Here is a 55,255-nt window from a genome sequence, read left to right on the forward strand (position 1 = left end):
GAATATCCACGAGCGGCATGAAGTCCTGCTCGTTCAGGACCTTGTTCACGGCAAAGAGGTCAGCCTCGGTATGGCCAGGCCAGTCGAATTCGCGCGCAGCCCAGTGTACAAAGTTGCGCTTGAAGGCGTTCGACGGGGTAAGGCCGATAGAACCGTTTTCATCGACGTAGGTGAAGGTTTTCAAAATCCCGCGCAAGAGCGGCGAATAGCTGAGGGAGGGCTCGTCGTCAGCAAGGGACCGGAACTCGATCACTTCAAATCTCCCGCGCGAACCAGCGAATACGGCCGATGATGACGATTTCATCCGCCGTGCGCTCATACTCCGGATAATGCTTGTTGTCCGAGATCACGCGGACTGCCGGCGGATCGCTATTCGGAACATGCTGTAAGCGCTTCGCGACCAAGCCCATGCCATCATCCAGAACGAAGATGCCTGGCGGGTTTGGGGCCTTGCGGTCCATGTCAACGAGCACGGTATCGCCGTCAAAAAGCGTCGGTTCCATGCTGTCGCCTTCCACCTTCATGATGCGCAGTTGGGAGGGCGAGGCTCTCAGGCTTTGTTTGATCCAGGATTTCCGGAAGTGGTAGGCGCGACCCGGCGTCTCGTGGTCCTCAAGGACGACAGCCCCACCGCCCATGGCAGGGCGCACACCGGCATGGGTGATCGAGACGAAGGTCTCATCGGGGTTCTCCATGAACGGGGAGGTGCCTTCGACATCGCCGATCCCATGGATCAGCCAGTCAAGTTCGACCTTCAGGACACGGGCCACTTCGGCCAGGCGATCCAGGCCCGGGCGTGTCGAGCGGCCGCGCAGGATGTCATAGACAAAGGACCGGTTCACGCCGGCCATCTCGGCGACATGGGCCGGGTTCAGCCCGAGCTGGCTGGTGCGGGCCTGCAGGCGGTCTGCGAGCGTGTGATGTCCGGTCATCTTATCCCCAAGGGTCTGTGGATTAGTTTGGATAAGATAGGATTGCGCCGAATCCGTCAAGAGGTTAGAACAAATCATAAACAAATGGGTGGGAGTCCGGAGGGCAGATGGACATCGAAAAGGCATATTTTTCCGTGGAAGAAATCCTGAAGCGGTGGTCCATTCCGGAGGAGGATCTTGTCTATCTGGCAGAGAATGACGAACTGCGTCTGTCGATCCGGGTCTATGGTCTGCCGCTGGAATTCGGGGAATTTGCGGAAGACGGCAGCGGGCGGGTGCACCGGATACCGACGGAGCGGTATTGCTACAGCGGACTTCTTGATCTTCATGCCAGTGATGTGTTCCGGATTTATCGCGCCGGGGAGGCATATCTGAGCGAGTTCCGGGAGGGGCAGTCGGACTATGTGACCCTTTGGGGGGCAGTGGATGCGCATTACGCGGTGATCGGGGATCTTGTACTGCGGCGGGATGAGCGGGATCGCTTTGAGTTGAAGGCGGGCTTCAGTTCTGGCGGTCAGCCTGAGGATCGGGCGTTCATCGCCTCACATGACTATTCCGAGGTGCGCTGCAACGGGTGCAGGTTCCAGTTCGGGCCGATTCAGGCTGCTGTGGTGCGGGTGTTGCACGACAGAGCCCTGGCGGGGCAGCCCTGGCAGAATGGCAAGCTGATCCTGTCGGAAGCCGGCTCGAAGAGTCTTCGGATGGCCGATGTGTTCAAATCCAAGAGCAACTGGCGGGCGCTGATTCAGTCGGACCGGCGCGGCAATTACAGGCTTGGCATCGACTGATGCTCTGATGTCGTCCCCTGGCAAGGGGATGAAACTGCAGACGGGCGGGGGACAGAGGGGGATGAGCATCCCCCTCTTTGCGTTTTGGCCTTTGGCGGCGGGCACGGGGACATCCCCCTCTGCATCCCCCGACGGTCCTGACGACATCCCACAGCGGAGTTTTGCACTCTGTCTCCAACACCGATCTGGAGACGACGATGCAAGAGAAGATCTGCTTCACCCAAAAAGAGCTCGCACGGCGCTGGACGATATCCCACCGGACGCTGGAGCGCTGGCGCTGGACCGGCGAGGGTCCCGCCTTCATGAAAATAGGTGGCCGGATCATCTACCGGCTGGAGGATGTGCTGGCCCATGAACAGGCGCAGCTGCGCCAGCCGGCAGGATGCCTGCGCGCGAGGCTGTCATGACCGGGCGGGGCGAAGGGCAGGGGGCGCTGTCGGATATCACGCTGCTGGCCTGGGCCGAGGCGGCCGGGCCCGGTGCGCGGCTGGCCTATCACACCGGCTTTCTTGTGGTCGATGTCGCGGAGGCCCTGTCGCGATTGCGCGGGGAGGAGCTGAACCGCCTGCGGGCGGTTGCGGCGGCGGCCTGCCGGTTGTCGGACGCAGGCCGGGTGCATCTCGTGCAGCAGCGTCTCGGACCGGACCGCTTTTCCTATCTCGCCATTGCCCGCCCCCGCAGGGGTGCCGCGGCTGTGCGTGTTGCCGACCTCGTGACGGCCGGCTGATCCATTCAAGTACAGGAGACCTCAATGACCTATCCCCACAATATTCCGGGTGTGAACGAGATGCTCAGTTTGCCCGCGGGCGAGCTGGCGCAGGTGCCGGTGGAACTGCTGGCTGCGCTGCAGGCGGAGCTGGAGCATGCCGGCAAACAGCTGAAGGCGGCCACGGCGCGGTTCGGCACGGCGCTCGAGGTGCGCTATGCCACCCGTGCGGCCGAGGCGCGGCGCGCCTGTGGCAAAGACACCGGCACGGTCCGGCTTGTGGATGGCGATTATGCCGTGGTGGCCGATCTGTCCAAACGGGTGGACTGGGACCAGGACAAGCTTGCCGGGATCGCTGCCAGCATCGCTGCGGCCGGGGATGATCCGGCCGAGTTCATCGACACGAAGCTGACCGTTGCGGAGCGCAAATACAGCGCTCTGCCCGAAGCCTGGCGCAAGGGGTTCGAGCCTGCGCGCAGGGTCGGATCCGGCAAGGCGAGCTTCCGGCTCGAGCCGGTGAAGACCCCCTGAATGCGGCGGCGGGGACGCCCGGACCGCGAGGCTGGGCAGGCTCCCCTTCGGCGCCCGGTCACCCCCCGCCGCTGCAGATCTTTCTGTCATCTCAAGGAGAGCGCCATGGCATTGCGCATCATCACCGCCGACGAACGATTGTCGGCATCTGAAAACAAGACATCGCTGGCGGTGTTCGGTCCGCCGGGTGTGGGCAAGACCACGCTGATCCGGACGCTGCCCGCGGACAAGGCTGTCTGTCTTGATCTCGAAGCGGGTATGAAATCCGTGCAGGACTGGCGGGGGCCGAGCATCCCGATCCGCAGCTTCAGCGACTTCCGCGATCTTGTGGTCCTGATCGGAGGCGCCGATCCGTCTCAGCCGGCGGATGGCTTTTACAGCGCCGGGCACTTTGCCCATGTGCAGAAGGCATTTGCCGAAAGCGGGATTGAGGAGTTCCTGAAGAAACGGACGATCATCTTCGTCGACAGCATCACCGATCTGACGCGCCAGGCGATGGCCTGGGCGAAACAGCAGCCGGAGGCGTTCTCGGACCGGACCGGCAAACCGGATATCCGCGGGGCCTACGGGCTTCTGGGCCGCGAGGTGATCCAGGCGCTCAAGCATCTGCAGCACGCCCGCGGCAAGACCGTGATCTTCGTGGGGGTGCTGGAGAAGGTGACCGACGAGTTCGGCGCCTCCGCCTGGGTGCCGCAGATGGAAGGATCCAAGGCGGGGCGTGAGTTGCCGGGGATCGTCGATCAGGTCATCTCGATGCAGCTTTTTGGCCGGGATGCCGAGGGCGGCTGGGTGCTCGACGAACAATCTGCCGAACGCCGTCTGGTCTGCACCTCCGGTAATCCCTGGGGGCTGCCCGCGAAGGACCGCTCGGGACGGCTCGATATGACCGAGCCGCCAGACCTCTCTGCGCTGCTGGCCAGGATTGACGGGCGGGGCGCGCCGGCCGCAGCCCTCACCACTCACAGCACTTCTGTCTGAACCGGAAAGGATACCTCCGATGAGTTACGATCTGAATGATGCCGCGCCGCAAATGGCGCCGATGGGGGAGCTGATCCCCGATGGCACCTTTGCAAAAGTGATGATGAAACTGCGCCCCGGCGGGGCCAATGGCGCGAGCGCACTGGATGCGGGTCTTCTGAAAGCCTCGCCGCACAGCGATGCGAAGATGCTCGATTGCGAATTCACCGTGACCGAGGGGCCCTGGGCGCGGCGCAAGTTCTGGCAGAACTACACGGTTGCCGGGGGCAAGCTCGATGAAAAAGGCCAGTCGAAAGGCTGGAACATCTCGAAAAGCGCCTTCCGGGCGATGGTCGACAGCGCGCTTGGGCTCAGCCCTGACGATATGAGCGAAGGGGCGCGGGCAAAGCGCGTGATCGGCGGGCTGAAGCAGCTTGACGGGATCATCTTTGCCGCGCGCCTCATGGTGGAGGCCTCGGACAATCCGAACTACCGCGACAGCAACAAGATCGCCAATATCGTGCTGCCCAATGAGCCCGCTTATGGGGCGATCATGCGCGGGGAAACGGTGGCGCCCGAGCCGGTCAATGCACCGCCGCGCAAAGCCGCGGCTCAGGTGCCGCCGGCCTGGGGTGCATCGTCCCCGGCACAGGGCGGATGGTCCGGGGCGCCGCAGAGCCCTGCAGCTGGGTCACAGCCGGAAAGTGCCGCGCCGGCCGCACCCCCGGGCGGAGCCCCGGCCTGGCTGAACAGCTGAGCCTATGAGCCCGGATGAGTGGCAGGCGCATGTGACGCGCGAAGCGGCAAAGGAGATCGGCACATGGCTCGAGGCCCGCGGGCGGCTGGACCGGCCCATCGCAAGCCTGCGGCTGGGGGATCTCGACGCCATGGCGTCGGTGGCCATCAGCCGCTTCATCGTCCTGGCTTCGCGCCGGATCCGGGACGACCCGGGCCGGCATCCCGATCTGGAAAACCTGCTGATGGGGTGAGCCCCGGCGTCTGCGCGATTTGCGGCCGGGAGGCCCGGGGCTTCGGGTTCTGCCTGCGCCTTGAGCGGTCTCGCCACCCTTTCCATCGTTTCTGTTCGCGCCGGTGTCAGTCCATTGGCGCGGACCTTGCCCGGAGGAGCTTTGGCATGATTGATAAAACCGCCCGCGAGGCACAGGCCATTCGCGATGCCCGCAAGGATTTTGCCGAAGCGCTGACGGCGCTCGGCCTGATGGCGCCGTTCTTTGACCGCACGGCTGCCGAGATCGATCAGCTGATCGAGGCGGCGGTCACCGGCTACATCGCGAGTATGCAGGCGCAGGGCGCGCGATCTGAGCGCGATGGCCGCGTGCCTGACGACCCTATCCCCTTTTGAGGTGCACCATGATTGACCTGAACCACGGCTCAGGCGCGCAGTATGGGCCGCCCGCACCCCTTCCCGACATCACCACATCCCTGGGGGCTGTCATCGACACCGCACTGCGGTCGCGCAATGGTGCTGAGCGACCCCGGACCTATGTCAGCTCCTCGGGGTTGGGACGCGCCTGCCTGCGTCAGATCCAGTATGACTTCCTGGCGGTGCCGAAAGACGAGGGGCAGGAGTTCGCCCCGAAGACGCTGAGGATATTCGAAGCGGGCCATCGCGGCGAGGATATGGTGGCGGGCTGGCTGCGGCTGGCCGGGTTTGATCTGCGCACCGAACGCGCTGATGGGCGCCAGTTCGGGTTCTCCGCTCTGGGAGGGCGGTTCAAAGGGCATATCGACGGCTGTCTGGTCAGCGGTCCGGTTGCCATGGACTATCCGGCGCTCTGGGAGACCAAGGCGCTTGGAGCGTCGAGCTGGAAGGATACGGTCAAACGGGGTGTTGCGGTGTCAAAGCCGGTCTATGCGGCGCAGATCGCGCTTTATCAGGCCTATCTCGATCTGCCCCATCCGGCGCTCTTTACCGCGCTCAACCGCGACACGATGGAACTCTATGCCGAGCTGGTGCCATTCGATGCCGCTCTTGCGCAGCAGATGAGTGATCGGGCGGTCACGGTCGTCCGGGCGTCGCAGACGCAGGACTTGCTGCCGCGTGAAGCGGCCGCGCCCACATCGGTTGTCTGCAAAGGTGGAATGGCGGCGGGGCACTGGCACCCGCCCTGTGCCTGGGCAAAGCGATGCTGGAGGGACGCATGACCAGCTTTACCCCATCGGCGCAACAGGCGGCGGCTATGCGGGCGATCAGAACCTGGTTCGAAACCCGCACGCACGACCAGCAGGTGTTCCGGTTGTTTGGCTATGCCGGCAGCGGCAAATCCACGGTTCTCAGGTTCGCCCTCGGGGAGCTGGGCCTTTCGCCTCACCGCAGCGCACGGGACGGGATCTGTGTGCCCGGTGTTGTCACGGCGACCTTTACCGGCAAGGCGGCGCTGGTTCTGAGCCGCAAGGGAACGCCCGCGCGCACGATCCACAGCCTGATCTATTCCGTGGCGGAGGCGACGGAAGAGGAGATTGAGGCCGCGGCGCAGAAGCTGCGCGAGGCCGAAGTGAGCATCCGGACCCTGAGCGGGTTTGACCGTACCGCTGCCGAGGCCGGGATCGAGGCAATGCGTCAGGCGCTTTCGGCGATGAAGAAACCGCGCTTTGCGCTGAACCCGCAGAGCGATGCGGCGGATGCGCGGCTGATCGTGCTCGATGAGGTATCGATGGTGGGGGAAGACATGGCGCGTGATCTGATGAGCTTCCGCAAACCCATTCTGGTGCTGGGGGATCCGGGGCAATTGCCGCCGATCAAAGGCGAGGGCGCCTTCACCAATGTGGAGCCCGACATCATGCTGACGGAGATCCACCGTCAGGCAGCCGGGAGCGCGATCATTCGCCTGGCCACCATGGCGCGCGAAGGCCGGCCGATCGGCTTTGGCCGCTATGACGCCCATGTCGCCCGGATGCGCAAGGGCGACATCACGCCGGATCAGGCCCTGCGGGGTGGGCAGCTCATCTGCGGGATGAACGCAACGCGTCTGCAGCTGAACAATGCGATGCGTGCGGCGGCAGGGCTGGCAGGGGGCATGCTGCCCTCGGGGCCTGCGGAAAAGATCATCTGCCTGAAGAACCAGAATGATCTCGGGCTCATCAACGGCATGTTCATCTCGCTTGAGGACATAGTCGACGAGGGCAGCCAGTACTTCTCTGCGATCGTCCGTGATGAGGACGGCCGCCATGTCGGGGCCCCGGACGCCAGGGGCGGGCCGGGCCGTCTGCGCCTCTACAAGGGGCATTTTGAGGACCATCTGTCCTTCGACCGGAATCGCCATGACCGGGACTGGAAGGAGAAGAAGCACCTGACCGAGGCGACATTCGGCTGGGCAATCACGGCGCACAAGGCTCAGGGGTCGCAATGGGAGAATGTGATTGTCTGGGATGATGGGTTGGGGCGCAGCGAGACCGACCGCCGCCGCTGGCTTTACACAGCCATCACCCGGGCCGAGCGTGGCCTGGTACTCCTCGCCTGAGGTGCGTCCCGGTGATTGATCTCAACGATGTCTACGTGCCCTCAGCCCGCCCTGATCTGGGTGTCGTCCGGGACAGGCTGGCGGCGACAGCCCGTGACTGGCTGCCGGGGCTGTTTCCCGAGGCACGGCTGACCCATGACCGGCGCGCCCTGCGCTGCGCGGATCTGTCGGGGCGCCGTGCCCGCGCCGAGGGCTCCTGTCTCATCCATCTCGACGGGCCTTATGCGGGCTGGGGATTTGATTTTGCCACGGGCGAGCGCGCGGGGCCGATCGACCTCATTTATCATGCCACGGGCCTGTGTGACGGGCGGCTCTATGAGGAAGCGGCCCGGCTGGCGCAGATGGCGCGCGACGTGCCGGGGAGGCCGGATGCACCGCGACGCCCTGACCACAGCCTGGAAATCCGCCGGATCCTCGATGGCTGTGCCCCATTGGCAGGCAGTGTGGCGCAGGCCTACCTGCAGTCGCGGGGGCTGGCCGCCCCCCGGTCACCGGACCTGCTCTTCCATCCCGATCTGACAGATTATGACAGCCGACGTGGCTGGCCGGGCATGGTGGCGATCCCGCGTCTGGCCAATGGCGAAGCTGCCGGTGGCCTGCACCGTACCTTCCTGCTCGATGACGGCAGCGGTAAGGCGCCGGCTGGCAAGAAGATGCTGGGATCTGTTGGCGGAGCAGCCGTGCGGCTCCTTCCGATGGCGGAGGACGGGCATCTTGGCGTTGCCGAGGGGATCGAGACGGCGCTCGCAGCCCGGGCGATATTCGGCATTCCGGTCTGGGCGGCACTTTCCGCCGATGGCGTGGCGCGGTTCCAATGGCCCGAAGGCACGCGGCGCGTCACGATCTTTGCCGATGCGGGCGCCGCCGGGCGTCAGGCTGCGGCCGGTTTGTCGGACCGCCTGAACAGGGCGGATATCCCGAACGGGATTGTTGCTCCGCTGCATGGCGATGACTTCAACGACGATCTGCTCAAAGGGGCCCTGAAACCCGATTACGATATTGGGGCGTTTGTGCCGGATGTTCAGCCTGCGGTCACTGCTGCGGCGCCCGACCCGGAACACCCGGCCGGGGCGCTGGCCGCTGCGACAGAGGCGCTGACGAACCCGCCCGATCTGACGGATCTCGGAAGCCTCATGGGGCGCGTTGTCATGGCGCGGCTCGAGCCGATGGAAGAGCGCCATGTGCTGTCGCTGATCAAGGCCCGCACGGGCATCGCCATGTCGATCCTCGATAAGCAACTCGGTGTGCTGCGGCGCCGGCTCAACAGCTCCGGCGATCTTTTGAAACCGGTGGCGCGCCCCGCCTGGGCCAGCCGGTTGCGGCTGGACCTTTCCGGCACGCCCGAACGCAATGAGGCCAATGTCATCATCGCGCTCGGTTCCGACCCGGCCTTCGCTGGTGCAATCGCCTTTGACGAGTTCCGCCAGGAGGTGGTGGTGCTGCGTCCCATGCCCTGGGAGGAGGCAGAAACCGATTGCCCGCGGCCCTGGGAGGACAGCGACGACATCCGGCTGGCAGAATGGCTGCAGCATCGGGAGGTCAATGTTGCACCGCTGGTCGTGGGGCGCTCGGTGGGTGCCGTCGCACGCGAACATCGCATTCATCCGGTGCGCGCCTATCTCGATCTGCTGCAATGGGATGGCGTGCCCCGTATCGAGACCTGGACCAGCCGCTATCTCGGGGCAGAGCCCACCGATCTGAGCCACGCGATGGGCAGCCTCTGGCTGATCTCGGCGGTCGCGCGCATTTGTCGTCCCGGTGTGAAAGCCGACCACATGCTGATCCTTGAAGGTCAACAGGGCGCGCGTAAATCCACAGCGCTGAAGATCCTTGCCGGGGAGGACTGGTTTACCGACGAGCTGCCCGATCTGGGCTCCAAGGATGCGGCCATTCACATGCAGGGGGTCTGGATCGTGGAGATTGCCGAGCTCGATGCCATCGGCCGGGCCGAGGTCTCGCGGATCAAGGCCTTCCTCACGCGCACCACTGACCGGTTCCGCCCCCCTTATGGTCGCCACACCGTCGAGATCAGGCGCCAGTGCGTCTTTGCCGGCACCGTAAATCCTGACACCTACCTGCGCGATGAAACCGGCAACCGCCGCTTCTGGCCGATCCGCTGCGGCGAGATCGACATCGAGGCGCTCCGCCGGGATCGCGATCAGCTCTGGGCCGAGGCTGTGGCCCGCTTCAGGGCCGGGGCCATCTGGTGGCTGGAAGACCGGGATCTGCTCAAAGCTGCGCGCGACGAGCAGGACAAGCGATACCAGTCCGATGCCTGGGATGGGCTGATCGATCGCTGGCTCACCCATGAAATCCGGGTCGTCGGCGACAGCTTCTCCTCCTTTGATCCGCCCCGGCGGGAAAGCGTGCTGCGTCGCGAGCCGCTGGGGGATGTCTCTGTCGGGGAAATCCTTGAAGAAGCCATCGGGATTGAGCCAGCGCGCTGGAACCGTGTCGATCAGATGCGCGTGTCCGGGTACCTGAAGAAAAACGGATGGGAACGGTACCGGACGTATGACGTCGTTGATGGCAAAACGGCGCGGGAGTGGCGGTATCGGAGGTGACAAGCCGATGGCTGAATATCTTTCAGTAGCTATTCTCCGTGTGAGTAGACGGCTCAATCTTTTCAGTTTGTTTCGCCGCAGAGATATCGCGAAATAAAAATTTTGTCATTTTCTTATTCCAAGAGCTGCAAAAAGCATTGGGTGAACGCTAAACTTGGTAGAGGCTTCAATCTGGTGTGGTGAAACTGGGCGAGCGGAATCATAGATCCAATCCCAAGGGCGATCCTCTCTCAATTTTAATCCAATTGCTCCAATCAAATGAAGTCGATAAAGAGCCTCTTGCGCCAGCTCGGCAGCCTCAAGGTTTATATTGCCGTTGACATAATCGACCAATTTCTTCCATAGGTCGTCGTTATGGCAATCGGATTTTTTACCAAGCGCATCGTATAGTTCTTCCAGAAGCTTGCTGTGCATCAATTCTGAAGCACTACGATAAGCTGGTTTTCCTCTTAGAATTTCAATTACTTCACTAATTGCCGGGAAGGTTCCTGACCATTCGTGGATTAATGTTTCGTGTCGAAGGTTGGAGTAGTTAGATTCTCCTCGCAAGAATGCATTTTTACTTACCGCTGATTTTCCCTCTGCAGCTTGTAAGGCCAAGTTGATAAAGTTTATTACATCTCGCGGCCGGTTCAGTGTGCGCGCGACGAGATACTCCCAAGGTGCAGTGCGTGTGTCGGGGTATTGTTTGAAGACATCGTCAAATGAAACATTTTCGGAAGAGTATTTCCACCTAAATAGTTCTCTAATTCGTTTTTCAGCCAAAGTTCGAAGTTGCGACTTCGACCACCTTAACCGTATGATCAGGTCTTCATATTTTTCAATCTGACGTTGGGATGACGGTGTTTCCTGTACCATGCGAATGTACAGATCATTTCGCAAAGCAACGGCGACTTGAAAATTTCTCAGTTTTTTTAAGCTTTTTAGGCACTCAAACAGCGATTGAAGCAGTTGAAATTTTATATCGTCATCAACCCAGTGCTCGTCCAGCCCATCGACTGTAATATAGAATTTATCTTGCCGGTCGCGCGTATAATCTGAGAGTGCAGAGATTACAGTGGGTAATTCAGATATGGTTATGTCGTTCAAAAACTTTTTAGCTCTCTGTTGTAGTTGGACTTTCTGCTGACTTCCGAGGCTGTGAAGATAGCCAGCTTTCCCGACAAATTTCTTCATTTCGCCGCCAAAGTTGGTGCTAAATTCACGTTCAAGTGAATCGGAAAGTTCAATCACGTTCTCGTCAACAGTATTCCAAAACTGGTCCTCATGATCGTTAACAAACTTTTCGAGTTTCTCTCGCTGTTTGCTGCGTGTTATCGCATCAAAGATTTTCGATATCTTAAATCTAAACTGGTCTTTACTAGGCGCCTCTAATGCGATGCGTATGTATTCGATACAAAAAACATGCTTCCACAGAGCTTGAAAAAATAGAGTCAGATCAACATCTAGTCCTTGGAGAAATGCAATTGTATCGCTGTTTGCAATATGGTTCATAGCCATATCGTGGACGATCAATTCAGAGCAATTCTCCAAATTCCGCCCCATCATTCTTAGGATGGCAGTTTTTCCAGCCCCAGTGCTTCCCAGCAAAAATGTGCTTGGGCTGTTTGTGTCGATTAGATCGCTGTATGATGGATGGTCTACGAAACATTTAAAAAGAAATTCATCATCGTGCTCGGCGCCATTTTGTCCGATATTGACACCCTCTTTTAGAACTATTTTGTTTGCGTTCATCTAAGTCTCTTTGATTGTAGCGTTTTATTTTTCTGGATGTGCGTTTTGCTTGATATGCGGACACTCGCCGCCGGATCGGTAGAATGCCGCCTCTTTCTTATCCAGAACTGGGAAGATCGACCAAGGGATCGATGAGACCATAGAGGCCCCGTGAATCTCGGGGTGCCTGAATGGTCGGCAGAGGTGTTGCTTCGAGAAGATGAGCAAGCAGATCTTCAGCAAAGAAGTGCATTGAAAGGCTCCGGATCAAATTGCCAGCGGCGGATGGCGCTGAGCGCACAGAATGACGTTGCCCCCGAACCTTAATCCGGGGGCTGCGTGGTATTACTTGCGTCTCTCCAGGGCCTGTCGCTGCCTGATCTGATCGTCTACAGCGATCACGGTGGCCAGTCGTTTTTCATCCGGCGGATGGGTGCCCCAGAAGCTGAGTTTGCCAGCCTCCGTCCGGGCTTTTTCGGGCCGGGCGAAGAATTTGGCACCCTTGACCGGGTCGTATCCGGCCGCCGCAGCGATGCGCGTCCCAAGGGTATCGCTTTCCAGCTCATAGGACTGCGAGTAAGCCATGCTGCCCGCGGCCGCGCCGATCTGCATGTTCCGGTCAATCGCATTCGGATCGTAATACTGACCCGCTGCCGCCGATTGCGAATTCGCATATGCGGTAATCGCACCAAGAATGATCGCCCCCACCAGGGCTTGCTGCTTCTGCTTCTCGATGTGGCGGCCAATCAGATGCCCATATTCATGGCTCATAATGAAGGCGACTTCGTGATCGCTTTCGGCATCCTGCAGGATGGGCATGGACAACCGGATGACAGGTTTTTCCTTCACATAGGTGAAATATGCGTTGCGCTCTTTCATCTCGCGATCGATCTGGATCGAAACCTTGCAGTCGAAACCCTGTCGTTCCGCAGTTTCCTGAGCGCAGAGTTTTTCCGCCACGGGGGCAACCCGTGCGGCGACACGCCTGAAGCGCCCCTCGGCAACGTTTTTGGAAGCCTGCGACCTGTTGGTGTCGTTCTTCGCCTGCTGGAACATTGTCTGGGCGCGGGACGCAGAGCTTTCGTCCAGGTCAGGCAAAACATAGGTCGTGCCACATCCGGAAAGTGCAGCGGTAATTCCAAGTACTATCAGACCTTTGCGCACACGATTCTCTCCTCCGATCTGGTTTTATGACTACTTTTGATAAGTGCGAAAATATCTCTTCGCAACCATGGGAATGCATTTCGCAGGACGCGGAGGAGGTTCGGAGAGCCGCCGTTGGCAGTCTGGCAAGAGGTGTCAGGGTAGTATGATTGGCTGTTTTTTCAGTGGATGCTGGCATGGCGGCCATGAAAAACACCATGCAAGGTGTTCGGGCTTGATTGAGAATAAACTTTTCTGAACCGCTTTCGTTTTTTCCGCCAAACCTGGGTTCCGTTCCGTTTGTCCCAACCCTCATGTTTGTCCCAACCTCGTCCTAACCTCAGCAAGGGGTTGGGACGAGAATTTCCCGTTTGATTTCAACGTCGTCCCAACCTCCCCCCTTTTGTCCCAACCTTTTTGCTTACTTTGTATGTGGAGTATGGAACCACCGGGAAAACCTACACGCTATATGAAAAAGGTAGGGGAGGGGTTGGGACGAGGACAGGTTGGGACAATATTGCTTATGCTGTTGATAATAATTAACTAAATTCCGTCCCGACCTCTGCTCGAGGTTGGGACGAGACGAGGAGGTTGGGACAAAACTGAACGGTCCGAAAGTGTATCACTTGCCCTGCGGTTTTCCTTGTCTGTCACTCTGCGGCAGGTTAATTTGCCCTTGACCAAAGCCGAAGGCCCACTCGAACTCGTGAGCCTTCACCATGAACACACAAGAAGAGATCCCGACCAACGCACTGCCGCAAACCGCTGGCAGTGTCCGCACCATCCTTGCCCTCGATCTGGGCACCGCAACCGGCTGGGCGATCCGCGGCTATGACGGGCTGATCACCAGCGGCACTGTCAGCTTCAGGCCCGGTCGCTACGATGGCGGTGGCATGCGCTACCTGCGCTTCACCAACTGGCTGACCGAGCTTGACCGGCTGTCCGGGCCGGTAGAAGCGATTTACTTTGAAGAGGTGCGCCGCCACGCAGGGACCGATGCAAGCCACGTCTATGGTGGTCTGATGGCCACGCTGACGGCCTGGGCTGAACTACGGGGCATCCCGTATCAGGGTGTGCCGGTGGGCACCATCAAACTCCATGCCACTGGCAAGGGGAATGCCTCCAAACAGGCGATGATCGACGCGGCACGCGCCCGTGGTTTCCACCCAGCTGACGACAATGAAGCGGATGCCATTGCCATCCTGCTCTGGGCGCTGGAAAGCAAGGGAGGGCTGGGCTGATGGGCATGCGGTTCACGCCCAGAGGCTACGGCGGTCATCGCCGCAGCCCCGACGAGGTCAAGCGCGATGGCTGGCAGGAACAGGGCGTTCTGGCGGTCAGCATCGATGATCACCGGCTGAGCTGGCCGGAACGGGAACTGGTCCGTCAGCTCGGAGAAAAGCTCTATGGCCGGCGGGACGGGGAGGTGAGCGATGACTGACTGGACCCGTGCCCGTGTGGCCGATCGGCTGGATCTGGCTGCAGAAGTGATGCGTGCTCTGCCGCCGGTTCGCCCGCAGGGCTATATCAGCACCTGGCCGGCTTATCTCCACAGCTTCGCCGATCAGGTGGGGCAGGAGGCAAAACTCAAGCGCCCGCTGCCATCACCGCGCATGATCACCGAGGCCGACGAGGCGATGCTCTGGCTGCGCTGGGTGGACAAGGACATTGGTCAGATCCTCTGGGCACGCGCGAACCGCAAGCCTTGGAAGGGGATCTGCTGGGAGCAGGGGATCAGCCGGGCCACCGCCAACCGGCGGCACGAATATGGTCTGGCTGTGATCGTCTGGCGGCTCAATGGCATGGTGCCACCGAAGAAGCGGTCGATGGAATACGTGATTGAACGGACTCGGTAAGTTTTAACAGGGACGATCCGTTATTCAGGCTTTTCCCTCTATTCTTTAGTAAGAGGGTGGGCCAATTATAGGTTGCCGCGAAGACGTGCGGGCAGAACCAGAGGCTGGATCAGTTCGTTGAAACAAGCGCTGGCGGTGAGCGCGTCCGGACCTTTGTGCTGGCCTCGTTGCCGCCTGTCCCACCTCTGGAGCTGACGCAACTCATGGCGGTCGATGGAATATGTGATCGAGCGGACAGCCTGATGGTGGCGCCGTACCGGAATGGCGCGGCACCTCGACCTTGACCTTTTCAGGCATGGACGTATATACCATTGTATGCTCATAGGGGGTAATCATGTTCGAAACCCGAATTCGCAAAGTCGGCAATTCTGCCGTGGTCACGCTGTCTGCTGAAATGCTTGCCGCTTTGGATGCGCGGGAAGGTGACACCGTTTATCTGGTGCGCGGAGATGATGGCAGTCTGAAAATCACGCCGCAGAACCCTGAGCTGGCCGCGGCCCTGGCGGCTGCCCAGATCGTAATGGATGAAAACCGCGATATGCTTCAGGCTCTGGCGTGAGCAATCTGATCTGGGTGCCGCTGCAGGCGGTCGTGATCATTCATGATCGCCAGATCGCACGGCATGGCGGCGCGGCCGGACTTCGGGATATCGGGTTGCTGGAGGGCGCTCTCGAGCGGCCGCGCAACAAGGCTGCCTATGGCAAGCCCGGTCTGGAGGAGGTGGCTGCCGCCTATGCCTTCGGTATTGCAAAGGCGCATGCGTTCGTTGATGGCAACAAGCGCACGGCTTTCGTCACGTCGGCCACGTTCCTGCGGCTGAATGGCTTCGGCTTGCGGCCTGATCCGCTCGATGGTGTCAGGGCAATGGAAGATCTGGCGTCCAGCCTTCTCTCAGAGGACGAGTTCGGTGCCTGGCTCGGAAAGCTCATGGTTCCGATTGCACCGTGACCTGTCCGTCGTCCTGTCAACCCTGTTCGCTCCTGCGAGACAGTTTCCGGTGAGACACTGCAAGCTGTGACAGATGCCCGGCGAGAGGCTATAGAAACGATAAGATGGTTGTCGTGTGGCCGGGTGAGACCGGCTGGTCTGAACAGGTTTCCGGGGGTACAGATGGGTATCGGTTGGCGGAACAAACTCTCTCCGGTCGATTTTGCGAGACACGCAAGCTGTTGATAATTAACGGGTCCTTCCCGGCGACCAACGTATTCGGGGGGGCGCAGCGCGGCGCTTTCCCAGTCACACCCTAAAAAATACCCGTTTCGTTTCGCTTTGAGCGCTGACATAACAAAACAAGGGCCTGAGGGCTCTTCAAACACCCTCTGAACCGAAACGAGGGGGGCGACCCCATTTCGGTTTGGCAGCCAAAGCCGTTTCGCTTTCGCGGAGCTTCGGTTCGCTTCGGGACAAAGATCAGGACATCACCATGGACGTCGTCGACCTGCCGCTTGAGCAGATCATTCCCTATGCGCGCAACCCGCGCCACAACGAAAAGGCGGTTGCCACGGTGGCGGCGTCGATTGCGGAGTTCGGCTGGCGCCAGCCCATCGTGGTGGATGAAGCGATGGTGGTGCTGGCCGGGCATACCCGGCTGCTGGCAGCGCGGCAGCTCGGGCTGACTACGGTGCCGGTGCATCTGGCGAAGGGGTTGAGCGAAGCGCAGGCCCGGGCGTTCCGGATCATGGACAACCGCTCAGGTGAGAATGCCGAATGGGACAAGGATCTGCTCGGGCTTGAGCTTGGGGATCTGCTGGAGGCCGAGTTCGATCTCGGGCTGACGGGCTTCAGCGATGACGAGCTGAACGCCCTGATGCGCGGCCTTGACGAGGATGCCGGTGCGCAGGAGGGGGAAGATGACATTCCCGACGCGCCTGAGGATCCGGTCAGCCGGCCGGGAGATCTGTGGGTCATGGGCCCGCACCGTTTGCTCTGCGGCGACAGCACCGTGGTCACGGATGTGGAGAGGGTGCTTGGGACAGTAAAACCGCTGTTGATGTGCACAGATCCACCCTATGGAGTTGAATACGACCCGAGCTGGCGCAACCAGTCTGGGGCTGCCAGGACCAAACGCACCGGTAAGGTGCTGAATGACGACCGGGCCGACTGGCGCGAGGCTTGGGCGCTGTTTCCCGGGGATGTCGCTTATGTCTGGCACGGCGCGCTGCACGCAGCGACGGTGGCCGAAAGCCTCGAAGCCTGCGGCTTTACTATCCGGTCCCAGATCATCTGGGCCAAGGAGCGGCTGGTTCTGAGCCGGGGGGATTATCACTGGCAGCATGAACCGGCCTGGTATGCTGTCAAAAAGACCGGCAAGGGTCATTGGGCGGGGGATCGCAAGCAGACGACGCTGTGGCAGATCCCGAACAAGGACCAGGACGCAAAGACGGTGCATGGCACCCAAAAGCCGGTCGAATGTATGCGCCGTCCGATCCTGAATAATTCGAGCCCGGGTCAGGCGATTTATGAGCCCTTCATGGGATCGGGGACGACGCTGATTGCTGCCGAGACCACGGGCCGCGTCTGCCTTGGTATCGAGCTGAACCCAGCCTATGTCGATGTGGCTGTCGAGCGCTGGCAGAAATTCACCGGGAAGCAGGCCTTTCTTGATGGAGGCGAGCAATCCTTCGGTGACCTGAAAGCTGAGCGCGAGGCGGCATGAAGCAGTCCCGTCTCATGTCTCTGGTCGAGGCCGTCGCCAACGTGATCGTGGGCTATGGAGTTGCGGTTATCGCGCAAATCCTGATCTTCCCGATCTTCGGGCTTCACACGACGCTGGCGCAAAACCTGAAGATGGGCGCGTTGTTCACCGTGGTGTCGACAGTGCGTTCGTTCGCCCTGCGGCAGGTGTTCGAGGCGATCCGGATGGGCACAGAAGGATAGACAGCCCGGGTGGATTTCTTGCGATGTACTTGCTCGAATGACGCGACTCCAATTATTAACATGCCAACATCTGGACGGTTGATAGGAGCGCTAGTGTTCAACGAATACCCTGAAACTTTAGAAGGTTTGGAGCAGGCTAAAGAGCATCTTGAACGCCTCGAAGAGCGAGACGGTTTGGATACCTCGGGCAATCCTGAAAAGTATCACACACGCATTAATGGGGCTCGCATGGAAGTCAGGCGAGTTACTGAAAGCCTGAAGGCGCAGGGTCTCATACCTTACTCGGATCAGGAACTACTGAACAGAAAGCTGGATATGGCGTTTCCGAAGGCGCGTTCGAAGGACATCGTCGATTTCGATGGAGCCCAGTACCAAAAGCGGTTCAGTCCTGCGACGAAAAGCCGATCTGGGAAAACTGTCACATCTTGGAACCAATGGTGGCAGAGGCTCCCGGACGAAAAATAAGGCGTCATTACCAGAATTCGGCAAGGACGCGTTCGCCGATGAGAGTGAACGCGTTCTCGAACTGACGACTTTTGTCAGGCAGCCGGAAGCCGGTAAACCCGTCCCCGATCCTCGACCTTCTCCGAGGTCACCTCGAGTCCGAGCCTCTTCTTCAGCGCGCCTGCTATCGCGCCGCGCACGGTTTGCGGTGTCCATTGCAGGGCGGCGCTGAGCTCTTCTATGGTTGCGCCATCCTTCGCGCGCAGCATGGTGATCAGAGTCGCCTGCTTGGTGCCCTCGCGCGGCGTTTGAGTCTTGGGCGTGGCGTCGGTTTTGGCTTCGGTTGGTGCCGAAGCGTCGATTTTCGGTTCGGGTTTGGTTCGTCTGGTCATGGGGTCGGCTTCCTTGCGTTCAGACAGAAACGGCGCGATGTCGAGGATTGGCCCGGGATCAGTCTCTGCCAGTTCGCAGGCCATGGCCAGCGAAGGGCAGATGCGCGGATCGCCCGAGCGGGTGAGCCCATGGACATGGAATTCCCAAACCGGTCCGTGGCCGTAATCCTCCCGAACCGCCCATATCTGGGTCCGGGATCCGTTGGCATCGTGGACAAGATACATGCGTGTCGCTTCCGTCATGGGACACGCAGGATGCGCGCCCTTCTACGGGGCCAGGCCCGCCAGTCAGGCGGGCAGGTCGCGATGCGGGATGACATCAACTGGCGTGTTCGCCCTCGCCAAAGGCGCTGTCGGTGATCTGGCGCAGAAGGCCGGCGTAGTGGTCGAGCACGCCAACCGTCGCCCAGCCCACCTCGTCGGGGTGGCAGTTAAAATGTTCGTCGCTGAGTGCCTGAAGGCGCGCAAGCATCGCGTCGATCCCGGCTTTCTTTGCAATGAAGGCCGCCTGTGCGGCTTCCTTGTTCTTACGCGCCTTCTCAGTGCGGAGTTCGTGGCGGGGCGTGGTGATCGGGTTCAGATGGTTCGTCATCATCGTGCCTCTTCAGTTCTTCTTTTCAATCATCGCGAGGATCGCGCAGGCCATGCCGCCCAGAAACTCGCCGCGCCGGAAGACGATCTCGTCGATCTCGGTCGTGCTGATGATGGCGGGGTCGACCTGAAGGTCGGCAGCCATGTGCGGCAGCAGGCGGGCGGCTTCTAGGTTGTAGCGTTCGGCGATGGTCATGGCGGGCTCCGTTGGGTGCAGCGTTTTCTTCGGATCAGCTTCGCTCTCCGGGGGCTGCACATCCAGTATAATAGCAGCAATAACATGGCTTTAATCGGAGCATTCGTATCATCTCATGTCATCAGCGAGCCAGCCCATCGGGGTGATTGCAAAGCTCCTGGATCTCTCGGAGCGGCGGGTGCAGCAGCTGAGCCGGGAAGGCGTGATCCCGAAAGCCACACGCGGTCAGTATGACCTGATTGGGTCTGTGCGTGGCTATGTGCGCTATCTGCGGGAGCAGGCGGTCCGGGCTCAGGCCGGGGCCCCGGACTATGCGGTTGAGCGGGCCCGGCTGATCAGGGCGCGCGCGGATCTGTCAGAAATGGAAGCGGAGGCCAGACGGGGCGCGCTGATTGCGGCGGACGATATCGAAGCGGCCTGGATCGCGGTGCTGGCGCAGTTGCGTACGCGGCTTCTGGCGCTGCCGGACCGGCTGGCACCGGTTGTGCATGCGCAGGAGAGCCCGGCTGGGGTGCGCGAGGTGATCCGGGAGGCGATCCGCGAGGCGCTGGAAGAAATGGCGGAAGCGGATGTGCGCGTCGAAGAGGAAAGCGACGGTATCGGTCCTGATCCTGAAGGGTGGGACGGTGCTCTGTCAGACGGTGCGGCGCGCCCTGGCGGTGCTGACGCCGCCGCCGGACCTGACAATCAGTGACTGGGCGGATGCCAACCGGCGGCTGAGTTCGGAGGCGAGCGCCGAGCCGGGGCGGTGGCGCACGAGCCGCGCCGAATACCAGCGCGGGATCATGGAGGCGGTCTCGGATGCCTCCACCGAAACCGTTGTGATCATGTCCAGTTCACAGGTGGGCAAGACGGAAGTGGTCAATAACTGCGTCGGTTACCACATCGATCAGGACCCGGCGCCGATCATGGTGGTGATGCCCACAGAGCGGGATGCGGAAACCTGGTCGAAGGACCGCTTCTCGCCGATGGCGCGGGACACGCCCTGCCTGCGCGACAAGATCGCCAACCCGAAGTCGCGGGATGGCAACAACAAGATCCTGCACAAGCGCTTCCCGGGCGGTCATCTGACCATTGTCGGGGCGAACGCGCCCTCAGGGCTGGCGAGCCGTCCGATCCGGCTCCTCTTGTGCGATGAGGTGGACCGCTATCCGTTCAGCGCAGGCGCTGAAGGCGACCCGGTGAACCTCGCAAAAAAGCGGACCGTGACATTCTGGAACCGCAAGATTGTGCTCGTGTCCACGCCGACGAACAAGGGGGCGAGCCGGATTGAGGCGGCATTCGAGGAAAGTGACCAGCGCCGGTTTTGGGTGCCATGCCCCGCGTGTGGTCACGAACAAATCCTGACCTGGGGACAGGTCAAATGGGACAAGGACGAGAACGGCGGCCATCGCCCGGAAACTGCGCGGTATCACTGCGCAGAGTGTGATGCGGCGTGGAAGGACGAAGCCCGCTGGGCAGCGATCTCCAAGGGCCGCTGGATCGCGGCGGCACCATTCAATGGGACCGCGGGGTTCCATCTGAACGAAATCTATTCGCCCTGGGTGCGGCTGGAGGCGATGGCGAAGGCCTTTCTGTCTGCCCGTGCCGGTGGTGACGAGACCATGAAAACCTTCGTCAATACCTCGCTTGGCGAGACCTGGATGGAAAGCGGCGAGGCGCCGGACTGGCAGCGGCTGCAGGGGCTGAAGGAGGACTGGCCTGCAGGTACGGTGCCCGGGGGAGGTCTCATCCTGACGGCCGGGGCGGATGTGCAGAAGGACCGGATCGAAGTTGATGTCTGGGCCTGGGGGCGGGGGCTCGAAAGCTGGCTCGTGGATCATGTCGTCATCGGGGGCGGTCCGGGGGAGCCGGCCTGCTGGCAGGGGCTTTCGGATCTCCTGAACCGGAGCTGGCTGCATGCGAGCGGAACACCGATGAGCATCGCAAAGCTGGCGATTGATACCGGTTATGAGACGGCGGCGGTGTATGGCTGGGCGCGGCAGGCGGGATTTGCCCAGGTGGCCCCCGTCAAGGGGCTGGAGGGGTTCAACCGCTCGAGCCCGGTTTCGGGGCCGAGCTATGTGGATGCGACAGTGGGCGGCAAACGGCTGCGCCGCGGGGCGCGGCTCTGGTCGGTGGCGACTTCGACCTTCAAGGCCGAGACCTATCGCTTCCTGCGGCTCGATCCGCCGGAGAACTCCGGGCTGGGAGGAGCCGGTGCCGGGGCGTTTCCGCAGGGCTTTCTGCATCTGCCCGGATGGGTCGATGCCGAGTGGCTCAAACAGCTGACGGCCGAGCAGCTGGTCACGGTCAAGAACAAGCGCGGGTACGCCAGGCTTGAGTGGCAGAAACTGCGCGAACGCAACGAGGCGCTGGACTGCCGGGTCTATGCGCGGGCGGCGGCCTGGATCCTCGGGGCGGATCGCTGGCCGGAGGCACATTGGGCGGCTCTGGCGGATGAGCTGGGTGTGCTGTCGGCTGAGGCAGCGCCGATGATGCCGCAAAGGCCCGATGCTGCCGCACGTGCCCCACGGCAGGATACGTCACGGGAGGGGCGCTGGGTCAGCCGGCGGCGGGGCAGTTGGCTTTGAGGATGTGATCATGAGCTGGACGCAGGAGGAACTGGCGGCCCTCAAACAGGCCTATGCCAGCGGGACGACGCGGGTGAGCTACGATGGCAAGTCGGTGGATTATGGCACGGCGGCGGATCTGCTGCGCCGGATTCGGGTGATCGAGGCGGAGCTGGCGGCAACCGTGGGCCGCCCCAGGCCAAGGCGCAGCTTTGCCAGCTTCTCGAAGGGCTGAGGAGCACCTGTCATGAACTGGTTTGACCGGACGCTCGGGGCGATTGCGCCGGGTGTGGGGCTGCGGCGGGTGCGCCAGAGGCAGGCGCTGGAGGTGCTGGCGCGCGCCTATGAAGGGGCAAAGACCGGGCGGCGCACCGAAGGCTGGATCACGCCCGGCACCGGGGCCAACAGCGAGATCGGCCCGGCGCTGGCACGTCTGCGGGCGCGTTCGCGCGATCTGGTGCGCAACAATCCCTATGCCGCCAAGGCCGTGCAGGCGCTGGTGAGCAACATGGTGGGAACAGGGCTGATGCCGCGGGCGCGGGCCGGGGAGGCGGAGCTTGCCCGGCAGGCCGATCGTCTCTGGGCGCGGTTTGCGTCGGAATGCGATGCGGACGGTCTGACGGATTTCGCCGGTCTGCAGGCGCTGATCGTACGGTCGCTGGTGGAAAGTGGCGAGGTGCTGGTGCGCCTGCGCCCGCGCCGGGTGGAGGATGGGCTGGCGGTGCCGCTGCAATTGCAGGTGCTGGAGCCCGATCACCTGGACACAGGGCGCACTGAGGAGCTGCCCGGTGGCGGGTATATCCTGCAGGGTGTGGAGTTCGACCCTCTCGGGCGGCGCGTGGCCTATTGGCTTTATCCGCGCCATCCGGGCGAGGCGGGAGGGCTGTCGGGACTGGGCCTTCCGGTGGCGCGGCGGGTTCCGGCTGATCAGGTGCTGCATCTCTTCGAGCGGTTGCGCCCGGGACAGGTGCGCGGAGTGCCGTGGTTTGCACCGGTGATGCTGAAGCTGCGCGATCTGGACGACTATGATGAGGCCGAACTGGTGCGCAAAAAGATTGAGGCCTGTTTCGCGGCCTTCGTCACCGGGGCTGAGGACGAGGAGACACTGGGCCGGGCGCAGCTGGATGCGGCGGGCCGGCGGGTGGAGAGCTTTGAGCCGGGGATGATCGAATATCTCGAGCCGGGCAAGGATGTGAAGTTCGCAAGCCCCGCCGCCTCGGGCGGCTATGCCGAATATATGCGGATGCAGCTGCATGCGGTCGCGGCGGGGGTGGGGCTCACCTATGAGTTGCTGACCGGGGATCTGAGCCAGGTGAATTACAGCTCGATCCGGGCAGGGCTGATCGAGTTCCGCCGCCGGATGGAAGCGCTGCAATGGCAATTGCTGGTGCCCGGGCTCTGTCAGCCGGTCTGGCGGCGGTTTGTCCTGGCGGCCCAGGCGGCCGGGGCGCTGCCGGACGGGGCAGAGATTGCGGCGGAATGGACCGCACCCCGGTTCGAGGCGGTGGATCCGCTGAAGGACATCCAGGCGGATGTGCAGGCGGTGCGGGCCGGGGTGATGACGCTGAAGGAAGCCATTGCGCGCCAGGGCTATGAGCCGGCGCAGGTCCTCAGAGAAATCGCCGAGACCAATGCCGAGCTCGATGCGTTGGGGCTCATTCTCGACAGCGATCCCCGGCGTTCCACGAAAACAGGGCAGGACAGCGGGCGCGAGGTTGCGCCCGCATCATCAGATGAGGATCGCAATGACACGGAATGATCCCCCACCCGGGGGCGGGCAAGAAGTGCGGCCGGGCAGTGGCGGAGACAACCGTCGCCTCGGGGTGCAGCTGCGCAGCGATGTGCGGCTGATGCCTGAGACGGTGGATGTGCCAGCGCGGACGGTGGAGCTGGTCTGGTCGAGCGGGGCGATGGTGCGCCGGCGGGATGCCTGGACCGGCAAACGCTATGACGAGGTTCTCTCGCTCGAGCCGGGTCATGTGGATCTGAGCCGCCTCAATGGCGGTGCGCCACTGCTCGACACCCACGGGGCATATGAATTGAGCCAGGTGCTGGGGGTGGTTGAGCGCGCCTGGGTGGAGACGGACGGGTCCGCACCGGTGGGCAAGGCGCGGGTGCGCTTCTCGGAAAGGGCGGATGTGGAGCCGGTCTGGCGCGATGTTCAGGCCGGGATCATCCGCAATGTCTCGGTGGGTTATGCGGTGCGCAGCTTCGAGATCACCGAAGAAGAAGGGCAGGTGCCGGTCTGGCGGGCGGTGGACTGGCAGCCGATGGAGCTCTCGGCGGTGCCGGTGGGCGCGGATGCGCAGGCCGGGTTCCGGGCCAGCCCGGACGCAGAGCAGGACTGCACGCTGGTGCGGCGCGCAGCACCAGCTCCCGGTCGTGACGATCAGGACAGATTGAAAAAGTCAGAAGCTGCGGAGCGCAGCGATGGAGGGGATCAGCCTCCGTTACAGGATGGGAAGGACAAAGAGATGAGCGGATCAGCAACGGAAGGCGCACAGGGTCAGCAGGCCCGCGGCGCGGAGCCCGGGATGGTGGCAGGGCGTGACGCGACGGCCGGCCCGGGCGGGCCCATGGGGGCCTCGCCAGAAGCCCCGGCACCGGCGACTGACAGTGCTGCGCGCGCCGGACACGTGCAGCGCAATGCTTTGCCACAGGACGGCCGGGCCGGAGCGCCTGCTGCAGAAAACAACCATAACAATGAGCCGGCCGGACACCCTGTCTCCGCAGCAGATATGCGGCGCATTGCGCAGGAGGCGATGGAAGGTGAGCGGGCGCGGATCGCCGGCATTCAGGAGGCGGCGCGCAAGCTTGGCGTGGGCGGGGAGGTCACGGCGGATCTGGTGCGCCGGGGTGTCAGCCTCGATGAAGCGCGGGGAGCGCTCATCGATGCGGCCGCGTCTCTGGACCGGTCGGTGGACACCCGGCCGCATATCCGTATGGACGGGCAGAGCGAGGTGGAGACCCGACGGGCGGCGGTGGAGGCGGCCCTGATGCATCGCTATGAGCCGGGGCGGCATGAGCTGAGCCCGGCGGCACGGGAATGGCGGGGTCTGTCGCTGATCGAGATGGCGCGTGAGTTCCTCGCGGCCGAAGGGGTGCGGGTGCGCGGTCTGGGGCGCGATGAGATTGCCACGCGCGCGCTGCACACGAGTTCGGACTTTCCGCTCATCCTGGCCTCGGTCACCAACCGGACGCTGCGGGCGGCCTATGAGGCGGCGCCGCGCAGTTATCAGATGGTGGCGCGGCGCACCTCGGTGGCGGACTTCAAGGCGGTTCAGCGCCTGCAGCTGGGAGAGGCACCGCAGCTCGAGAAGGTCAACGAGGCGGGCGAGTTCAGGCGGGGCACGATCGGGGAGGCGAAAGAGAGCTACCGCGTTGAGACCTACGGCAAGGTCGTCGGGATCACGCGACAGGTTCTGATCAATGACGATCTCGATGCGTTCACCCGTGTCCCGGCGCTCTTTGGCACGGCGGCGGCGACGCTGGAAAGCGATGTGGTCTGGGGGATCTTCCTGCAGAATGCGGCCATGGCCGATGGCAAGGCGCTGTTCCATGCGGGCCATGGCAACCTTGCCGCCAGCGGCACGGCGCTCGATGTGGTGAACCTTGCAAAGGCCCGCACCGCAATGTCGCGCCAGACCGGGCTCGATGGCAAGACGCTGCTGAACATCCGGCCTGCATATCTGGTGGTGCCGTCGTCGCTGGAACTGGCCGCCGAGCAGCTGCTGGCGCAGAACCTCGTGCCGGGCAAGCCTGCGGATGTGGTGCCGGGCAATCTGCGCAGCCTGACGATTGTTTCCGAGCCGCGGCTCGATCCGGCGAGCGGGGCGGTGCCCTGGTATCTGGTGGCCAGCCCTGCAGCGATCGACACGATCGAATATGCCTTCCTCGAAGGGCAGGAGGGTGTGTTCATGGAAACCCGCATGGGGTTTGACGTGGACGGGGTCGAGATCAAGGCGCGTCTGGATTTTGGCGCCAAGGCCATCGACTGGCGCGGGCTCTACAAGAACCCCGGTGTCGCACTCACCTGACCGGCTTGAGAATGGTCAAGGCCGGGAGAGGCGGGGCAGGTCAGAGTGATCCTGTCCCTTTTCCTTCTGAACATCTTCAGACGGGCAGCCTGACAGGCTGCCCTTTCTTTTTTACAAAGGGACCAATCCCATGAACTCTTATATCCAGCCGGGCGGCACGCTGACGCTGACGGCGCCGTATGATGTTGTCTCCGGCGCCGGTCTCAAGGTGGGCGCGATCGTCGGCGTGGCTGCGCGTGATGCGCTTGCGGGTGCTGCGGTGGAAACCGTTCTGACCGGTGTGTTTGATATGGCCAAGGCAGCAAGCCAGGCCTGGAGCACCGGCGCAAAAATCTACTGGGACGATACGGCCAGGGTGACGACCAGTGTCGCCACTTCGAACACGCTGATCGGCGTGGCGGTAGCGGATGTGGCCGGGGGTGCCAGTGACGTGACCGGGCGGGTGCGTCTGAACGGGGCCTTCTGATGTCGGTGTTTGACGGGGCGTTGGGACGGCTTTTTGCCGATCCCAATCTCTCGGTGGAGATCGTCCACCGGGACATGGAGGGGCGCTTCACGCGGGGCAGGGGCATTCTGCGCCGGCCCGACGAGATCACCGGGTTTGGTGCGGCGCGGCTTTTGTCGGAAACCACGCGGCTCGATGTGCGGGTGGCGGATGTGCCAGCCCCGCGTCCGGATGAGCAGATCCTGATCGGGGAGGACACGTTCCTCATTCAGGGGGAGCCGAAGCGGGACCGGGAGCGGCTGATCTGGACGCTGGAGCTGTCTCCGGCATGAGGCCCGGCAGGCGCTTTGCTGCGGATTGTGAAGACTGGATGGCAGCCGGATCCCGGCTGCCATCTGCCTGCCGGCCTCTCCCCACGGGACTGGAGAGGCCAGCCCATCCGGAAGAATATTCCGGACATCCGAAGACTGGATGCCCGATGTGGGGTCTGTCCAGTCCTTAATCAGCGGGGCTGAGCGCAGATGCAGCTTGGTGTTGAGGTCAGTGGTGATCTGGTCGCGATTATGGCGGCCGAGATCCGCGCAGGTGAAAAGGCTGTGAGCCTCGCGATGCGGGAGGCCGGATCCGGGCTCAAAGCTGACTGGCGCGGGCAGATCACCGGGGCCGGGCTGGGGCAGCGCCTGGCACATTCGATCCACAGCGCCTCCTACCCGAAATCCGGCGACAGTCTTGAGGCGGCCGCCCTGGTCTGGTCGAAAGCACCGGTCATTGTGGGGGCGCATGATGCGGGGCCGCTCATTCGCTCGAAATCCGGCTTCTGGCTGGCGATCCCGCTGCCGGCGGCGGGCAATGGCGTGGGTGGCCGGCGGATGACACCCGGCGAATGGGAAAAACGCCGCGGGCTGCGCCTGCGCTTTGTTTATCGCCGCCGTGGCCCCAGCCTGCTGGTGGCGGACGGACGGCTCAGCAGCAGGGGTCTCGGCGTGGCCTCCCGCGCGAAATCAGGCCGGGGCCGGGCCAGCGTGCCGATCTTCCTGCTGGTGCCGCAGGTCAGGCTGCTCAAGCGGCTGGATCTGGCGCGGGACGCGGCGCGTGCGCAGGCGGAGCTGCCGGGGCGGATCGCAAAACACTGGGTGGCGGGGAGGTTGGGATAAAGAAAAGGCGACGACACAGGGAGGAGGAGGTGTCGTCGCCTTGTTCGAACTGGCTCCAGGGAGGAAGAAAAAAGCCATCCGAGTTTCTGAGACTTGAAATAGGGAGTTTCTGCGCGTGCACAATAGGGGAAGGGCGAATAGCTGATCTGCGCTGAGTGCAAGGCCCAGCGAGGACCTGTCGTGAAGACGTCGTGGTGCCCCCTGCCGGACTCGAACCGGCACGCCCGCAGGCAGAAGATTTTAAGTCTCCAGCGTCTGCCATTCCGCCAAGGGGGCTTTGGTAGGCCCGGCAGGATTTGAACCCGCAACCAAAGCGTTATGAGCGCTCTGCTCTGACCGTTGAGCTACAGGCCCGCTGGGTGGGTTGAACGCGAATATGCGCGAATGGTCAAGGTGGCGCGGCGGAAATCTGCGGGTCGCGAGATCTCAGGGCAGAGAGCAGGTATTCAGAAGGCTGCGGATCAGCAAGACCGATTGCCAGCAACCCTGTTCTCTGCAATTGGGTTGGCAGCGTCCCGCACCTCACGGGCGCGTTCAGCGCACGTCCCCCGGGAGCAGACCGTGACCCTCGAACTCTGGCTTCTTTATCTGGCGGCGGCGATTGGCTTGTCCCTCACACCTGGTCCGAATGGGCTGCTGTCGGTGACGCATGGCGCATGCTATGGATTCCGGCGGACCGTTTTTACGGTTCTGGGCGGTGCGCTGGGGTTTCTGATCCTGATCGGGGTGTCTCTGGCGGGGCTGGGGGCGCTCCTGGCGGCATCCGGCAGCGCATTTGAAATCGCCAAATGGATTGGGGCGCTTTATCTGATCTACCTGGGGCTACGGGTCTGGCGCGCTCCACCCCCTTTGGCTGACACTGCCGTGTCAATGTCCGGAGCGTCTGCGTCGAGGCCGGCCCGGTTGTTTTTCCAGGGGTTCTGGGTGGCGGTTTCCAATCCCAAGGGGCTGGTGTTTTTTGCAGCGTTTCTGCCGCAGTTCATGGTTCCGGGCGCTTTTTTTCTGGTTCAGCTTGCGATATTCGGGGGCACTTTCGTGCTGGTCGAGATCGCCTATGAGCTTCTGCTCGCCCGGCTTGCACAACGGGTGGCGCCCTGGCTTTCAAAGTACGGGCGTCAGTTCAATCGTGTGACAGGTGGCGCATTCATCTGCCTTGGTGCGGTTCTGACGACCGCGTCGCGCTGACGGTATCAACGCGCAGGTCCGGAAAAAAATGAAAATCCAGGCGCGAGGTGGTTTCGACATCTCGCTTGAGGGTTGAGTGCCGGGCGGTTAGCATCTTCGAAAAACAGGAGATGATGATGCAGATCTTGAAATCCGGGATACCTTTTCTGATTGCGGCTCAGTTCGCGCTGCCCGTTTGCGCGCAGACGGCTGATAGTCTGCGCGCAGAGCTTGATCTTGTGGTTACTCAGATCGAGGAGGCGGATGCGACGATCGCGCGGTTTGACGGAGGGCTGATCCGTGCGCTTGCCGAGGCGAGAAAAGAAGCGCTTTCGCTTTCGGAAGCTGTGATCCGGAACCGCATTCTTGGTCTTGAAGGGGGAAATGCCGTTGAAATCGTCATTCCGGCTGTGCAACCCGATGACGCCCGGGCGACCCGGATCCTGGGGGAAATAGCTGCAGCCCAGAGCCGGATCGCAGAGGCCGAAAAGGAAGCGGCGCGGGCCGGTGGTCTCATTCAGGCGGTAGCGCTGAGCCGGGTCGAGACCGAAAAGCTGACCCTTGCGCAGCTGCAGATGGGATATTTCCAGGCAAAATACGGGATCGCTTTCCCCAATTCAGTTGCTTTGGCACCCCCTCCGTCCTCAGGGTCGGGTAGCGGCGAACCGGAGCCTCTGAGCACGGCACAAGATACTGCGACCGGTGAGGCCGAAACCTTGCCCTGGGCGGATAAACGGTTTCCGCAGATCGACTATTCGCTGCAGCCGTTCGAGCAGGCGCATAAGGATGGCGACAGGATTTCGGGGTGGTGGTCGATCGAAACCGAGCGGGCGGTTGTCGATGACAGTCCAAAAGTCGTTGCAATCAACTACTCGAATTTCGAGCCGGGCAGCTACAGCGGGTTCACGGGTTTGCTGGCGCGCTGCACTGAAGGGGAAACGGCACTGGTGTACATTCAGGATGACTACCTGATGACGGATTTTCGGCGCAACAGTTTCGATATCACCTACCGTATCGATGATGCTCCGGCACAGCAGACGAGATGGAACAGTCTGACGAACAACAAGGGCGCGGGTTTGTTTGGCCGGGAAGCGGAACAGTTTCTGCGCAGGATTTATGATGCCAAGAGCCTCTTCATCCGTCTGGTCGAAAAAAATGGCCAGCGCCACGATGCGGTATTTGATCTTTCCGGGGGGCAGGATGCTGTTGAAGCGGTTGCATCGGCCTGCGGGTGGTCGACGCTGTCACTGTCACCGGAGGACTACAAGGCCATTCAGACCATGCTCAATGCAGGTGGGTTCGAGGCAGGTACGCCAGATGGCCGCTGGGGCGCGGGTTCAAAGCGCGCGCTGAAGGCGTTTCAGGCATCGGTTGGATTGCCTGAAACCGGCGCCCCGGACCGTGCGACTTTGACCAGGCTTGGTTTTGGGGAGTAAAGGTCAGCCCATTCAGAATTGCGTCCATATGGACTTGAAATATAGGTCATATGGACTTATTCTTTGGGTGAAATGGAGGGTTTGTCTATGGAAAGCGTGGTCAGCGAACGTCCGGCGGCCGCAGTGCAGGCTGTTGCGTTGAAGGCTTTCAGTCGGATTGCCGAGGGCTGGTCACTTACCGGCCGCGAGGCAGCGGCGCTGGCGGATATGTCCGAGTCGACCTGGAAACGTGCCAGGAAGCCAGGATTTTCCGGTGAATTGACACGCGATCAGATGTTGCGGCTCAGCGCGCTTGTCGGGCTCTATAAATCACTCGAACTGTACTTCAGCCCGGCAATTGCGGGGCAATGGGTCAAGCTGAGCAACCGGGGGCCGGAATTCGATGGTCAGCGCCCACTGGATGCCATGGTGCATGGGGGCCTTCCCAAGATTTTGCGTGTCCGGACTTATGTGGATGCCCTGCGGGGTGGCGTTTGAAGATTACGGCTCTGAACGACCGGGGACTGGTTCGCCTGATCCCGGCCACTTATCACAAGCCACCCGTGTTGCGTGGGCTTGTTGACAGTGATGAAGAAGCGGCAATCCTGGCTGAGCTCGAAGGAGAAACCAGCACACGCCTGATCGCTGAACGGGAAGGCAGTCCTGCACTTGACCGGCGCGAACTGGTTTTTGAACGACGGGCTCATGACCTGAATGTTTATGGTCAGAGCCACATCAACGCGGCCTTCTCATATACCCGGCCGACAGGGAACCGCTTCAATGGTGGTGAACGTGGGGCATGGTATTGCAGCTTTGATGTTCTGACCTCTGCCGAGGAGGTTGCCTATCACAGGACGCGGGAGCTCAGCTTCATTGGCGTTTTTGACGACGAGGCCAGATATGTGGAATTGCTTGCCGACTTCATAGGTGACTTTCCGGATCTGGCAGACGAGAGCGGACATCCGGCGCTGAATCCCGATCCGGCGACAGGATATCCGGCCGGACAGTCTCTCGCGACGGCTCTGCGCCAGGAGGGTCATCGGGGTTTGCTCTATCCATCGGTCAGGCGCACGGGCGGGGCATGCTTTGTGGCATTTGATCCCGGCATTATTCAGAATGTGAGGCCGGGAGCGAGCTGGAATATCTCCTGGTCGGGTTCGCCGGAGTATTCCATCGAAGGGCTCTGATCTTTCCGGGCACTGAACTGCTTCAGATTTGACAGCTTCTGAAACCAGCAGAGCGAAAGCTATCCATCATGCCCACCCTCCGCGAAACCCTCCTCACCAGCCTGCATGCGCGGCTGTCAGCCCTGCCTGCTTCGGTTCTGCGCGGGGAGGTGCTGCCTGAGCGGGTGCCGGCGGGAGGGGTTGTGATCCTGAGGGATGGCGATCCGGGGGAGCCGGAGGTGACGCTGTCACCGCTGCGATATCACTATGCGCATCGGGCCGAGCTTGAGGTGGTGGTGCAGGACAGGGAGCGGGATGCGGCTTTCGACACCCTTTGTGCAGGCATCGGGACAGCACTCGCTGCCGACCGTACGCTGGGCGGGCTGTGCGACTGGGTCGAGCCGGAGGCGCCGCGGCCGGTGGATCTGCCGGTGGAGGGGGCGGCCAGCCTGAAGGCGGCCGTCATCCCGGTTGTGCTGCATTATACGCTGGCAGACCCGCTGGCGTGAATGCCCAGGTCATAGGCCGCGAGCTTGCCGATCCGGCCCTCGATCTGCGCGCCGGGCTCGATGCAGATCCGCTCACAGGTGAGATCTGCGGAGACGATGGCCGAGGGTCTGAGGGTGAGGTTCAGCGCTGCGGCCGAACCCTGCAGCGTGCCTTCAATGGTGAGATGGCGGGCGCGGATCTTGCCGTGAACGCGGGCGGTTCTGGTGAGTACCAGGGTATCGGCGGTGAGCTCACCGCGGATCTCGCCGCCGAACTCGAGAATGCCCCGGGTTGTGAGGCTGCCGGTGATGCGGACATCCTCGCCGATCAGCGAGCGTTTGCGCTCGGGGGTGGTCTGGGGGATGGCAGAGCTGGTCATTGGCGTTTCTTTCCCGGTTTGTCCGTCTGATGGCCGTGGGGGTGCCCGGCTGTCAAGCGGATTGGGCCCTGAACAGATCTGAGCAGACAGGAGAATGGAATGGCACGAGCCCAGGGGGCGCGGGCGCAGATGGCGCTGGCGTTCGAGAGTACATATGGAACGCCGCCGGTGGGCGGATATACGAAGATGCCCTTTGCGACGGCGTCGCTGGGGGCCGAGCAGCCGCTGCAGGCTTCAGAGCTTCTGGGATACGGGCGCGATCCTCTGGCACCAATGCGCGATGCAATCACCGCCGATGGCAGTATCGTGGTGCCGGTTGACACGGAGGCCTTCGGGGTCTGGCTCAAGGGGGCATTTGGTGATCCTGTGACCACTGGCACCGGGCCCTACACCCATGTCTTTACCAGCGGAAGCTGGACTTTGCCGAGCTTCACGGTGGAGACCGGGCTGCCGGACGTGCCGAGCTATGCGCTCTATGGCGGTTGCATGGTCGACAAGATCGGCTGGCAGATGGCGCGCTCTGGCCTGCTGACGGCTTCGGTGGAGATCGTGGCCCAGGGCGAGACGCTGGGGACGGCATCCGGGGCGGGCACACCGGCAACTGTGGACCTGCAGCGGTTTGGTCACTTCAACGGATCGGTGACGCGCAACGGGACGGCGATCGGTAATATTGTCGGGGCGGAACTGAGCTATTCCAACACTCTCGACCGGGTGGAAACGATCCGGGCGGACGGCAAGATCGAGGGGGCGGATCCGTCGATCGCGGCGATGACAGGACGGATTGATGTTCGTTTTGCCGATACGGTGCTGCTGAGCCAGGCGATCTCGGGCACGTCCTGCGCGCTGGAGTTTGCCTACAGCCTTGCGTCTGGAGAAACTCTGACGGTCTCGGTGCCGCGGGTCTTCCTGCCGCGGCCGCGCCGGGAAATCACCGGCCCGCAGGGGGTGCAGGTGAGCTTTGACTGGCAGGCTGCACAGCAGACCAACGGCGATCCGATGGTGACAGTGACCCTGATAAATGGCCGCGAGGCCTATTGACGGTATCCGGAAGGCGGGATTGCGTGTAGCATACGGGTGTACGCAGCATTCAGTGTTTACCTCGCCTTCGGTCTTGTCAGGGGCCGGAGGCTGCTCCCTGACCTCCGGTGCCTTCGGGCACCGTTTTTTTTTTGGAGATGTGACATGCTGAGACTTTCTCTTTCAACCGAGCCGCGCTGGATCGGGCTGGCGGGCGGTGCGCGCGTGCGGGTCCGGCCCCTGAGTTCGGCGATGATGCTGGCGGCGCGCAATGATCCGCGCGTTCAGGATCTGGTGCAGGCTGAGGAGCACCCGGACGAGGATGCGGTGGCGCTGGCGGTGGCAAAGATCCTCGCGGGGCTGGTGATCGAGGCCTGGGAGGGCGTGGGGGATGAAACGGGCGCACCGGTTCCGGTGACGCAGGACTGGATCGATGCGCTGCTCGATCTCTGGCCGATGTTCGAGGCTTTCCAGGAAAAGGTGGTGGCGGGTGCGATGCTGGTGGACGCGGAAAAAAACGTCTGAGCGCCCTTGCCGACTGGGAGTTCGGCGGGGGCGGCGACTATTGCGCGGCGTGTGATGGAATTTGCCCTGAGTGTCCGGGGATCATGCATGCACCGCAGAGCATCGAAGGCTGGCAGGTCTGGGACCTTGTGCAACGCTCGGGCGGACAGCTGCGGGTGGCCGGGGGCCTTGCGCCGCAGGTGCTGGGCTTTGACATGACAGCGGTGCTGGCGCTGGCCGGCGCCCTTGGGGTGCCGCCTCTGGCGGTGGGCGAGCTGATGCCGGCCGTAGAGGCGGCGATGGTGCGCAGGATGAATGAAGCCGGTGAAGCTGATCCCCGGGCTTCGGGCTTCTTGCCTTAAGGGGTGAGGGTGCGCTGCACGATTTGCGGGTCTTTCGCGATCAGTGCGAGCAGGACGCGGGCAGGCCCTTCGGGATGGCGGCGACCTTGCTCCCAATTGAGCAGGGTCGCTTTCTTGACACCGATACTGCGCGCAAAGGCAACCTGTGACAAACCGGTGCGGGCGCGGATAGCCTGAACATCGGGGTCGGGGATCTCGATCTCATGGAGTACCGCGGCGCTCTTGTCTCCGCGTGCGTGCGACAGGGCTTCTTTCAGCCCCTGTTCGATGCTTTTGAATGCGTTACTCATGTCTTCCTCCGGTAGGTCTCTGACAGCAAGCTGCCGAGCTTTTTTACGGTATCCGTTTCCGATTTGGTCAGGTTGGCTTTCTCGTTCTTGGCGAACACGGTGATCAGAAAGATCGGCGTTCCGTCGTCGCTGTTGTAGAAATGGATCACGCGGAAGCCGCCGCTCTTGCCTGCGCCTTCGCGTGCAAAGCGGAACTTGCGCACACCGCCGCCCAGCGGCACGCCCGACATCGGATTGCGGGCGATGAAATCGATCAGTTCCAGCCGCTCTGCTTCGCTCATAAGGGCATGGGCGCGGCGCTGGAACTCAGGCGTTTCGACTACAGTCACGATGGTCATGGCTCAATATGTGCGCCAATGACGCATATGTCAATGGCGCATAGTCTGATGAGGAAAACCCATGTCCGAGAAGACCCTTTCGGTCCGCCTGTCCGCCCGGGGCGGGGGGCAGGTGAAGCGTGAGCTGCGCAGGGTCGGCGAGGCCGGGGCGCAGGCATTCGAAAGGATCCCACGCGAGGTGGAGCGGGCGAATGCAAAGCTTGCGGCGTTTGCGGGCAAGGTTCGTCTGGCCGCGATCGGAGCTGCGACGGCCGCTGCAGCGGGGGCGGTGGCGGCCACGCAATCGGCGATGACGCGGGCGTTCGAGGTGCAGCGCCAGGCGCAGGTGGCCAATGCGGATCCGGAGCTGTTTCAGGGCTGGGCGGCCGGGGCGGCGACGGTGGGGATCGAGGCCGACAAGCTGGCGGACATTCTCAAGGATGTGAACGACCGGGTGGGGGATTTCCTGCAGACGGGCGGCGGTCCGATGAAGGACTTCTTCGAGAGCATTGCGCCGCGGGTCGGGGTGACGGCGGATCAGTTTGCGCGGCTTTCCGGGCCGGAGGCACTGCAGCTTTACGTGTCGTCTCTGGAACGGGCCGGTGTGAGCCAGCAGGAGATGACCTTCTATCTCGAAGCCATGGCGTCTGACGCCACGGCGCTGATCCCGCTGCTCAGAAACAACGGCGCGGAGATGACGACGCTGGCGGCCCGCGCGGCGGATCTCGGTGTGGTGATGGATCGCAGGACGGTGGCGGCGCTTAACCGCTCGCGTCTGGCGCTGGCGGCGGTGGGGCAGGTGATGACGGGGATCGGCAACCGGGTGGGTGCTGTGCTGGCGCCGGTGCTGGAGCGGCTGGCGGGGATCCTTGTGAATCTGGCCGGTGCGACCGGGCCGGTCGGCCGGGTGCTGTCGGCTCTGTCGGATCAGATCGGCCGGCTTGCGGCCTGGACCGGAACCTTCGTGGCGCTGATTGGCGCGCGGTGGGTGGCGGGGCTGGCTGCCGCGGCGGTCACGACGCTGCGCCTTGCGGGTGCGCTGAGCGTGCTGAAGGGCGCGCTGATCCGGACGGGGATTGGCGCTCTGATCGTGGGGTCGGGGGAGCTCGTCTACTGGTTCACCCGCCTGGCGGAGGGTGCCGGGGGCTTCGGAGAGGCCATGCGGCTTCTGAAGGATGTCGCCGTTGAGGTCTGGGACCGGATCCAGCTCGGGGCCGCGGCGGCAGGGGCGCGGGCAGCGGCCATGTTTTATGACCTCAAATCCGATGCGGCCTCGGCCATGGCGTCGGCGATTGAAAGCGTGGTCGCCTTTGGCAATGCGGCGGCGAACACGTTCGAAGGGGCGTTGCTGGCGGTCAGGGCGATCTGGTCGCGCCTGCCGGAGGTGATCGGGGATCTGGCTTTTGTGGCCGCGAACCGGATGCTCGACGGGGTGGAAGCGATGCTCAACGGGGCGATCCGGCGCATAGATGCCTTCACGGGCCGGATCCGCGAGGCGCTGGCTGCCGTCGGGATTGAGACCACCTTTGGCGCGATCGGCGAGATCGATCTCGGCGATATTGCCAACCCGTTCGCCGGGGCCTCTGCCGAGGCCGGGACAGCTGCCGCCGAGGCCTTCCGGCGGGCGTTTGAAGACACCCCGCTCACGGTTCCGGATCTGGGACTGGAGGGGACTGCCGCCGAGGCGCTGGCCACGGCTGGCCGGTTCCGGCAGGCGGCGGAGGATCTGATCGCCGCCGGCAGACTGCCGCTGGAAGCCTGGCAGGCGCTCAGGGAGGCGGTCGCAGGGGCTGGCGGGGCGGGAACAGTTGCGCTCGATGCGGCGGCGGCCTCTGCCGACAAGGTGACCGGGGCGCTCGGGCGCGCCGGGGGAGCTGCAAAGGGGGCGAAGGCCGAGCTGACAGGGTTTGCCGCGGTTCAGAAGAGCCTGAGTGAGTATGCCAGGGACGCGATGAACTGGGGCAAGGGGCTGGGCGAGACGCTGGTCTCGGCCTTTCAGGGGGCGGAGACCGCGCTGCGGGGCTTTGTCGAAGGCGGCAAGCTCGACTTCCGGTCGCTGATCCGTTCGATGATAGCCGATCTTGCGATGCTGGCGATCCGGCGCAATGTCCTGGGCCCCCTTGCCACGGCGCTTGTGGGCGTATTTGGCGGGGGCGGGTCGGGGCTGGTGACAGCGGCGGTCTCGCATACGGGCGGGATGGCGGGGATGTCCGGGGTCACGCGGTCTGTGCCGGCGGCGGTCTTTGACGGTGCCCCGCGTCTGCACGGTGGGGGCTGGGCCGGGTTGCGGCCGGATGAGGTGCCGACGATCCTGCAACGGGGCGAGCGGGTGCTCTCGCGCCGGGAGGTGGCGCAGGGCGCGACCGCGCCGGCCGGGGCGGTCGATGTGCGGATCTGGGTGGATCAGGGCGGCAACTGGCAGGCGGCGGTGGAGCGGATCAGCGGCACTGTCGCGGCGGGTGTGATGCAGGCGGGGCTCCGGCAGTATGACCGGGAGGTTCTGCCGGCGCGGGTCGGGGCGATCAGCGCCGATCCCCGGAGGGTGGGCTGATGGCGCTGAGCTATCCGCTCGACCGGGATGACTTTCTGGGCGCCTTGCGGATCCGGAGCTTCAGCCTGGAGCTGGGCGAACGGATGGAGGTCTCGGGGCTGGCGGACGGGTCCGTGCTGCGCGATCAGCTGGGACCGCGGCTCTGGCGCGGGCGAGTGGAGCTGCATCCGGCACCATTTGCCCAGGCCCGGGCCATGGCGGCACGGCTGGCGCTGTTGCAGGAACCGGGGCGCAGCTTTCTGGCCTGGCCGGTAGATCAGGCCGGGCCGGCGCGGGACCCCAAGGGAACGCTGCTGGGCGCGGCAGCCCCTCAGATTGCCAGCCTCGCGCCGGATGCGCGGGACTTGTCGCTCTCGGGCCTGCCTGCGGGCTATGAGCTGAGCTGCGGTGACGGGCTGAGCTTTCTCTATGGCAGCGATCCGGTGCGCCATGCTTTCCACCGCATTGTCACCGGGTCTGTTGTGGCCGACGGGACGGGCGCGACCTCTGTGTTCGAAGTGGTCCCGTCGCTGCGGGCGGGGGCTGCCATTGGCGCGCCGGTCACGCTGCTGCGCCCGGCCTTCAAGGCGGTGCTGCTGCCCGGCACGGTTACGGCGGGCAGTTCGGAACGCGTGCGTACAGGCGGGGCGTCCTTCGAGTTCATTCAGACCCTGAGATAGGAGAGACTGGTCATGCGGGCCTTGCCTTCACCGGTTCTCGCGCGGCTTGCGGCGCGCGAGGGGATTTGCGCGCGCGTGCTGCTCTGGGTGAAAGCCCGGGAGCGCGACAGCGGGGCTGAGGCCTGCCTCGGGCTCTGGTCGGGCGAGGATCATGCGGTCTTCGTGATCGGCGGGGAGAGCCGGAGCTATTTTGGTGCCGGCGGGCTGATCTCGATGCCGCCTCTGACCTCGGAGGTAGGGCTGAACGTGCGCAGCCACCGGCTGGTACTTTCGCCGCTGGCGCCGGAGGTGAGCCAGCTCATCCGTGGATATGATCCGCGTCTCGCGCCTGTCGAGATCCATGTGGCCAGTTTTGATCCCGCCACCGGGGTATTGCTGGCCGAGCCTGCGCGGGTGTTCCGGGGGGTGATCAACACGGTCACGGTGGAAACCCCGCCTGAGGGTGGTGAGGCGCGGGTCGAGCTGGAGCTGCTGAGCGCGGCCCAGGCGCTCACCCGCACGCTTGCCCTCAAGAAATCCGCGGAAACCCTGCGCCTGCGCGCGCCCGCAGATGCGTTCCGCCAGTATATCGCCGTCACCGGCGCTGTGGAGACGGTCTGGGGCGAGGCGCGCGCCACCCGACCCGCGAACGGCTGACCCTGCGCGTTCCTGCGCGCGACTGACCTAGCGCGTCCTGCGCCCTGACATCCTCACTCTCGGAGAGATCCCGATGACCCGTCTGCCCGACTGGACCCCGCGCCTTGTGCGCTGGCTTGCCCTTGCTGCGCCGCGCCCCTTTGTGCCGGGCACGCATGACTGCGCGCTGTTCCTGGCGGGCGCGGTGGAAGCGATGACCGGGGTGGATTATGCCGCCTCCTACAGGGGGCGCTACACCACCCTGCGCGGGGGGCTGCGCATCCTGCGCCGGGACGGGTTTGCCGATCACATCGCGCTGGCTGCGCATCATCTGCCGGAGATCTCCCCGGCTGAGGCCCGTCCGGGGGACGGGGTGGTGGTGGAGACGCCGGACGGCCCGGCGCTGGGGCTGCATCAGGGCGAGGCGGTCTGGGTGCTGAGCCCCGGGCGTCTGGCGCTGGTCCCTGCGGCGCGGGTGATCCGCGCCTTCGGGGTCTGAGCCATGCCCCAGGTTGGCGCATTCTTTGCAGGCATGTTCTCGGCCGCGGCCCCGGCGATCGGGTCGGCCACGTTCGGGGCCTGGGCGGCCGGCGCAGGGGTGTCGGGCTTTCTCACTACGACGGTGCTGGGCCGGCTTCTGAGCACGGTGGCGCTGACGGCGCTGTCGCGGGCACTTGCTCCCAAACCCACGGTGCCTGGGATCCGGACGACGCAGACCCTGACCGGGGGCGTGACACCGGCGAGCTTCATTCTGGGGCGCTATGCCACCGAAGGCCAGCTGGTTTGCCCGCCGATGAGTCACGGGCGCGATGGCGGCACGCCGAATGCCTATCTGACCTATGTGATCGAGCTTGGGGATGTGCCGGGGCAGACCCTGGAAGGGATCATCGTCGATGGTCGTGCCTGTGTGCCCGACAGCGAAAACCCACACGCGGATTATGGCTTTCCGCTCCCGGAGCTCAGCGAGAGCCGGACCCGGACGCAGGTGGTGGGCAGTGATCCGGTGGATGGCTATCCGATCTATGACGAGGTCACGACCGAGACTCCCACGGCCTGGGTGCGGTATTACGATGGCACGCAGGTCGCGGCCGATCCGATGCTGATGGACCGGTATGGCGATTATCCCGAACGGCCGTGGACGGCGGACATGGTGGGGACGGGGATCTGTTATGCGATCCTGACCTTCCGGCTGGCCCGGGCGATCTACACGGGCTTTCCGCAGGTGCGCTTCGTGCTGGGGGGCATTCCGCTTTATGACCCGCGGGCTGATGACACGGCCGGTGGTGCAGGTCCCCAGCGCCGGGAGGATCCCGCCACCTGGACCCCTTCGGAAAACCCCGCCGTGCAGGTCTACAATATCCTGCGCGGCATTGCGCTGCCGGGCGGTCACGTCTGGGGCGGGGATATGGCGGCGGAGGATCTGCCGGCCGGGAGCTGGTTTGCTGCGATGGCGGCGGCGGATGCGCCGGTGGCGCTCGACGAGGAAGGCGCCAGCGAGCCGGCCTGGCGCAGTGGATACGAGGTCTTTGTTGCCGATGAGCCGGCCGGGGTGATCGAGGAGCTGCTCAAGCCCTGTTCGGGACAGCTTGCGGAGATCGGGGGCGTGTGGAAGATCCGCCTCGGGGGCCCGGGCCTGCCGGTCTTCTTCTTCAGCGATGCGGATGTGAACATCTCCGACAGCCAGCAGTTCGATCCCTTCCCGGCGCTGGCGGACACCTATAATGGCGTGCATGCGAGCTATCCCGATCCCGATGCGCTCTGGAACAGCGTCGATGCGCCGCCGCGCTATGATGCCGGCTCCGAGGCGGCCGACGGAAACCGGCGCCTCATCGCCGATCTGAGCCTGCCGGCCTGTCCCTATGCCAATCAGGTGCAGCGGGTGATGCGGGCTTATCTTGAAGAAGAGCGGCGCATGCGGCGTCATGTGCTGACGCTGGCGCCCGAGGCCATTCCGCTCGAGCCGCTCGATGCGGTGGCCTGGAGCTCGGCGCGCAATGGCTATGAGGCGAAGATCTTCGAGGTGGTCACGATCGTCGATCCGCTGGTCACCTCGAAACCTCAGCTCAGTCTGCGCGAGCGCGATCCGGCTGATTATGACTGGCAGCCGGGGTTTGCGCTGCCGGTCAGCCTGCCGAGCCCGGCCACGGTGCCGGCGCTGCCCCTCAGTGTCGGTCTGTGGTCGGTGGCGCCGACCAGCCTGCGCGGCGCCGATGGCACGGCGCGTCGTCCCGGGCTCTTGCTGAGCTGGCAGGGGGCGGATCGCGATGAGGCGGCGGGCCTGCGCTACCGGGTGCGGCTCGCGGCCACGCAGGAGGTGGTGGCCACCGGCCAGACCGAGGATGCGACCGAGGGGGCGCGGGTGATCTCGGAGGGAGTGCTGCCGGACACGGACTACCAGGTCCGGGTGGCCTGGGCCGCGCGGGACGACCGCGAAAGCCTCTGGTCGGACTGGGCTGCGGTCACGACGCCCGACACGCGGCTGGCGCCGCCGGATCTCGATCCGGGCGTGCAGGGCGCGCTCAGCGATGCGGTGAGTGCGCGGGCCGATCTCGATGCGCTGACGGATGGCTATACCGGCACGCTGGCGGGGACGGTGGCGGGTTTTGACGGGGTGATTGCGGGTCTTGAGGCCACGCTGGCGTCTGTCTCGGGGGATCTGACGGATCTCTCTGGTGCCTATGGCGCGCTCACCACCGGTTTTGCCGGCACACTTTCGGCGGCCGTTGGGGATCTTGCCGCTCAGATCGGCGGGCTTGATCAGGCGGTGATCGATGCGCGCGCCGAGGCTGCTATGGCAATTGCCCCGCTCGGGGTCAGTGTGCCGCGTGCGCCTTCCAGCGCCTGGACCATGGATCCGACCTCGACGGCAGCCCCGGTGCTGCGGCCTGCGGCGGAGGCGTCGCGCTTTGTGACGGATGACGCGGTCTTTGGGGAGTGTTTTGAGCTGGGGCCGCAGAACCAGACCCTGGCCGCGGCCTATCCGCTGAGCTTCGATCCGGAGGCCGTCTACCGGGTCGATGTCACCTTCCGGGTCACCGATGCGGGCAGCACGGGCGGCGTCCGCTGGCGGATCGGGGCCACGACCTTTGCAGGCGGGGCGATTGCCGAGAGCAATATCCAGTCGCTCACGCAGACCGCCACGCTCGCCGATGGGGTTGTGACTGCCTCGCTCTGGATCTCTGCCAGTTTGCAGACGCTGCAGGAGGCGGAGCTTGCAGACAATCTGCATCTGGCGGGATCAGGGTCGGCGAACCGGGCCTGGTTCCACCTGCGGGCCAATGTCTCGGGCGACAGCGACGGGATCGTGCATGTGGCCTCTCTCGCGGTGCGCGATGTGACCGCAGCGCTCGAGGTGGCCGCCACATTGCGCAGCACGCTCAGCGCAGAACTCGGTCAGGTCTCGGCCACGCTCGCGCAGGATTATTATACGATCACTGAGACCGATCAGGCGATCACGGCCGCCGGGCTGGCGCTGCAATCGGCGATCGGGGCTGTGGCGGCGGATCTGGCGACGAACTATTACACGCGGGCCTCGGCCGACGGCGCGATCGCGGGCGCGATCACCAGCTATCATGCCGATCTGACGGGGGCCTCCGGGGCGCTCGGACTTCTCTCTGCCGATCTGGAGACGAACTATTACACCAGCACGCAGACAGACAGCGCTATTGCCGGGGAGATCACGAGCTACAATGCGGCATTGCTGAGCCCCGCCGGCGCGGTCGGGGCGATCTCCGCGGACCTTGCGTCGAATTATTACACCATTGCCGGGACCGGGAGCGCGATTGCCAGTTCGGTCACCGACTATCACGCTGAGCTGGTCGGGGCCTCGGGTGCTCTGGGCCTGCTCGCAGCGGATCTGAGCACGAACCACTACACCATCACCGAAGCCGATCAGGCCATTGCCGGCTCTCTTACCGAGTATACGTCCTCGCTGCTGGCCCCCGGCGGTGCGATCGGCGCGCTTTCGGCAGATCTTGCGCAGAACTATTACACCAGAACCGAAGCCGACAGCGCCATTGCGGGTCAGATCACCAGCTATGATGCCCAGCTTACGGGTCCGGCCGGTGCGCTTGGATCGCTGTCGGCGAACCTCACGCAGAACTATCTGACCCGCACCGAGACCGGCACAGCAATTGCCCTTTCCGCGCAGCGGATGCAGGCCCGGTCCGAACGCCGCCTTATGGCGGCGGCCGCCTGCCTGCCGCAGATCTGCATGGTCTCGGGCAGCTATGAGTTTGCGGCCTTCGAAGACGGGACGGTCCTTTACAGGGATGGCGCGCGGGTGCTGACGCTGGATCGGGGAGAGATCTCCGCGCTGGCTTGTACGCGCGGCGAGCGCTTCACCAGTGACAAACCCTTCGTGGCTTCGCTTGCGGGCAATCCCGGCTATGGGACGCCACTTGGGTCAGAAGGCATGGCGGGCACGCGCTTTGCGCATGCCTTCACCCGCGACACGCCGGTTACCACCACGATCCTGCCGCTGGCCTCGGGGCGCTGGCGCGCGCGCACCGGACCGGTCGATGATGGGGATCTGAGCGCCGAGCCCTGGCAGGAGATGGCAGCCGGGACCTTCATCGATCTGAGCGACAGCAGAAGCGGCGAGATCTTTGTTCATGTCGAAACCACCGCATATGTGCTGGTGCATCGTCGCGGGGGAGGTACATCGGACGGCGAGCTGATCAGCCCGGCGGCGCCGGAACTGATGGCACTCAATGACTGGCCGTCGATGATTGCGCCGCCCGTCGGGGTGGTCGTTCAGAACTCCGGTGCTTATTACGCTTCCAGCGACGGGGAAACCCTGCTGTGGAGCTTTGCCAGTGGCGATGGCGCCGGCAGTGACGCGGAAACACATATGCCGGTCGCGGCCTGTGGCGATGAATATTGCCTGGCCCAGACCGGGATCGCCGACTATTTCCTGGCCACGATGGACCAGCCTTCGGTGATCACCGTCACCGACCGGACCGGGACGATGATCGGCACACATGCGCTGGCTGCCTTCGATACGCTGCAGATCGGTCTGGAAAGCGGTGCGGGGGCTCAGATCAGTTCTGAGGGGCCGTTCTACTTCAGCGGCAGCGCACCGTTCTTTCTGCGTGCCAACAAAACCTCGGACGAGTTTGTCGCGGTGGGCTACCGGCGCGCCGCACGCCAGGAGGTGGAAAGTGCGGCGCTGACGGGCGCGATCAATGATATCCGCAATCTTGAGACCAATGCACTGACGGGTACGGCTTTTGCGACGATGTTGCAGGCGCTGCAGGTCGATGCGGCCGGCAATTCGGCCTTCGTGTCGCTGTCCGGAACAGCGCTGGCCAATCTGCAGGGCTATCTGGCGGCCAGTGCATCGCTGACGGCGGAGCTCTCAGGTGGTCAGATCGCGGGGCTGCGCGCGACGGTCTACGATGGGGCCGGAGGGGCAAGTCCGGGTGCACTTCTCGAGCTCATCGGGGATACGGTGATTGCACCTGGTACGATCTCGACGAGCCGTCTCGTGGTGTCGGATCTGACAAACTTTGCGGCCGGTTGCGACTTTGAAACCGATGCCGGCATTCCCTTCGATGTCGCGGCGGCCGGGTTCGTGCTGGACGACACGGTCTGTCTTACCGGCGCACGGTCGCTCAGGATCAGTCATGCAGCGGTCACGGCGCCCTTCTTTAACGACATGATCGTCTCCCCGGGCTCAGAGATCTATGCGGAGCTCCACGCCCGGAAATCCCCAGACTGGGATGGGGACGGGGCCAATGCGAAGCTGCGCTTTGGTAATAACACAACAGGTGCAAACAGCTATGTCGCGGCGATCCCGCTTGGGACCGGTGACTTCAGTGCCGCTGACAGCTGGGAGCGCAAAACGCTGGTCGTCACGGTGCCGGCGGGCTGTACGCGCCTGAGCGTGAGCCTCATGTTCGCCAGTGCGGCGGCCAGTGCCGGCAGCATCTGGCTCGATGGCATCGTCATCCGTCACAGAAACGGCGGTGAGCTCATCGTGGATGGCGCGATCACCGGGGATCATGTCGCAAGCCAGACGCTGAGCTCGGAGCATGTCCTGGCCGGGGGGATCTCTGCGGACAGGCTGGCGATCGGTATGGGCGGCAACCTGATCGAGGATCCGGTCTGGGCAACCGGGACTGAAGGTATCGGCACATGGACCGCCAACGCGACCCTCAACGCCGAGACGACCGTCGACCTGCGTCCGCCGGGGCAGTGGGCGGGGGTAAACTTCCCGACCATGATGATCTTCCAGGACGGTACGACGGTTGCGGATTATTACCTCTATCTCAAACGGGTCGGTGCGGGTTATGGCAATGGCCAGTGTTTCCCGGTTGAGCCGGGGCAATGGTATGATGGCAGTGCGCATGTCTCCACGCATCGCTGTGGTGGTCAGTTGCAGATCCGCTGGCGCGATGGCTCCGGCACCGATCTGGGTGGGCCTGCGAGCGTGGAGCTCAGCAACAATCTTGCGGGCTCTTCCGGCAATCCTGATGCCTGGGCGCGCTATGGCGTGAGGGGGCAGGCGCCGTCGGGCGCGGTGATGGGGCAGGTCGTGCTGCGCAAATACGGCACAAATCCGGGAGAGGCGAACAGCTACGTCTTTGTGCACAAGCCGATGCTGGCGCAGACCCATGCCCATGCCTCGGCCTCGCCACCCTGGTCCCCCGGCGGGCAGACCTCGATTGCCGGCGATCAGATCCGTACCGGGGCGATCCGGTCTGCCAACTTCGTCTCAGGCGTGGCGGGCTGGAGCATCGACACCGTCGGCAATGCCGAGTTCAACAGCCTGATTACCCGCGGCGCGCTGATCGATGGCGCGGCCTCGGACGGGGGCGCGATCGTGGCCCATGCCGGCGGAGTGGTCGCGGTTCAGAATACCGTGGCGGCGGTTCTGGCCACGGGCCCGCTGCAGCACGGGCAGCTCTGGCAGATCGGCGTGATGTCGGAATACCGCCGCCATTCGAGCTACAGCTACGAGGCCAAGACCACTGTGACGGTGAATGTGGAAACGCGGTTCCGGGTGCAGATGCGCGTGAAGAGCGCCGGGGTCTGGTCGGGCTGGGCCACGGAGTTCACCGCCCCTTACAGCTCGAGCCCGGTCTGGACGTCGGACAATTACCTCTTCAGCCGGATGGGAAGTTTTGAAGACATGGAAATCCGGCTGCTCTGCGAGCTCTCGGCCACGCCGGATCCGGCCACTCCGGGCCAGAGCAATATCCGCAATGCCTCGGTCTTTGCCCGGGCGCTGGAGCGTTAGACATGCCTCTCTTCGTCAAACTCGACGCGGCCGGTCTGGTGACCGGGGTTCTGCGCCATGCGGCGCGCCCGGGGCCGGACTGGCTGGAAGTGGTACCGGCCCGGGATCAGGAGGTCCCGGCGCAGGTGGTGATGCGGCCCGATGGGGTGGAGGTTCTGGAGGAGGCGCATGTGCGGGCCTTCGTGACCCCGTCCGGAACGATCGGACTTCGGGATGGGCCTGCCGGTCTGGTGCGCCTGTCGCGCATGCGTGCTGAGGGTGCCGAGCTGCTGTCCCGGCCGCTGCCTGGCGTGCTGACCGAAGAGGTGGAGGGCTGGCGGATTACGGATCTGCCTCAGGGCGCTCAGGTCGAGATCCATGATCTGAGCGGCGGCGAGGTGCTGGCGCGGGTCATGCCGGAGGGGGCCGGGGCGGAAGTCAGCTTCTCTCTGACAGATCCCGGGCGCTACGCGGTCGAGATCACGGCACCGGCGCCCTACCTGCCGGTCACCCATCTGATGGAGGTTTCCTGACATGCTGATCCTGTCCCGGTCCGGGCAAAGCAAGGCGCGCGAGCTTGAGCACCATGCCAGCGCGGGCATTGCCGCGATCAATGCGGCGGTGGATCAGGCGCGGCGGCGCTACATAACCCCGATTGCCGGTCAGGACATGATCTACCGGGAAAAACAGGCCGAGGCGGAGCGCTTCCTGGCGCTGGATCCGGTGCCCGACGCGGAAAGTCTCGATCCGGGGGTGTTTCCCTTCATTGCGGCTGAAAGCCATGCCACCGGACAGACACCTCAGGAGGTCGCTGCCCTCTTTGAGCGTCTGGCCACCGAGTGGCGCCAGCTCGGCGCCCAGATGGAAGCGCTGCGCATCGGGGCCATCGCGCGGGTGCGGGCCGCCGCAGGCCCTGCGGACATCGGGGCTGCGGTTGCGGAGGTCGTGGCGCTTCTGGAGGGTCTGTCATGATCACGATTGAGGCTTTCGATCTGGCCGGATTGCGGTTGCGCTGGCCGGACATCGCCCGGCTGCAACAGGACGTGCCACACGAGCAGGACCTGCATTACCTCGCGGATCTGGCTGGTCGTGGCGCCCGGGCGGTTCTCGCGCGGCAGGGCTGGCGCATTGTCGGCAGCTATCTGCATCTGCCAGCCACAGAGGTGCCGGCTCTGGCCGGGAATGCGGAGTTTGTTGCGGAACTTGCCATGCTGGAGATCGGGCTCGGGGAACTGAGCGTGGCCACGCATATCTATGTTGATGGCGCGGTCCGGGGGCAGGGGCTCTCGGTCCGCCTGGCCGCGGCGCGGGCCCGGGATGCGCTGGCCTGCGGCATGACCCATGGCGTGCTCTTTGCCGCCCAGACCCCCGAGATCCGGAGCTGGGCCGGGCGCTGGCCGGGAATCCTCACGACCGGTGTGGCAGATGCGGACGGCCGGGCGATCTGCCTTGTGCCGCTCGACGGGCTGCACGGGGCGGCAACGCCACAGAGCTCTCACGCATAAAAGGACAGGAAACATGTTGGACAGGATCGAGGACGCGCTCTTCTGGGCGGTCAGTTCTCTTGTGGGGGCGATTGCCTCGGGTACGCTCTGGCTCATCCGGCGGGTGATCACCAATCAAAAGCAGATCGAATTGCTGCAGGCCGAGCTCAGCACCAGAGAAAAGCAACGCGATGAGGATCGCGAGCGCATGGCCAAGATCGAATCCGGTGTCGAGCGGATCGAGGGCGTGCTCATGAAACGGGGAGCAGACAGATGAGAGTTTACAGAAAAGCCGGGCTGGGTCTCGCCAGTGCGGCGGTGCTGGCCGCTGCCATTCCCGGTGTCCGTCATTGGGAGGGGCGCAGCCTGCGCGCCTATCAGGATATTGTCGGGATCTGGACCATCTGTGACGGGGTTACCGATGGGGTGAAACCCGGTGATCTCGCCACCCCGGCGGATTGCGATGCGCGGCTCATGCAGGAACTGCGCAGCCATGCCGAGGGGCTCTCGGCCTGTATCGACGATCCGCTCGAGGCTCAGATCCCGCGCCAGACCGCGGCAGCCCTTCTCTCCTGGACTTACAATGTCGGAGTTGGCGCTGCCTGCGGCTCAACCCTGGTACGGCATCTGAATGCCGGGAACTGGGCCCGGGTCTGTCCCGAGCTCTCGCGCTGGACCCGGGCTGGCGGGCAGGTCATCCGCGGGCTCGTCAACCGCCGTGCCGCCGAGCGCGCTGATTGCGAGGCCGGACTGCATGAGGCGGGGCTGATATGATCGGGCGGCTTGCCGTGCCGGTGCTGATCGGTGTGTTGGGGGCGGTCCTCGGCTGGAGTGTGCTCCTGCATCGTGAGAACCGGCAGCTGGTCCGTCAGATCTCCGTGCTCGAAGGGCAGATCTCCGGCTGTCAGGCCCGCACCCGCAACATCACAAAGGACAAACAAAGCGATGCGACTGTTGCTGATCCCCGCACTTACCACGTGCCTGAGCGCTGGCTCCTGCCTGACCCCGACGCCGCCCGCGATTGAAGCGGCGCTCTTCTGCGATGTCGAGGAACCCCGGCGGTTTACCCAGGCCGAGATCGACTGGCGTAGTGAAAACGCGCCGTGGAACCTCGCGCGGGACTTCAGGACCAACCTCAGTTGGGAACGGGAGTGTGGGGGAGGGATATAATCCTCCGGGGTGCGGTCTTCGCCAAATCCTGGGTCAACGAGTTTGCGTTCGATATCGGGAAATAGCCGCCAGCTGGCATGTGACCGCGAAGGTGGTGGGGATGAGAGCCAGGGCCTGGACGGGGCAGGCTGGAAGCGCCGCAGCCACAAATTTGGCAGAGCTGAGCGAGTGTTTGCGGCCAGACCTATTGCTTCCGTTAGGCGAATGGGGGCTTGCCATCGCAATACGTTTGTGGCCGCTTCGCTAAGATGTGGGTAAAGCACAGTACTATCGATGCGGAACATTTGTAGTCTCCACCGTTTTAAGGGCGCATGATTTTGCTGGGGTGTCCAGACCACGAAATCCGCAATGACTTCTTCGCCCGAGTGGCGGCGACGTGCAGAAGGGAGCGATACTGAGTGACGATATCTTCGCGATCAGCTGCATCAACGGCCGATTTCAGTGCCCCGGGCGGTGGGAAGGCGGACTCGGCCAGGAAGGGGATCGCCACGGCGAAAAACTCCAGCCCCTTGGCGCGGTGCATTGTCGTGATCCGGACCCCGGGCACGGACCGGTCATCAGCGCCAGCCTGGAGAACCACTGTCTCGATACCGTCCGCCCGCAGCGCCGCGCTAACGCGCTCAACATCTGCGCGGCGCGCACAGAGGATTCCGATGTCCGAAAGTCGCACGTTTTCCGATGGGAGACTGCGAACCCAGGTTGAAACCCCTTTCAGTTCTTCGACTTCCGAAGTGCAGCCGACCAGTTCAGGCGACACACCATGCAGGAGGCTGACATAGCCCTTGAGGGTATCGCTTCCCTCATCGAGATCATCGACGCTGACGCCTTCCAGAACCGAAACAGCCCACGACCTGATTTCCTGCGTCGTCCGGTAGTTGAGCCTGAGCCGCTTCGAGCGGCCGCGCACGTTGATCCCGCAGCCCGCCATACTGGCGCGGCGCCCATAAATCCTCTGGTGCGCATCGCCCACGATGAAAAGGGAATTTCGATCCCCGGATGGACCTTCCGGGACGATCGCCCGGATCAGACGGAAGGCCTGCTCGCCCATGTCCTGCGCCTCATCCACGATCACGGCCGCATAGGGGAGGTTCGGTGCCTCGGAGGACAGGATTTCGATCGCTTCACGATAGGCATCATCCGGCTCGGCGAGCCCCTCACTCACCACTCGGGCTCGATAGTCAGCGAAGATGTCCCATAGAGCGGCCCGTTTTCGGCGGTCAAGCGGCGTACCGCGTCCGGCCCGGGATACCTTGAGGTAGGCCCTTTGATCCATCAGACCTTTCGCCTGAACGATCTGTGCCCATTCCGCGCGGATGAACGGTTCCGAGAGGCCCTCGGGAAGCTCATGGTCGTCGAACACTTCGCGCCAGATCTGGTCCAGCCGGTCCCGCGCTTCCCCGAAGAACGCGACCTCGCGGGCGAAGCTTTTGCGCTTGAGGAACTGGGAGACCCAGCGATCGAGGTTGATCACTTCGATCCGGGGCGGCCGGGCAGCCAGATGCTCCGGGCAGAGGGTCCGGAGGTTCGCTTCGATATCCTGTGCGAGACTGGTCGTGAACGTGGTCAATAGAACCCTTTGACCGGCCCTGGTCAGATCCTGTTCGATCTGATCGGCTAGGTGCTTCGCCCGGTGCATGGCGACGACGGTTTTCCCGGTCCCGGCGCCCCCGCGCACCATGGCCGGGCCGTTATAGTCCCGGTAGGCGAGCTTGCGTTGATCGGGGTGCAGGAACACCCGCCAGCCTTCGAGCCCTTCCTCGAAGACGCGCCGCAGTTCCTTTTCATCTTCGGGGATGAAGATGGTCTGGCGGCTCTCCTCGGTCTCGATCATTTGATCGAAGGTCAGGTCGGCCGGTGGGGTTTCCGGGGCGGTTTCCGTCTCTTCCGGAACGCCCGTCAAAGCATAGACTTCCTCGTCGGAATAGCCCGCAGCGAGCGCATAGAGGATCTGATAGGTCAGCGGGTCGAACCCCTCTTCCGCCTCTTCGAGCCCCTCGATCGATGTAAGCGCCCGGACGGCTGGGATTTCTTCGTCCGGAACACCGAGGGCCTTCAGCCGTTTATCGGTCACTGCCGAGAACAGTCGCGGCTCTTCCGCGACTTGGGGCGCAGCCTCGACGACGGTCACGTCGAGTTCCTCAACGACGCGGATCCGGTTCGTGTCCGGGTCCAGTTTGACCCGCCGGTTTCCGGCCCAGCGGTAGGCCTTGTCGTGTTCGTTGACGTGCACGAACATGATGTCGCGGCCGACCTCGAAAGCGATGGCCCGGTACCCCTGATCGACCCGGAGGGATTTGATCGAGCTGTCTTTCGCACCCTCCACAGTCTCGAGGTTGAGCCCGTTCGCGGACGGGTCCGACATATAGCGGGTCATCATATCCATGAAGCGCAGCGCCACCTTGTCGGGGAGCTTCCGCAGGCTTTTCATGCAGCCGATGTCATAGGAGACCCGCTTGTTGATCGCGTCCATCATGTGTTCATCTCCTGTAGTGCCTGTATAACTCTGGTGACCGTCTCGCCGATTGGATCGCTCTCCGGATCAAACGGGATGAGCCGCCAGCTCCCCCCCTCGCATGGCGTTTCCGCGATCGCGACGCCAGCCCCCTCCCAGCCAAACTCCATCATCCCCACGACCCGCCCCTCGACGAGGAGGTCATCCCCGAACCGGTCCGGGCCTGGCACTTCGGCTGCGATCAGGGCGTCGATCAGGGGGTGGAACAGGTCATCACAAAGGGCCCGGGCCTCGAGCCAGGCTTCGGTGTCCGCATCCGTCGGCCCGGTCCCGACCGACATATCGGGTGGCGAGAGCGTGTCGAGACCCGCCAGTTCAACGTGGAAACCGCGCACTCCCTGGAACAGATTGACGAGCCGCCAGAGACCACGCCAAGCCTCGGCGTAGAGGGCTTTCGCCGCAGGTTCGTGGCCCGGATCAGGGAGTTCCGCGCGCAGTAGAAGTCGAATATCGGCGTCTGTTCCCGCCCATTCCGTCGGAGAGATCTGCTTGCAGGCCAGATAGAGGTCGAGCACTCCCGCCCCGACATGCTCCGTCAGGCCCGGTGTCAGCAGGAACTGCCGCCCCTCTTCCGTCAGGGAGGCCTGGTGTGGCAGCTGATCGAGCGGACGCCCGGTCGCAACGAAGCCCCGGGTCAGAATCGAACGGCCCGGAAGTCCATCGTCCCGTGCACCATCCAAAAGGCGCCAGAAACCCTCAAGGGAGCTTTCCCCCTGAAGGGCACGGACACCGTCGATGTGATCTGCGAAGCCCGGGAAGGCGCACACCCGGGCGAGCCGTCCGACCTTCTCCCCGCTCAGGGCCGGTTCCGAGAGCGGATTAAGGTAGGACCGGTTCTCTGCGTCGAGGTCTGCCCAGGCGAGGGTCCAGACCCTAACCTGACCAGACCGGATCATCAGGATCCGGTCGAGCAGGTCCTGGGCGACGGTATCGGCGTGATACTCAAGGCCATCCATCTCCAGAACGACGGGCACCGCTCCGGTCTGACCGGTGGGTGTAAGAAGGAAATCGACCCGTTTGCGGGGGAGACCCTTGAAACGGGCATCGATCTGCACCTGGGGTTCGATCGTCCAGAGACGAGGCCGGTCTTTCGGACCCGCGCGCAGCACAAAACCGCGACGCCCGCCCGAGAGAACCTGCGGGGTCAGTGCATCGTCCCCATACCGGTTCGCAAGGGCGTTCAGGAGGCGCTTCTCAAGCGCACTTTCGACCATGGCGTCCCGGATCGACGCGTCGATCCCGGTCTCGGTCCGGCTGAGGCTGTCCCACTTCTGCAGGATCGCGTCCATCATTTGACGGGCTCGATCCCGATCCGGCTCGCCAGGTCCGAACTGGAAGCGGTACGGCTTCACGCAGCGGAAGCAGCCGTTCCGGTCCGGTTCCTGGTTACAGGGACAGTCCCGTAGCGCCTCCGCCGCACGACTGATCACCGCCTTCATCGTGTCCGGGTGCTCACCAACCTGTCGCAGATACCCGGACCCGCCAGGGACCGCATCATAGAGGTAGAGGCTGCGGACGGTGGTCATCCCGTCGAGCTGGGCTGCGAAGATCGTGGAGCGGAGGTGGTCGACCTTCCCCGCGAAGTGTCGGCGCATGCCAAGGTTGATCGCCGCGACGAAGCTCTTCAGATCATCGTCATCCGCCTCGCCGACGACTGGGATCACGATCCGGATCGCTTCGGTATCAAACTTCCGCATCAGGAAGACCCCGGTCTCCCATCTCTCACGGGCGAGATCCGGTTCGCGAATGACCTTACAGCTAGGCGGATGGGTCCCACGATCGTCCTGGTCCTTCGCCGGCCTCTGCAGCGTGCCGCAATGACGGCAGATCAGGAACGGCTGCGCGGGTCTCTTCTCGCCGGCGATTTTCGGGCCAGGAAGTGCGGATTTCGGGCCGAAGTTGAAATCCCGGAAGGTACAATTGGGCAAGAACTCGAACCCGAAGGGCGCACCATTGTCCCGGCTCGTGAACCACGAAGAGGCGATGTCTTCCGGCCCGTGGAAGGGCATGAGAACTCGGTCGAACTGACGCTGGTCGCGCTGATCCCCATCTCGGATCGCTGCCTTCTCCTCGCTGTCGACAGAGATCACGGATTTGAGCTGGACGACATCGTGGTTGGACCCAGAGTCGGACCACATCTCATCCCCGCAGCGCGGGCATGTGTTGGTTTCCGCGCCCTCAATCCGGTGCGCGACATGGGAACAGGAGGGACAGAAGGTCCAGCGGTTCAGATCTTCCTTCCCGATCTCAATCCTCTCGATTTCGACCTGTCGCCCGTTCGCATAGAAGAACTGGCCCGGTGCGAACTCTGACAGGGCCGAGCTGGCCGGTCGGGAATACTCCACGTAGAGAAGTCCGTCCTCGTCCTTCGACGCGGTCTTGGAAGGATCGTTGCGGCGCGACAGGATCGAGGTGAGTTTCACGCCCTCTTCCGGGAAGGCGTAGTTCGGCAGGATCCCTTTGTCGGTGAGGAATTTGATAACCGCCACGTCGTCGATCCCGCTGCGGATCAACCGGTTGATCTCGGTTCGGTCACGCGCGATCTCGCCCTCGCGATTCTCGAACTCGTCATCGGTCAGCTCGGCGCGCCGTTTCCGCAGCCGGGTCAGCTCCTTCGTGGCCTCCTCGCGCTTCTCGATCAGTCGAGCCTTCTCGGCGGCAGCGCCATCGAATGCCGCGCCGATCCGCCATCCGATCGAGGTTTGATCAGTCCCGGTCAGGAAGCCGCGAACCCGGTTCACCAGGTCAGTGCGCGCCTGAACATCTGGCGGAAGCCCTGCCAGGAAGGCCGTCGCCAACTCGTCCCCTCTGGCTCGGACCAAATCCAGCCATTCAATGGGGAAACCCTCCGTCGCCCCGGAGGAGCGGCGTTTCAGGACATCGCGCACCTTCCCGTAATCCCCCGCCTCGGCGGACGCCGCGACATAGGTATCGAGGGTGAAGGCCGTCACCTGACGCAGAAGGACCTCTTCGGCCGCGAGGAAGACCCCCGGTGGGCGCACCTGCCCCGCCAGCATCGGGGTCGGATCTTCCCAGAACTGAAGGTCGTGGGCCCGCGAATTGGCGAGGACCATGTTCAGGGCATTCCCGTCGCGCCGCCCGCTCCGGCCCATCCGCTGGACGTAATTCGCCTCCTCCGGGGGCACCGAGCCCAGAAGCAGGGTCGAGAGGTCCCCGATGTCGATCCCCATCTCAAGAGTTGGGGTCGCGGAAATCAGGTTCGGTGCCCACCGTGTCTCGCCCGTGATGAACCCGGTCTCGACCCGCAGCCGCTCATCGGTTTCGAGGATGCCGGTATGCTCGCGCGCGACCACCCGGTGGTTTCGGTTGGATTGAAGGGATCGGCGCAGAGCCGGGCGCGGCGGCATGCCCGCTACCACAAGATGCCCGGAACAGCCGATCTTGGTGCAGGGGGATCCCGCCGCAAAAGCCTCGTTCTCCTCGAGCGCCGTCTCCTGCCGACCACAGCGATCACAGGTGAGCCCGATTGTCCGGGTCGTGACCGTGATCTTGTCCGGGTCGATCAGCCAGGCGTGCCGGTTCTGCCCGTCCGGGCCGTTAACCCGGCGCAGGATGCTGTCCGCCTCAAGGCGCTGCAGAACCATCGGGTAGATCGTATCCGGGTCCGTTCCATAGCGGATATCTTCCGGACCCAAGGTCCGGAAGAGCCAGTCCCGATACCAGCTCACCCCCTGCGATTTCGTGATGCGCTCATACCCGATCGGTGGGTAAGCCAGCGTTACCGGGATGGGCGCAAGGCCGCGCCGACTGTCCGGGGTCGGAAGCGTTCCGGTCCTGCCGACCCCCATTTGGGTCGCCGCTGCGAACCAGTTCAGGCCGCGAGCGCCCGAGGCCGTGGCAATCGCGCTGGCGATATAGGGATGCGCGACAGACCCTTGGCGGCGCATGCGCTGCACAACACCCGAAAGGAACCGGGTGAGAACCGCGGGATCAATGTCCGGGGCACCGGGGAGGTCGTTCTTGAGCTCGCGGGCAAGCCGTTCCGCAGAGGCGCTGAGGAGGTCACTGGAGACATCCGCTGCGGCCATGCCGTTCGCTTCAAGCGCGTGACTGAAATGCGAGCGATAGCTCAGGTCGACGAAATACTCCCACCCGAGACGCAGCGTCATATGACGAAGGAAGCCCGTATCGGTGATCGAGGTCCCGGCTCGGATCAGGTCCTGATATCGGCTCCGCCACGTCTGCTCTTTCGGAATATAGAGCGCGGTGAAGGCATCCGGCCCATGTTTTTCGAGCTCCGCGGCAGGAACGGTTTCGATCACCTCCGCGAGGCTCATCCCATCGGTTTCGGCTTCCTCAAGGGCGGTGAAGAGGGATTTCTGGTAGACCGAGAGGGCGTTCCGGGTCTCGGCCACCGCCGCCCGGTGCGCCGCATCCTGCACGGAATCCGAGAACATCAGAAACCGCGGCTTCGCCTCCGGCTCTTCCTCGTTCTGAGCAGAGGTATAGAGGGTCCCCGTGATCCCGGTCGTCAACCGGGCGGCCCGCATCCCGAAGAGCAGGAGACCGCGCGCCTGACCGCAGGCCGGGCAGGATCGGTCGATCCGCCCGCTCGTTG

At 63.6% G+C, this 55,255-nt stretch carries 57 protein-coding genes, 2 tRNA genes and 1 pseudogene (1 of these 60 cut by a window edge); 46 read left to right on the plus strand and 14 right to left on the minus strand.

From position 1 onward, the window contains the following. Together E7681_RS17770 and E7681_RS17775 are read right to left on the minus strand one after the other, a co-directional pair. A pseudogene (locus tag E7681_RS17770) lies at positions 1–253 on the minus strand (hypothetical protein); the annotation flags it as partial. Between the two features lies 1 nt (position 254). Next, positions 255–932 carry an XRE family transcriptional regulator gene (locus E7681_RS17775; protein WP_136340608.1) on the minus strand — a complete coding sequence of 226 codons (678 nt, stop codon included), beginning with the start codon at positions 930–932 and terminating at the stop codon, positions 255–257. 107 nt (positions 933–1,039) lie between these two features. Between E7681_RS17775 and E7681_RS17780 the strand changes: the two genes are divergently transcribed. From E7681_RS17780 to E7681_RS17830, 11 genes are all read left to right on the plus strand, one after another. After that, positions 1,040–1,720: a hypothetical protein gene (locus E7681_RS17780; RefSeq protein WP_136340609.1), complete on the plus strand. Its 681-nt coding sequence runs from the start codon at positions 1,040–1,042 to the stop codon at positions 1,718–1,720. 197 nt (positions 1,721–1,917) lie between these two features. Then, positions 1,918–2,127, plus strand: a complete 210-nt coding sequence (locus tag E7681_RS17785) for a helix-turn-helix transcriptional regulator (protein WP_136340610.1) — start codon at positions 1,918–1,920, stop codon at positions 2,125–2,127. Then, positions 2,103–2,447 carry a hypothetical protein gene (locus E7681_RS17790; RefSeq protein ID WP_168733246.1) on the plus strand — a complete coding sequence of 115 codons (345 nt, stop codon included), beginning with the start codon at positions 2,103–2,105 and terminating at the stop codon, positions 2,445–2,447. The genes E7681_RS17785 and E7681_RS17790 overlap by 25 nt, the downstream gene beginning before the upstream one ends. Positions 2,448–2,471: 24 nt before the next feature. Continuing rightward, positions 2,472–2,957: a hypothetical protein gene (locus tag E7681_RS17795; protein WP_136340612.1), complete on the plus strand. Its 486-nt coding sequence runs from the start codon at positions 2,472–2,474 to the stop codon at positions 2,955–2,957. A gap of 105 nt (positions 2,958–3,062) precedes the next feature. Next, complete coding sequence (locus E7681_RS17800; RefSeq protein ID WP_136340613.1) at positions 3,063–3,935, plus strand: ATP-binding protein; 873 nt, start codon at positions 3,063–3,065, stop codon at positions 3,933–3,935. A 19-nt stretch (positions 3,936–3,954) separates the two neighbouring features. Continuing rightward, on the plus strand, positions 3,955–4,671 hold the full coding sequence (locus E7681_RS17805; RefSeq protein ID WP_136340614.1) for a hypothetical protein: 717 nt from the start codon (positions 3,955–3,957) through the stop codon (positions 4,669–4,671). A 4-nt stretch (positions 4,672–4,675) separates the two neighbouring features. After that, positions 4,676–4,903, plus strand: coding sequence for a hypothetical protein (locus tag E7681_RS17810; RefSeq protein WP_136340615.1), 228 nt, complete (start codon positions 4,676–4,678; stop codon positions 4,901–4,903). 146 nt (positions 4,904–5,049) lie between these two features. Beyond that, positions 5,050–5,277 carry a DUF6511 domain-containing protein gene (locus E7681_RS18995; RefSeq protein ID WP_211089827.1) on the plus strand — a complete coding sequence of 76 codons (228 nt, stop codon included), beginning with the start codon at positions 5,050–5,052 and terminating at the stop codon, positions 5,275–5,277. An 8-nt stretch (positions 5,278–5,285) separates the two neighbouring features. Further along, positions 5,286–6,080 carry a hypothetical protein gene (locus E7681_RS17820; RefSeq protein WP_136340616.1) on the plus strand — a complete coding sequence of 265 codons (795 nt, stop codon included), beginning with the start codon at positions 5,286–5,288 and terminating at the stop codon, positions 6,078–6,080. Further along, positions 6,077–7,396, plus strand: a complete 1,320-nt coding sequence (locus E7681_RS17825) for an ATP-dependent DNA helicase (protein ID WP_136340617.1) — start codon at positions 6,077–6,079, stop codon at positions 7,394–7,396. The genes E7681_RS17820 and E7681_RS17825 overlap by 4 nt, the downstream gene beginning before the upstream one ends. 11 nt (positions 7,397–7,407) lie before the next feature. Then, a complete protein-coding gene (locus E7681_RS17830) occupies positions 7,408–9,960 on the plus strand; it encodes a VapE domain-containing protein (protein WP_136340618.1) in 2,553 nt (850 codons plus the stop codon). 105 nt (positions 9,961–10,065) lie between these two features. On the opposite strand, the gene E7681_RS17835 is transcribed toward E7681_RS17830, so the two are convergent. Together E7681_RS17835 and E7681_RS17840 are read right to left on the minus strand one after the other, a co-directional pair. Then, positions 10,066–11,694, minus strand: coding sequence for a P-loop ATPase, Sll1717 family (locus E7681_RS17835; protein WP_136340619.1), 1,629 nt, complete (start codon positions 11,692–11,694; stop codon positions 10,066–10,068). Between the two features lie 324 nt (positions 11,695–12,018). After that, positions 12,019–12,729, minus strand: a complete 711-nt coding sequence (locus E7681_RS17840; RefSeq protein ID WP_136340620.1) for a M48 family metalloprotease — start codon at positions 12,727–12,729, stop codon at positions 12,019–12,021. Positions 12,730–13,535: 806 nt separating this feature from the next. On the opposite strand from E7681_RS17840, the gene E7681_RS17845 reads away from it, so the two are divergent. The 8 genes from E7681_RS17845 to E7681_RS17880 all read left to right on the plus strand — a co-directional run bounded on the left by E7681_RS17845 (position 13,536) and on the right by E7681_RS17880 (position 18,014). After that, a complete protein-coding gene (locus tag E7681_RS17845; protein WP_211089828.1) occupies positions 13,536–14,057 on the plus strand; it encodes a crossover junction endodeoxyribonuclease RuvC in 522 nt (173 codons plus the stop codon). 5 nt (positions 14,058–14,062) lie between these two features. Continuing rightward, a complete protein-coding gene (locus E7681_RS17850; RefSeq protein ID WP_136340621.1) occupies positions 14,063–14,257 on the plus strand; it encodes a hypothetical protein in 195 nt (64 codons plus the stop codon). After that, the gene (locus E7681_RS17855; protein ID WP_136340622.1) at positions 14,250–14,672 is read left to right on the plus strand and encodes a DUF6362 family protein; all 423 of its coding nucleotides are present in this window, start codon (positions 14,250–14,252) and stop codon (positions 14,670–14,672) included. The genes E7681_RS17850 and E7681_RS17855 overlap by 8 nt, the downstream gene beginning before the upstream one ends. 334 nt (positions 14,673–15,006) lie before the next feature. Next, positions 15,007–15,231 (plus strand): AbrB/MazE/SpoVT family DNA-binding domain-containing protein, encoded by a 225-nt coding sequence (locus E7681_RS17860; protein WP_136340623.1) that lies wholly within the window; start codon positions 15,007–15,009, stop codon positions 15,229–15,231. Continuing rightward, complete coding sequence (locus tag E7681_RS17865) at positions 15,228–15,620, plus strand: type II toxin-antitoxin system death-on-curing family toxin (protein ID WP_136340624.1); 393 nt, start codon at positions 15,228–15,230, stop codon at positions 15,618–15,620. Before E7681_RS17860 ends, E7681_RS17865 begins: the two co-directional genes overlap by 4 nt. A 475-nt stretch (positions 15,621–16,095) precedes the next feature. Next, positions 16,096–17,328: a DNA modification methylase gene (locus E7681_RS17870; protein ID WP_136340625.1), complete on the plus strand. Its 1,233-nt coding sequence runs from the start codon at positions 16,096–16,098 to the stop codon at positions 17,326–17,328. After that, a complete protein-coding gene (locus E7681_RS17875) occupies positions 17,325–17,549 on the plus strand; it encodes a DUF7220 family protein (RefSeq protein ID WP_136340626.1) in 225 nt (74 codons plus the stop codon). Before E7681_RS17870 ends, E7681_RS17875 begins: the two co-directional genes overlap by 4 nt. Positions 17,550–17,642: 93 nt before the next feature. Continuing rightward, complete coding sequence (locus tag E7681_RS17880; RefSeq protein ID WP_136340627.1) at positions 17,643–18,014, plus strand: hypothetical protein; 372 nt, start codon at positions 17,643–17,645, stop codon at positions 18,012–18,014. A 74-nt stretch (positions 18,015–18,088) separates the two neighbouring features. Here E7681_RS17880 and E7681_RS17885 read toward each other — a convergent pair whose 3' ends face one another. The 3 genes from E7681_RS17885 to E7681_RS18910 all read right to left on the minus strand — a co-directional run bounded on the left by E7681_RS17885 (position 18,089) and on the right by E7681_RS18910 (position 19,172). Then, positions 18,089–18,628, minus strand: coding sequence for a DUF3489 domain-containing protein (locus E7681_RS17885; protein ID WP_136340628.1), 540 nt, complete (start codon positions 18,626–18,628; stop codon positions 18,089–18,091). A 76-nt stretch (positions 18,629–18,704) separates the two neighbouring features. After that, a complete protein-coding gene (locus tag E7681_RS17890) occupies positions 18,705–18,977 on the minus strand; it encodes a hypothetical protein (protein WP_136340663.1) in 273 nt (90 codons plus the stop codon). Between the two features lie 12 nt (positions 18,978–18,989). Next, a complete protein-coding gene (locus tag E7681_RS18910; protein ID WP_168733248.1) occupies positions 18,990–19,172 on the minus strand; it encodes a hypothetical protein in 183 nt (60 codons plus the stop codon). Between the two features lie 178 nt (positions 19,173–19,350). On the opposite strand from E7681_RS18910, the gene E7681_RS19000 reads away from it, so the two are divergent. The 8 genes from E7681_RS19000 (at position 19,351) to E7681_RS17930 (ending at position 27,360) form a co-directional block, all read left to right on the plus strand. Then, on the plus strand, positions 19,351–19,866 hold the full coding sequence (locus E7681_RS19000) for a terminase small subunit, Nu1 (RefSeq protein ID WP_246032538.1): 516 nt from the start codon (positions 19,351–19,353) through the stop codon (positions 19,864–19,866). Further along, positions 19,832–21,745 carry a phage terminase large subunit family protein gene (locus tag E7681_RS17900; RefSeq protein ID WP_246032541.1) on the plus strand — a complete coding sequence of 638 codons (1,914 nt, stop codon included), beginning with the start codon at positions 19,832–19,834 and terminating at the stop codon, positions 21,743–21,745. Before E7681_RS19000 ends, E7681_RS17900 begins: the two co-directional genes overlap by 35 nt. Positions 21,746–21,755: 10 nt before the next feature. Beyond that, complete coding sequence (locus tag E7681_RS17905) at positions 21,756–21,959, plus strand: phage head-tail joining protein (RefSeq protein ID WP_136340630.1); 204 nt, start codon at positions 21,756–21,758, stop codon at positions 21,957–21,959. 12 nt (positions 21,960–21,971) lie between these two features. Continuing rightward, positions 21,972–23,483: a phage portal protein gene (locus E7681_RS17910; RefSeq protein ID WP_136340631.1), complete on the plus strand. Its 1,512-nt coding sequence runs from the start codon at positions 21,972–21,974 to the stop codon at positions 23,481–23,483. 91 nt (positions 23,484–23,574) lie between these two features. Beyond that, a complete protein-coding gene (locus E7681_RS17915) occupies positions 23,575–25,761 on the plus strand; it encodes a prohead protease/major capsid protein fusion protein (RefSeq protein ID WP_246032539.1) in 2,187 nt (728 codons plus the stop codon). 130 nt (positions 25,762–25,891) lie between these two features. Continuing rightward, on the plus strand, positions 25,892–26,227 hold the full coding sequence (locus E7681_RS17920) for a DUF2190 family protein (protein ID WP_136340632.1): 336 nt from the start codon (positions 25,892–25,894) through the stop codon (positions 26,225–26,227). Then, on the plus strand, positions 26,227–26,538 hold the full coding sequence (locus E7681_RS17925) for a head-tail joining protein (protein WP_136340633.1): 312 nt from the start codon (positions 26,227–26,229) through the stop codon (positions 26,536–26,538). The genes E7681_RS17920 and E7681_RS17925 overlap by 1 nt, the downstream gene beginning before the upstream one ends. A gap of 189 nt (positions 26,539–26,727) precedes the next feature. Further along, positions 26,728–27,360: a DUF6441 family protein gene (locus tag E7681_RS17930; RefSeq protein WP_136340634.1), complete on the plus strand. Its 633-nt coding sequence runs from the start codon at positions 26,728–26,730 to the stop codon at positions 27,358–27,360. 192 nt (positions 27,361–27,552) lie between these two features. On the opposite strand, the gene E7681_RS17935 is transcribed toward E7681_RS17930, so the two are convergent. Together E7681_RS17935 and E7681_RS17940 are read right to left on the minus strand one after the other, a co-directional pair. After that, a tRNA-Leu gene (locus tag E7681_RS17935) sits at positions 27,553–27,636 on the minus strand. Between the two features lie 2 nt (positions 27,637–27,638). Further along, positions 27,639–27,714 (minus strand) — tRNA-Ile (locus E7681_RS17940). A 207-nt stretch (positions 27,715–27,921) separates the two neighbouring features. Here E7681_RS17940 and E7681_RS17945 point away from each other — a divergent pair. The 5 genes from E7681_RS17945 to E7681_RS17965 all read left to right on the plus strand — a co-directional run bounded on the left by E7681_RS17945 (position 27,922) and on the right by E7681_RS17965 (position 31,614). Then, positions 27,922–28,545, plus strand: coding sequence for a LysE family translocator (locus E7681_RS17945; protein ID WP_136340635.1), 624 nt, complete (start codon positions 27,922–27,924; stop codon positions 28,543–28,545). Between the two features lie 116 nt (positions 28,546–28,661). Beyond that, positions 28,662–29,960 carry a peptidoglycan-binding domain-containing protein gene (locus E7681_RS17950; protein ID WP_246032540.1) on the plus strand — a complete coding sequence of 433 codons (1,299 nt, stop codon included), beginning with the start codon at positions 28,662–28,664 and terminating at the stop codon, positions 29,958–29,960. An 87-nt stretch (positions 29,961–30,047) separates the two neighbouring features. Continuing rightward, the gene (locus tag E7681_RS17955; RefSeq protein ID WP_136340636.1) at positions 30,048–30,437 is read left to right on the plus strand and encodes an MbcA/ParS/Xre antitoxin family protein; all 390 of its coding nucleotides are present in this window, start codon (positions 30,048–30,050) and stop codon (positions 30,435–30,437) included. Continuing rightward, positions 30,434–31,126, plus strand: a complete 693-nt coding sequence (locus E7681_RS17960) for an RES family NAD+ phosphorylase (protein ID WP_136340637.1) — start codon at positions 30,434–30,436, stop codon at positions 31,124–31,126. Before E7681_RS17955 ends, E7681_RS17960 begins: the two co-directional genes overlap by 4 nt. A gap of 68 nt (positions 31,127–31,194) precedes the next feature. After that, entirely contained in the window at positions 31,195–31,614 is a 420-nt protein-coding gene (locus E7681_RS17965) for an acyl-CoA transferase (protein ID WP_136340638.1), read from the plus strand. Here E7681_RS17965 and E7681_RS17970 read toward each other — a convergent pair. Next, entirely contained in the window at positions 31,587–31,973 is a 387-nt protein-coding gene (locus E7681_RS17970; RefSeq protein ID WP_136340639.1) for a bactofilin family protein, read from the minus strand. The genes E7681_RS17965 and E7681_RS17970 overlap by 28 nt on opposite strands. Before the next feature lie 99 nt (positions 31,974–32,072). On the opposite strand from E7681_RS17970, the gene E7681_RS17975 reads away from it, so the two are divergent. The 3 genes from E7681_RS17975 (at position 32,073) to E7681_RS17985 (ending at position 33,856) form a co-directional block, all read left to right on the plus strand. Next, on the plus strand, positions 32,073–33,011 hold the full coding sequence (locus tag E7681_RS17975) for a phage tail tube protein (protein ID WP_136340640.1): 939 nt from the start codon (positions 32,073–32,075) through the stop codon (positions 33,009–33,011). A 144-nt stretch (positions 33,012–33,155) separates the two neighbouring features. Further along, positions 33,156–33,515: a hypothetical protein gene (locus E7681_RS17980; RefSeq protein ID WP_136340641.1), complete on the plus strand. Its 360-nt coding sequence runs from the start codon at positions 33,156–33,158 to the stop codon at positions 33,513–33,515. 83 nt (positions 33,516–33,598) lie between these two features. Continuing rightward, a complete protein-coding gene (locus tag E7681_RS17985; RefSeq protein WP_136340642.1) occupies positions 33,599–33,856 on the plus strand; it encodes a DUF7697 family protein in 258 nt (85 codons plus the stop codon). On the opposite strand, the gene E7681_RS17990 is transcribed toward E7681_RS17985, so the two are convergent. Together E7681_RS17990 and E7681_RS17995 are read right to left on the minus strand one after the other, a co-directional pair. Next, a complete protein-coding gene (locus E7681_RS17990) occupies positions 33,853–34,146 on the minus strand; it encodes a helix-turn-helix domain-containing protein (protein ID WP_136340643.1) in 294 nt (97 codons plus the stop codon). The two genes, E7681_RS17985 and E7681_RS17990, sit on opposite strands and share 4 nt — an antisense overlap. Then, complete coding sequence (locus E7681_RS17995; protein ID WP_136340644.1) at positions 34,143–34,484, minus strand: type II toxin-antitoxin system RelE/ParE family toxin; 342 nt, start codon at positions 34,482–34,484, stop codon at positions 34,143–34,145. Before E7681_RS17995 ends, E7681_RS17990 begins: the two co-directional genes overlap by 4 nt. Positions 34,485–34,545: 61 nt before the next feature. Here E7681_RS17995 and E7681_RS18000 point away from each other — a divergent pair, with 61 nt between their 5' ends. From E7681_RS18000 to E7681_RS18050, 11 genes are all read left to right on the plus strand, one after another. Next, entirely contained in the window at positions 34,546–37,014 is a 2,469-nt protein-coding gene (locus tag E7681_RS18000; RefSeq protein WP_136340645.1) for a phage tail tape measure C-terminal domain-containing protein, read from the plus strand. A 44-nt stretch (positions 37,015–37,058) separates the two neighbouring features. Further along, on the plus strand, positions 37,059–37,673 hold the full coding sequence (locus E7681_RS18005) for a hypothetical protein (protein ID WP_136340646.1): 615 nt from the start codon (positions 37,059–37,061) through the stop codon (positions 37,671–37,673). 12 nt (positions 37,674–37,685) lie between these two features. Beyond that, on the plus strand, positions 37,686–38,309 hold the full coding sequence (locus tag E7681_RS18010; protein WP_136340647.1) for a hypothetical protein: 624 nt from the start codon (positions 37,686–37,688) through the stop codon (positions 38,307–38,309). A gap of 73 nt (positions 38,310–38,382) precedes the next feature. Then, entirely contained in the window at positions 38,383–38,787 is a 405-nt protein-coding gene (locus E7681_RS18015; protein WP_136340648.1) for a DUF6950 family protein, read from the plus strand. Between the two features lie 3 nt (positions 38,788–38,790). Beyond that, a complete protein-coding gene (locus E7681_RS18020; RefSeq protein ID WP_136340649.1) occupies positions 38,791–45,531 on the plus strand; it encodes a phage tail protein in 6,741 nt (2,246 codons plus the stop codon). A gap of 2 nt (positions 45,532–45,533) precedes the next feature. After that, the gene (locus E7681_RS18025; RefSeq protein WP_136340650.1) at positions 45,534–46,043 is read left to right on the plus strand and encodes a hypothetical protein; all 510 of its coding nucleotides are present in this window, start codon (positions 45,534–45,536) and stop codon (positions 46,041–46,043) included. A 1-nt stretch (position 46,044) separates the two neighbouring features. After that, positions 46,045–46,482: a hypothetical protein gene (locus E7681_RS18030; RefSeq protein WP_136340651.1), complete on the plus strand. Its 438-nt coding sequence runs from the start codon at positions 46,045–46,047 to the stop codon at positions 46,480–46,482. Then, a complete protein-coding gene (locus tag E7681_RS18035; protein WP_136340652.1) occupies positions 46,479–47,015 on the plus strand; it encodes a hypothetical protein in 537 nt (178 codons plus the stop codon). Before E7681_RS18030 ends, E7681_RS18035 begins: the two co-directional genes overlap by 4 nt. Positions 47,016–47,028: 13 nt before the next feature. After that, positions 47,029–47,271: a hypothetical protein gene (locus E7681_RS18040; protein WP_136340653.1), complete on the plus strand. Its 243-nt coding sequence runs from the start codon at positions 47,029–47,031 to the stop codon at positions 47,269–47,271. Continuing rightward, a complete protein-coding gene (locus tag E7681_RS18045; protein ID WP_136340654.1) occupies positions 47,268–47,768 on the plus strand; it encodes a lysozyme in 501 nt (166 codons plus the stop codon). The genes E7681_RS18040 and E7681_RS18045 overlap by 4 nt, the downstream gene beginning before the upstream one ends. Next, positions 47,765–48,019 (plus strand): hypothetical protein, encoded by a 255-nt coding sequence (locus tag E7681_RS18050; protein ID WP_136340655.1) that lies wholly within the window; start codon positions 47,765–47,767, stop codon positions 48,017–48,019. Before E7681_RS18045 ends, E7681_RS18050 begins: the two co-directional genes overlap by 4 nt. 446 nt (positions 48,020–48,465) lie before the next feature. On the opposite strand, the gene E7681_RS18055 is transcribed toward E7681_RS18050, so the two are convergent. Beyond that, the gene (locus tag E7681_RS18055) at positions 48,466–50,637 is read right to left on the minus strand and encodes a UvrD-helicase domain-containing protein (RefSeq protein ID WP_136340656.1); all 2,172 of its coding nucleotides are present in this window, start codon (positions 50,635–50,637) and stop codon (positions 48,466–48,468) included. Next, positions 50,634–55,255: the 3' portion of a DEAD/DEAH box helicase gene (locus tag E7681_RS18060; protein ID WP_136340657.1), read on the minus strand. The gene runs 1,783 nt beyond the window's last position; only the last 4,622 of its 6,405 coding nucleotides appear in the window; its start codon lies off the right edge, out of view; the stop codon is at positions 50,634–50,636. The genes E7681_RS18055 and E7681_RS18060 overlap by 4 nt, the downstream gene beginning before the upstream one ends.

The organism is Thalassobius vesicularis (assembly GCF_004799325.1).
Taxonomy (GTDB): domain Bacteria; phylum Pseudomonadota; class Alphaproteobacteria; order Rhodobacterales; family Rhodobacteraceae; genus Thalassobius; species Thalassobius vesicularis.

Excerpts from the sequence above, each read along its gene's own strand:
- E7681_RS18055 (WP_136340656.1), bottom strand. The coding sequence starts at position 50,637 with ATGATGGACGCGATCAACAAGCGGGTCTCCTATGACATCGGCTGCATG.
- E7681_RS17805 (WP_136340614.1), top strand. The coding sequence starts at position 3,955 with ATGAGTTACGATCTGAATGATGCCGCGCCGCAAATGGCGCCGATGGGG.
- E7681_RS17990 (WP_136340643.1), bottom strand. The coding sequence starts at position 34,146 with ATGAGTAACGCATTCAAAAGCATCGAACAGGGGCTGAAAGAAGCCCTG.
- E7681_RS18910 (WP_168733248.1), bottom strand. The coding sequence starts at position 19,172 with ATGACCATCGCCGAACGCTACAACCTAGAAGCCGCCCGCCTGCTGCCG.
- E7681_RS17955 (WP_136340636.1), top strand. The coding sequence starts at position 30,048 with ATGGAAAGCGTGGTCAGCGAACGTCCGGCGGCCGCAGTGCAGGCTGTT.
- E7681_RS17795 (WP_136340612.1), top strand. The coding sequence starts at position 2,472 with ATGACCTATCCCCACAATATTCCGGGTGTGAACGAGATGCTCAGTTTG.
- E7681_RS18020 (WP_136340649.1), top strand. The coding sequence starts at position 38,791 with ATGCCCCAGGTTGGCGCATTCTTTGCAGGCATGTTCTCGGCCGCGGCC.
- E7681_RS18025 (WP_136340650.1), top strand. The coding sequence starts at position 45,534 with ATGCCTCTCTTCGTCAAACTCGACGCGGCCGGTCTGGTGACCGGGGTT.
- E7681_RS17875 (WP_136340626.1), top strand. The coding sequence starts at position 17,325 with ATGAAGCAGTCCCGTCTCATGTCTCTGGTCGAGGCCGTCGCCAACGTG.
- E7681_RS17905 (WP_136340630.1), top strand. The coding sequence starts at position 21,756 with ATGAGCTGGACGCAGGAGGAACTGGCGGCCCTCAAACAGGCCTATGCC.
- E7681_RS17965 (WP_136340638.1), top strand. The coding sequence starts at position 31,195 with ATGCCCACCCTCCGCGAAACCCTCCTCACCAGCCTGCATGCGCGGCTG.
- E7681_RS17915 (WP_246032539.1), top strand. The coding sequence starts at position 23,575 with ATGCCTGAGACGGTGGATGTGCCAGCGCGGACGGTGGAGCTGGTCTGG.
- E7681_RS18015 (WP_136340648.1), top strand. The coding sequence starts at position 38,383 with ATGACCCGTCTGCCCGACTGGACCCCGCGCCTTGTGCGCTGGCTTGCC.
- E7681_RS17820 (WP_136340616.1), top strand. The coding sequence starts at position 5,286 with ATGATTGACCTGAACCACGGCTCAGGCGCGCAGTATGGGCCGCCCGCA.
- E7681_RS18040 (WP_136340653.1), top strand. The coding sequence starts at position 47,029 with ATGTTGGACAGGATCGAGGACGCGCTCTTCTGGGCGGTCAGTTCTCTT.
- E7681_RS17995 (WP_136340644.1), bottom strand. The coding sequence starts at position 34,484 with ATGACCATCGTGACTGTAGTCGAAACGCCTGAGTTCCAGCGCCGCGCC.
- E7681_RS18035 (WP_136340652.1), top strand. The coding sequence starts at position 46,479 with ATGATCACGATTGAGGCTTTCGATCTGGCCGGATTGCGGTTGCGCTGG.
- E7681_RS17950 (WP_246032540.1), top strand. The coding sequence starts at position 28,662 with ATGCAGATCTTGAAATCCGGGATACCTTTTCTGATTGCGGCTCAGTTC.
- E7681_RS17860 (WP_136340623.1), top strand. The coding sequence starts at position 15,007 with ATGTTCGAAACCCGAATTCGCAAAGTCGGCAATTCTGCCGTGGTCACG.
- E7681_RS18000 (WP_136340645.1), top strand. The coding sequence starts at position 34,546 with ATGTCCGAGAAGACCCTTTCGGTCCGCCTGTCCGCCCGGGGCGGGGGG.
- E7681_RS17780 (WP_136340609.1), top strand. The coding sequence starts at position 1,040 with ATGGACATCGAAAAGGCATATTTTTCCGTGGAAGAAATCCTGAAGCGG.
- E7681_RS17980 (WP_136340641.1), top strand. The coding sequence starts at position 33,156 with ATGCTGAGACTTTCTCTTTCAACCGAGCCGCGCTGGATCGGGCTGGCG.
- E7681_RS17885 (WP_136340628.1), bottom strand. The coding sequence starts at position 18,628 with ATGACGGAAGCGACACGCATGTATCTTGTCCACGATGCCAACGGATCC.
- E7681_RS17775 (WP_136340608.1), bottom strand. The coding sequence starts at position 932 with ATGACCGGACATCACACGCTCGCAGACCGCCTGCAGGCCCGCACCAGC.
- E7681_RS17810 (WP_136340615.1), top strand. The coding sequence starts at position 4,676 with ATGAGCCCGGATGAGTGGCAGGCGCATGTGACGCGCGAAGCGGCAAAG.
- E7681_RS17785 (WP_136340610.1), top strand. The coding sequence starts at position 1,918 with ATGCAAGAGAAGATCTGCTTCACCCAAAAAGAGCTCGCACGGCGCTGG.
- E7681_RS17925 (WP_136340633.1), top strand. The coding sequence starts at position 26,227 with ATGTCGGTGTTTGACGGGGCGTTGGGACGGCTTTTTGCCGATCCCAAT.
- E7681_RS17985 (WP_136340642.1), top strand. The coding sequence starts at position 33,599 with ATGCATGCACCGCAGAGCATCGAAGGCTGGCAGGTCTGGGACCTTGTG.
- E7681_RS17870 (WP_136340625.1), top strand. The coding sequence starts at position 16,096 with ATGGACGTCGTCGACCTGCCGCTTGAGCAGATCATTCCCTATGCGCGC.
- E7681_RS18995 (WP_211089827.1), top strand. The coding sequence starts at position 5,050 with ATGATTGATAAAACCGCCCGCGAGGCACAGGCCATTCGCGATGCCCGC.
- E7681_RS17910 (WP_136340631.1), top strand. The coding sequence starts at position 21,972 with ATGAACTGGTTTGACCGGACGCTCGGGGCGATTGCGCCGGGTGTGGGG.
- E7681_RS17840 (WP_136340620.1), bottom strand. The coding sequence starts at position 12,729 with ATGTTCCAGCAGGCGAAGAACGACACCAACAGGTCGCAGGCTTCCAAA.
- E7681_RS18010 (WP_136340647.1), top strand. The coding sequence starts at position 37,686 with ATGCGGGCCTTGCCTTCACCGGTTCTCGCGCGGCTTGCGGCGCGCGAG.
- E7681_RS17800 (WP_136340613.1), top strand. The coding sequence starts at position 3,063 with ATGGCATTGCGCATCATCACCGCCGACGAACGATTGTCGGCATCTGAA.
- E7681_RS17835 (WP_136340619.1), bottom strand. The coding sequence starts at position 11,694 with ATGAACGCAAACAAAATAGTTCTAAAAGAGGGTGTCAATATCGGACAA.
- E7681_RS17845 (WP_211089828.1), top strand. The coding sequence starts at position 13,536 with ATGAACACACAAGAAGAGATCCCGACCAACGCACTGCCGCAAACCGCT.
- E7681_RS18050 (WP_136340655.1), top strand. The coding sequence starts at position 47,765 with ATGATCGGGCGGCTTGCCGTGCCGGTGCTGATCGGTGTGTTGGGGGCG.
- E7681_RS17790 (WP_168733246.1), top strand. The coding sequence starts at position 2,103 with ATGCCTGCGCGCGAGGCTGTCATGACCGGGCGGGGCGAAGGGCAGGGG.
- E7681_RS17970 (WP_136340639.1), bottom strand. The coding sequence starts at position 31,973 with ATGACCAGCTCTGCCATCCCCCAGACCACCCCCGAGCGCAAACGCTCG.
- E7681_RS17825 (WP_136340617.1), top strand. The coding sequence starts at position 6,077 with ATGACCAGCTTTACCCCATCGGCGCAACAGGCGGCGGCTATGCGGGCG.
- E7681_RS17930 (WP_136340634.1), top strand. The coding sequence starts at position 26,728 with ATGCAGCTTGGTGTTGAGGTCAGTGGTGATCTGGTCGCGATTATGGCG.
- E7681_RS17850 (WP_136340621.1), top strand. The coding sequence starts at position 14,063 with ATGCGGTTCACGCCCAGAGGCTACGGCGGTCATCGCCGCAGCCCCGAC.
- E7681_RS18045 (WP_136340654.1), top strand. The coding sequence starts at position 47,268 with ATGAGAGTTTACAGAAAAGCCGGGCTGGGTCTCGCCAGTGCGGCGGTG.
- E7681_RS17920 (WP_136340632.1), top strand. The coding sequence starts at position 25,892 with ATGAACTCTTATATCCAGCCGGGCGGCACGCTGACGCTGACGGCGCCG.
- E7681_RS17855 (WP_136340622.1), top strand. The coding sequence starts at position 14,250 with ATGACTGACTGGACCCGTGCCCGTGTGGCCGATCGGCTGGATCTGGCT.
- E7681_RS17890 (WP_136340663.1), bottom strand. The coding sequence starts at position 18,977 with ATGACGAACCATCTGAACCCGATCACCACGCCCCGCCACGAACTCCGC.
- E7681_RS17975 (WP_136340640.1), top strand. The coding sequence starts at position 32,073 with ATGGCACGAGCCCAGGGGGCGCGGGCGCAGATGGCGCTGGCGTTCGAG.
- E7681_RS18030 (WP_136340651.1), top strand. The coding sequence starts at position 46,045 with ATGCTGATCCTGTCCCGGTCCGGGCAAAGCAAGGCGCGCGAGCTTGAG.